Source organism: Paraburkholderia sp. SARCC-3016 (assembly GCF_031119615.1).
Lineage (GTDB): Bacteria > Pseudomonadota > Gammaproteobacteria > Burkholderiales > Burkholderiaceae > Paraburkholderia.
Genome location: NZ_JAVHZD010000026.1, coordinates 1 through 57376 on the forward strand (window position 1 = coordinate 1; position 57376 = coordinate 57376).

General features: G+C 63.9%; 51 protein-coding genes and 1 pseudogene (1 of these 52 cut by a window edge). 40 read left to right on the forward strand and 12 right to left on the reverse strand.

Going from position 1 to position 57376, the window contains the following annotated elements:
• Nucleotides 1-75 precede the first annotated feature (75 nt).
• The 3 genes and pseudogenes from aceE to lpdA all read left to right on the forward strand — a co-directional run.
• Nucleotides 76-2541 (forward strand): annotated as a pseudogene (gene aceE / locus QYH69_RS24375) (pyruvate dehydrogenase (acetyl-transferring), homodimeric type); the annotation flags it as partial.
• 80 nt (nt 2542-2621) lie between these two features.
• Entirely contained in the window at nt 2622-4313 is a 1692-nt protein-coding gene (gene aceF, locus QYH69_RS24380) for a dihydrolipoyllysine-residue acetyltransferase (protein ID WP_308834306.1), read from the forward strand.
• A gap of 193 nt (nt 4314-4506) precedes the next feature.
• Nucleotides 4507-6327 carry a dihydrolipoyl dehydrogenase gene (gene lpdA / locus QYH69_RS24385; protein WP_308834307.1) on the forward strand — a complete coding sequence of 607 codons (1821 nt, stop codon included), beginning with the start codon at nt 4507-4509 and terminating at the stop codon, nt 6325-6327.
• Nucleotides 6328-6767: 440 nt separating this feature from the next.
• Here the strand turns inward: lpdA and QYH69_RS24390 are convergent, their stop codons facing one another.
• Nucleotides 6768-7355: a phasin family protein gene (locus QYH69_RS24390; protein WP_219796555.1), complete on the reverse strand. Its 588-nt coding sequence runs from the start codon at nt 7353-7355 to the stop codon at nt 6768-6770.
• 793 nt (nt 7356-8148) lie between these two features.
• On the opposite strand from QYH69_RS24390, the gene pbpG reads away from it, so the two are divergent.
• Entirely contained in the window at nt 8149-9339 is a 1191-nt protein-coding gene (gene pbpG, locus QYH69_RS24395; RefSeq protein WP_308834308.1) for a D-alanyl-D-alanine endopeptidase, read from the forward strand.
• A 178-nt stretch (nt 9340-9517) separates the two neighbouring features.
• Here the strand turns inward: pbpG and QYH69_RS24400 are convergent, their stop codons facing one another.
• Entirely contained in the window at nt 9518-10324 is an 807-nt protein-coding gene (locus QYH69_RS24400; RefSeq protein ID WP_075156751.1) for an IclR family transcriptional regulator, read from the reverse strand.
• 179 nt (nt 10325-10503) lie between these two features.
• Between QYH69_RS24400 and QYH69_RS24405 the strand changes: the two genes are divergently transcribed.
• Entirely contained in the window at nt 10504-11226 is a 723-nt protein-coding gene (locus tag QYH69_RS24405) for a (Fe-S)-binding protein (protein ID WP_308834309.1), read from the forward strand.
• An 85-nt stretch (nt 11227-11311) separates the two neighbouring features.
• Nucleotides 11312-12724 (forward strand): LutB/LldF family L-lactate oxidation iron-sulfur protein, encoded by a 1413-nt coding sequence (locus QYH69_RS24410; RefSeq protein ID WP_308834310.1) that lies wholly within the window; start codon nt 11312-11314, stop codon nt 12722-12724.
• Between the two features lie 25 nt (nt 12725-12749).
• Here the strand turns inward: QYH69_RS24410 and QYH69_RS24415 are convergent, their stop codons facing one another.
• On the reverse strand, nt 12750-13217 hold the full coding sequence (locus QYH69_RS24415; RefSeq protein ID WP_308834311.1) for a hypothetical protein: 468 nt from the start codon (nt 13215-13217) through the stop codon (nt 12750-12752).
• Between the two features lie 276 nt (nt 13218-13493).
• Between QYH69_RS24415 and QYH69_RS24420 the strand changes: the two genes are divergently transcribed.
• The 10 genes from QYH69_RS24420 (at nt 13494) to iscX (ending at nt 20586) form a co-directional block, all read left to right on the forward strand.
• A complete protein-coding gene (locus QYH69_RS24420; protein WP_308834312.1) occupies nt 13494-13730 on the forward strand; it encodes a hypothetical protein in 237 nt (78 codons plus the stop codon).
• Between the two features lie 21 nt (nt 13731-13751).
• Nucleotides 13752-14237: a low molecular weight protein-tyrosine-phosphatase gene (locus QYH69_RS24425; RefSeq protein WP_308834313.1), complete on the forward strand. Its 486-nt coding sequence runs from the start codon at nt 13752-13754 to the stop codon at nt 14235-14237.
• A 184-nt stretch (nt 14238-14421) separates the two neighbouring features.
• Complete coding sequence (gene iscR / locus QYH69_RS24430) at nt 14422-14955, forward strand: Fe-S cluster assembly transcriptional regulator IscR (RefSeq protein WP_075156757.1); 534 nt, start codon at nt 14422-14424, stop codon at nt 14953-14955.
• Between the two features lie 102 nt (nt 14956-15057).
• On the forward strand, nt 15058-16281 hold the full coding sequence (locus QYH69_RS24435; RefSeq protein ID WP_308834314.1) for an IscS subfamily cysteine desulfurase: 1224 nt from the start codon (nt 15058-15060) through the stop codon (nt 16279-16281).
• Nucleotides 16282-16389: 108 nt separating this feature from the next.
• Nucleotides 16390-16818, forward strand: a complete 429-nt coding sequence (gene iscU, locus QYH69_RS24440; protein ID WP_308834315.1) for a Fe-S cluster assembly scaffold IscU — start codon at nt 16390-16392, stop codon at nt 16816-16818.
• A 128-nt stretch (nt 16819-16946) separates the two neighbouring features.
• Nucleotides 16947-17270 (forward strand): iron-sulfur cluster assembly protein IscA, encoded by a 324-nt coding sequence (iscA, locus tag QYH69_RS24445; RefSeq protein WP_075156760.1) that lies wholly within the window; start codon nt 16947-16949, stop codon nt 17268-17270.
• A gap of 67 nt (nt 17271-17337) precedes the next feature.
• Nucleotides 17338-17865 carry a Fe-S protein assembly co-chaperone HscB gene (gene hscB / locus QYH69_RS24450; protein WP_308834316.1) on the forward strand — a complete coding sequence of 176 codons (528 nt, stop codon included), beginning with the start codon at nt 17338-17340 and terminating at the stop codon, nt 17863-17865.
• A 160-nt stretch (nt 17866-18025) separates the two neighbouring features.
• The gene (gene hscA / locus QYH69_RS24455; RefSeq protein WP_308834317.1) at nt 18026-19897 is read left to right on the forward strand and encodes a Fe-S protein assembly chaperone HscA; all 1872 of its coding nucleotides are present in this window, start codon (nt 18026-18028) and stop codon (nt 19895-19897) included.
• Nucleotides 19898-20031: 134 nt separating this feature from the next.
• Nucleotides 20032-20373, forward strand: a complete 342-nt coding sequence (fdx, locus tag QYH69_RS24460) for an ISC system 2Fe-2S type ferredoxin (RefSeq protein WP_075156763.1) — start codon at nt 20032-20034, stop codon at nt 20371-20373.
• Between the two features lie 15 nt (nt 20374-20388).
• Entirely contained in the window at nt 20389-20586 is a 198-nt protein-coding gene (iscX, locus tag QYH69_RS24465) for a Fe-S cluster assembly protein IscX (protein ID WP_075156764.1), read from the forward strand.
• A 108-nt stretch (nt 20587-20694) separates the two neighbouring features.
• Here the strand turns inward: iscX and QYH69_RS24470 are convergent, their stop codons facing one another.
• From QYH69_RS24470 to QYH69_RS24490, 5 genes are all read right to left on the reverse strand, one after another.
• Nucleotides 20695-21405 carry a glycine zipper 2TM domain-containing protein gene (locus tag QYH69_RS24470; RefSeq protein ID WP_308834318.1) on the reverse strand — a complete coding sequence of 237 codons (711 nt, stop codon included), beginning with the start codon at nt 21403-21405 and terminating at the stop codon, nt 20695-20697.
• Between the two features lie 267 nt (nt 21406-21672).
• Nucleotides 21673-23199, reverse strand: a complete 1527-nt coding sequence (gene lysS / locus QYH69_RS24475) for a lysine--tRNA ligase (RefSeq protein ID WP_308834319.1) — start codon at nt 23197-23199, stop codon at nt 21673-21675.
• A 111-nt stretch (nt 23200-23310) separates the two neighbouring features.
• A protein-coding gene (prfB, locus tag QYH69_RS24480) for a peptide chain release factor 2 (RefSeq protein WP_156883785.1) occupies nt 23311-24415 on the reverse strand; the annotation gives its coding sequence in 2 pieces (ribosomal slippage) (nt 23311-24333 and nt 24335-24415; 1104 coding nt in all).
• A 189-nt stretch (nt 24416-24604) separates the two neighbouring features.
• A complete protein-coding gene (gene recJ, locus QYH69_RS24485; protein ID WP_308834320.1) occupies nt 24605-26311 on the reverse strand; it encodes a single-stranded-DNA-specific exonuclease RecJ in 1707 nt (568 codons plus the stop codon).
• Nucleotides 26312-26369: 58 nt separating this feature from the next.
• Nucleotides 26370-27518, reverse strand: coding sequence for a regulator (locus QYH69_RS24490; protein ID WP_308834321.1), 1149 nt, complete (start codon nt 27516-27518; stop codon nt 26370-26372).
• Between the two features lie 544 nt (nt 27519-28062).
• On the opposite strand from QYH69_RS24490, the gene QYH69_RS24495 reads away from it, so the two are divergent.
• The 9 genes from QYH69_RS24495 (at nt 28063) to ftsB (ending at nt 39556) form a co-directional block, all read left to right on the forward strand.
• Nucleotides 28063-29316 (forward strand): lipoprotein-releasing ABC transporter permease subunit, encoded by a 1254-nt coding sequence (locus QYH69_RS24495; protein WP_308834322.1) that lies wholly within the window; start codon nt 28063-28065, stop codon nt 29314-29316.
• On the forward strand, nt 29309-30058 hold the full coding sequence (gene lolD / locus QYH69_RS24500; protein WP_308834323.1) for a lipoprotein-releasing ABC transporter ATP-binding protein LolD: 750 nt from the start codon (nt 29309-29311) through the stop codon (nt 30056-30058). Before QYH69_RS24495 ends, lolD begins: the two co-directional genes overlap by 8 nt.
• 44 nt (nt 30059-30102) lie before the next feature.
• Complete coding sequence (locus QYH69_RS24505; protein WP_308834324.1) at nt 30103-30891, forward strand: TatD family hydrolase; 789 nt, start codon at nt 30103-30105, stop codon at nt 30889-30891.
• Nucleotides 30892-30996: 105 nt separating this feature from the next.
• Nucleotides 30997-33885: a ComEC/Rec2 family competence protein gene (locus QYH69_RS24510; protein ID WP_308834325.1), complete on the forward strand. Its 2889-nt coding sequence runs from the start codon at nt 30997-30999 to the stop codon at nt 33883-33885.
• Nucleotides 33886-34035: 150 nt separating this feature from the next.
• Nucleotides 34036-34854: an alpha/beta hydrolase gene (locus QYH69_RS24515; protein ID WP_308834326.1), complete on the forward strand. Its 819-nt coding sequence runs from the start codon at nt 34036-34038 to the stop codon at nt 34852-34854.
• A 162-nt stretch (nt 34855-35016) separates the two neighbouring features.
• Entirely contained in the window at nt 35017-36705 is a 1689-nt protein-coding gene (locus QYH69_RS24520; protein WP_308834327.1) for a CTP synthase, read from the forward strand.
• Complete coding sequence (kdsA, locus tag QYH69_RS24525; protein ID WP_308834328.1) at nt 36702-37556, forward strand: 3-deoxy-8-phosphooctulonate synthase; 855 nt, start codon at nt 36702-36704, stop codon at nt 37554-37556. The genes QYH69_RS24520 and kdsA overlap by 4 nt, the downstream gene beginning before the upstream one ends.
• 165 nt (nt 37557-37721) lie before the next feature.
• On the forward strand, nt 37722-39005 hold the full coding sequence (gene eno, locus QYH69_RS24530; RefSeq protein ID WP_075156776.1) for a phosphopyruvate hydratase: 1284 nt from the start codon (nt 37722-37724) through the stop codon (nt 39003-39005).
• Nucleotides 39006-39112: 107 nt separating this feature from the next.
• Nucleotides 39113-39556, forward strand: coding sequence for a cell division protein FtsB (gene ftsB / locus QYH69_RS24535; RefSeq protein WP_308834329.1), 444 nt, complete (start codon nt 39113-39115; stop codon nt 39554-39556).
• Between the two features lie 66 nt (nt 39557-39622).
• Here ftsB and QYH69_RS24540 read toward each other — a convergent pair whose 3' ends face one another.
• The 3 genes from QYH69_RS24540 to QYH69_RS24550 all read right to left on the reverse strand — a co-directional run bounded on the left by QYH69_RS24540 (nt 39623) and on the right by QYH69_RS24550 (nt 41662).
• Nucleotides 39623-39988 (reverse strand): hypothetical protein, encoded by a 366-nt coding sequence (locus QYH69_RS24540; RefSeq protein WP_374992493.1) that lies wholly within the window; start codon nt 39986-39988, stop codon nt 39623-39625.
• A gap of 127 nt (nt 39989-40115) precedes the next feature.
• Nucleotides 40116-41078 (reverse strand): Hsp33 family molecular chaperone HslO, encoded by a 963-nt coding sequence (gene hslO / locus QYH69_RS24545; protein ID WP_308834330.1) that lies wholly within the window; start codon nt 41076-41078, stop codon nt 40116-40118.
• A gap of 59 nt (nt 41079-41137) precedes the next feature.
• Nucleotides 41138-41662, reverse strand: a complete 525-nt coding sequence (locus QYH69_RS24550; protein ID WP_308834331.1) for a gamma carbonic anhydrase family protein — start codon at nt 41660-41662, stop codon at nt 41138-41140.
• A 368-nt stretch (nt 41663-42030) separates the two neighbouring features.
• Between QYH69_RS24550 and QYH69_RS24555 the strand changes: the two genes are divergently transcribed.
• The 10 genes from QYH69_RS24555 (at nt 42031) to QYH69_RS24600 (ending at nt 51412) form a co-directional block, all read left to right on the forward strand.
• A complete protein-coding gene (locus QYH69_RS24555; RefSeq protein ID WP_308834332.1) occupies nt 42031-42942 on the forward strand; it encodes a ferritin-like domain-containing protein in 912 nt (303 codons plus the stop codon).
• An 84-nt stretch (nt 42943-43026) separates the two neighbouring features.
• Complete coding sequence (locus QYH69_RS24560; RefSeq protein WP_308834333.1) at nt 43027-43923, forward strand: alpha/beta hydrolase; 897 nt, start codon at nt 43027-43029, stop codon at nt 43921-43923.
• 193 nt (nt 43924-44116) lie between these two features.
• Complete coding sequence (locus tag QYH69_RS24565) at nt 44117-44947, forward strand: 3',5'-nucleoside bisphosphate phosphatase (protein ID WP_308834396.1); 831 nt, start codon at nt 44117-44119, stop codon at nt 44945-44947.
• Nucleotides 44948-45017: 70 nt separating this feature from the next.
• Nucleotides 45018-45653, forward strand: a complete 636-nt coding sequence (locus QYH69_RS24570; protein WP_308834334.1) for an L-threonylcarbamoyladenylate synthase — start codon at nt 45018-45020, stop codon at nt 45651-45653.
• Nucleotides 45654-45814: 161 nt separating this feature from the next.
• Complete coding sequence (locus QYH69_RS24575; protein WP_308834335.1) at nt 45815-46477, forward strand: site-2 protease family protein; 663 nt, start codon at nt 45815-45817, stop codon at nt 46475-46477.
• Between the two features lie 7 nt (nt 46478-46484).
• Entirely contained in the window at nt 46485-47687 is a 1203-nt protein-coding gene (locus tag QYH69_RS24580; protein ID WP_308834336.1) for a tryptophan--tRNA ligase, read from the forward strand.
• Between the two features lie 31 nt (nt 47688-47718).
• Nucleotides 47719-48384: a class I SAM-dependent methyltransferase gene (locus QYH69_RS24585; RefSeq protein WP_308834337.1), complete on the forward strand. Its 666-nt coding sequence runs from the start codon at nt 47719-47721 to the stop codon at nt 48382-48384.
• A gap of 42 nt (nt 48385-48426) precedes the next feature.
• Entirely contained in the window at nt 48427-49365 is a 939-nt protein-coding gene (gene dapA / locus QYH69_RS24590) for a 4-hydroxy-tetrahydrodipicolinate synthase (protein WP_308834338.1), read from the forward strand.
• 138 nt (nt 49366-49503) lie between these two features.
• Nucleotides 49504-50631 (forward strand): outer membrane protein assembly factor BamC, encoded by a 1128-nt coding sequence (bamC, locus tag QYH69_RS24595; RefSeq protein WP_075156786.1) that lies wholly within the window; start codon nt 49504-49506, stop codon nt 50629-50631.
• Nucleotides 50632-50638: 7 nt separating this feature from the next.
• On the forward strand, nt 50639-51412 hold the full coding sequence (locus QYH69_RS24600) for an MBL fold metallo-hydrolase (protein ID WP_308834339.1): 774 nt from the start codon (nt 50639-50641) through the stop codon (nt 51410-51412).
• A gap of 148 nt (nt 51413-51560) precedes the next feature.
• Here the strand turns inward: QYH69_RS24600 and QYH69_RS24605 are convergent, their stop codons facing one another.
• Nucleotides 51561-52259: a Bax inhibitor-1/YccA family protein gene (locus QYH69_RS24605; protein WP_308834340.1), complete on the reverse strand. Its 699-nt coding sequence runs from the start codon at nt 52257-52259 to the stop codon at nt 51561-51563.
• 320 nt (nt 52260-52579) lie between these two features.
• Between QYH69_RS24605 and ndk the strand changes: the two genes are divergently transcribed.
• The 5 genes from ndk to hisS all read left to right on the forward strand — a co-directional run.
• A complete protein-coding gene (gene ndk, locus QYH69_RS24610; protein ID WP_308834341.1) occupies nt 52580-53005 on the forward strand; it encodes a nucleoside-diphosphate kinase in 426 nt (141 codons plus the stop codon).
• Between the two features lie 103 nt (nt 53006-53108).
• Nucleotides 53109-54260 carry a 23S rRNA (adenine(2503)-C(2))-methyltransferase RlmN gene (rlmN, locus tag QYH69_RS24615; protein WP_308834343.1) on the forward strand — a complete coding sequence of 384 codons (1152 nt, stop codon included), beginning with the start codon at nt 53109-53111 and terminating at the stop codon, nt 54258-54260.
• Between the two features lie 159 nt (nt 54261-54419).
• Entirely contained in the window at nt 54420-55526 is a 1107-nt protein-coding gene (locus QYH69_RS24620; RefSeq protein ID WP_308834344.1) for a helix-turn-helix domain-containing protein, read from the forward strand.
• Nucleotides 55527-55889: 363 nt separating this feature from the next.
• The gene (gene ispG / locus QYH69_RS24625) at nt 55890-57179 is read left to right on the forward strand and encodes a flavodoxin-dependent (E)-4-hydroxy-3-methylbut-2-enyl-diphosphate synthase (protein WP_374992488.1); all 1290 of its coding nucleotides are present in this window, start codon (nt 55890-55892) and stop codon (nt 57177-57179) included.
• A 21-nt stretch (nt 57180-57200) separates the two neighbouring features.
• Nucleotides 57201-57376 carry the 5' end (the start) of a histidine--tRNA ligase gene (gene hisS / locus QYH69_RS24630; RefSeq protein WP_308834346.1) on the forward strand. Its footprint extends 1165 nt past the window's final position, so only the first 176 of its 1341 coding nucleotides appear in the window; it begins with the start codon at nt 57201-57203; its stop codon lies off the right edge, out of view.

Sequence of the window (57376 nt, forward strand, 5' to 3'; positions counted from 1 at the left end):
GTAGCCATGTCGTTCTGTGAGCCAAGGAGTTGGTAGAATGTTTTGTCTTCCTAAGACCGCTTGGCCTCCGACTTCGGCGACCAGGACATCGAACACCGGATCCGCTCCTACACGCGCTGGAACGCGATGGCGATGGTGCTGCGCGCGGGCAAGGACACCAACGTCGGCGGCCATATCGCTTCATTCGCCTCGGCGGCCACGCTGTACGACGTCGGCTTCAACCATTTCTGGCATGCGCCGTCGGCCGATCACGGCGGCGACCTCGTGTTCGTGCAAGGCCACTCGTCGCCGGGCGTCTATGCGCGTGCGTTCCTGCTGGGCCGGCTATCGGAGAAGCAGGTCGACAACTTCCGCCAGGAAGTAGGCGGCGAGGGCATCTCATCGTATCCGCACCCGTGGCTGATGCCGGACTTCTGGCAATTCCCGACCGTGTCGATGGGCCTCGGTCCGATCATGGCGATCTATCAGGCGCGCTTCATGAAGTACCTGCAGGCGCGCGGCATCGCGAAGACCGAAGGCCGCAAGGTCTGGGCGTTCCTCGGCGACGGCGAAACCGATGAGCCGGAATCGCTCGGCGCGATCGGCATGGCCGGCCGCGAGCGGCTCGACAACCTCGTGTTCGTGATCAACTGCAACCTGCAGCGTCTCGACGGCCCGGTGCGCGGCAACGGCAAGATCATCCAGGAGCTCGAAAGCGAATTCCGCGGCGCGGGCTGGAACGTGATCAAGGTCGTCTGGGGCAGCCGTTGGGACGCGCTGTTCGCCCGCGACAAATCGGGCGCGCTGATGCGCCGGATGATGGAAGTCGTCGACGGCGAATATCAGACGTATAAATCGGAGTCGGGCGCCTACGTGCGCGAGCACTTCTTCAACACGCCGGAACTGAAAGCGCTCGTCGCAGACTGGTCCGACGACGACATCTGGAATCTGAACCGCGGCGGCCACGATCCGCACAAGATCTTCGCGGCCTACAAGGCGGCGACCGAGGCGAAGAACCAGCCGACCGTGATCCTCGCGAAGACGATCAAGGGCTACGGCATGGGCGAAGCCGGCCAGGCGATGAACATCACGCACCAGCAGAAGAAGATGCAGGTGGAAGCGCTGAAGCAGTTCCGCGACCAGTTCCGCCTGCCGATCCCGGACGAAGAGATCACGCACATTCCGTATCTGAAATTCGAAGAAGGCTCGAAGGAACTCGAGTACATGCGTGCGCGCCGCCAGGAGCTCGGCGGTTATCTGCCCGCGCGCCGCCAGAAGGCGGAGTCGCTGCCGGTGCCGGAACTGTCGGTGTTCGAGCCGCTGCTGAAGGGCACCGGCGAAGGCCGCGAGATCTCGACGACGATGGCGTTCGTGCGGATCCTGAACATTCTGTTGAAGGACAAGACGCTCGGCAAGCGCGTCGTGCCGATCGTGCCGGATGAGTCGCGCACCTTCGGCATGGAGGGTCTGTTCCGCCAGATCGGCATCTGGAATCAGGACGGTCAGAAGTATGTGCCGGAAGACTCCGATCAGCTGATGTTCTACAAGGAATCGGAAACCGGCCAGATCCTGCAGGAAGGGATCAACGAAGCAGGCGGCATGTCGGACTGGATCGCAGCGGCGACGTCGTATTCGACGCACAACGAGATCATGATCCCGTTCTACATCTACTATTCGATGTTCGGCTTCCAGCGCATCGGCGATCTTGCATGGGCCGCCGGCGACATGCGTTCGCGCGGTTTCCTGCTCGGCGGCACGGCGGGCCGCACGACGCTGAACGGCGAAGGTCTGCAACACGAAGACGGGCACTCGCTGCTGTGGGCGTCGTCGATTCCGAACTGCATCAGCTACGACCCGACCTTCGGCTACGAGCTCGCGGTGATCATTCAGGACGGCCTGCGCCGGATGGTGCAGGAGCAGGAAGACGTGTTCTATTACCTGACGGTGATGAACGAGAACTACGAGCATCCGGCGATTCCGCAAGGTGACGCCGTGGCGTCGGACATCATCAAGGGCATGTACGCGTTCCGCAAGGCCGACGGTAACGCCGCATCGGGCAAGAGCGCGCCGCGCGTGCAACTGATGGGCGCGGGCACGATCTTCAACGAAGTGATCGCCGCCGCCGACCTGCTGAAGAACGACTGGGGTGTCGCTGCGGACCTGTGGAGCGTGCCGAGCTTCACTGAACTCGCGCGCGAAGGCCACGAAGTGCAACGCTGGAACCTGCTGCATCCGACCGAAGAGAAGAAGCTCTCGCACGTCGAGAAGCTGCTCAAGGATGCGAAGGGCCCGGTGATCGCGTCGACCGATTATGTGCGCGCGCTGAGCGAGCAGATCCGCGCCTTCGTACCGCAACGCTACGTCGTGCTCGGCACCGACGGCTACGGCCGTTCGGATACGCGCGAGCAACTGCGCCACTTCTTCGAAGTCGACCGCTACTGGGTTACCGTGGCCGCGCTGAATGCGCTTGCCGATGAGGGTACGATTGAGCGCAAGGTCGTGGCCGACGCGCTGAAGAAGTACAACCTCGACCCGTCCAAACCCAATCCGATGACCGTCTAACTCGTCGCCCCCCGCGACGTCGTGCGCACTCCGCTTTCGATGCCGGGCGGAGTGCGCTCGGCCCTGGAGACACAAAACAAATGAGCCAAGCGATCGAAGTCAAGGTGCCGGACATCGGCGATTACAAGGACGTTCCTGTAATCGAGGTGCTGGTGAAGGCGGGTGATACCGTCGAGAAAGAGCAGTCGTTGGTAACGCTGGAGTCCGACAAGGCGACGATGGATGTGCCGAGTCCGGTGTCCGGCGTCGTCAAGGAAATCAAGGTCAAGGTCGGCGATAACGTATCGGAAGGTACGCTGATCGTCGTGGTCGACGGCGAAGGCGCGGGCGCCGCGCCGTCGAAGGCTCCTGCGCAAGCTCAAGCTAACGGCGCGGCAGCGCCTGCTGCGCAAGCCGCTGCTCCGGCCGCCGCACCCGCCGCTGCGCCTGCTGCTGCACCGGCCGCTGCAAGCGGTGGCGGCGTGCAGGAAGTGAAGGTGCCCGATATCGGCGACTACAAGGATGTGCCGGTCATCGAAATCGCCGTCAAGGTCGGCGATCGCGTCGAGAAGGAACAGTCGCTGATCACGCTGGAATCGGACAAGGCGACGATGGATGTGCCGAGCCCCGCTGCCGGTGTCGTCAAGGAAGTCAAGGTCAAGGTCGGCGATAACGTGTCCGAAGGCACGGTTATCGTGCTGATCGAAAGCGCGGGCGGGGCGGCTGCTGCGCCTGCTGCCGCAGCGCCGCAGAAACCGGTCGAAGCGCCGTCCGACGCGCCGCAAAAGCCGGCCGCCGCACCTGCTGCCGCGCAGCCGTCGGCGCTGGCGCAGGCGCCGGTGATTCCGGCCGGCGAGGGCGGTGCTTACCGCCCGAGCCATGCGTCGCCGTCGGTGCGCAAATTCGCGCGCGAACTCGGCGTCGACGTCGCGCGCGTGCAGGGCACCGGCCCCAAAGGCCGCGTCACGCAGGATGACGTGACCGCGTTCGTGAAGGGCGTGATGACGGGCCAGCGCGCCGCGCCGGCTGCTGCCGCCGGCGCACCGGCAGGCGGCGGTGAACTGAACCTGCTGCCGTGGCCGAAGATCGATTTCACGAAGTTCGGTCCGATCGACCCGAAGCCGCTGTCGCGCATCAAGAAAATCTCCGGCGCGAACCTGCATCGCAACTGGGTCATGATTCCGCACGTCACGAACAACGACGAAGCGGATATTACGGAGCTCGAAGCGTTGCGCGTGCAACTGAACAAGGAAAACGAGAAGGCGGGCGTGAAGTTCACGATGCTCGCGTTCGTGATCAAGGCAGTCGTCGCCGCGCTGAAGAAATTCCCGACCTTCAATACGAGCCTCGACGGCGACAACCTCGTCTACAAGCAGTATTTCCATATCGGCTTTGCGGCCGATACGCCGAACGGTCTTGTCGTGCCGGTGATCCGCGATGCGGACAAGAAGGGTCTCGTCGATATCGCGAAGGAAATGACGGAACTGTCGAAGCTCGCGCGTGACGGCAAGCTCAAGCCCGAGCAGATGCAAGGCGGCTCGTTCTCGATTTCGTCGCTGGGCGGCATCGGCGGCACGCATTTCACGCCGATCATCAACGCACCCGAAGTCGCGATTCTCGGTTTGTCGCGCAGCTTCATGAAGCCGGTGTGGGACGGCAAGCAGTTCGTGCCGCGTCTGACACTGCCGCTGTCGCTGTCGTACGACCATCGCGTGATCGACGGCGCGGAAGCGGCGCGCTTTAACGCGTATCTGAGTTCGATCCTCGGCGACTTCCGGCGGGTCATTCTTTGATTTTTGCGGCGCGGCGTGAGCCCGATTATCGAGTTCATGCTGACGCCGTTGAACCTGGCCTGCGCACCCTATCGATCAGACAAGCGTCGTTCCAGCGTGGAGCCGCGCCTGTTTTTTCGTTGACTGGTCGCCACCGGTTCATCGGCCGTGCCGCAATCCCTCATCAACACGGCAACAAGAGAAGGGGACACTCATGAGTCTCGTCGAAGTTAAGGTGCCGGACATCGGCGATTTCAAGGACGTCGATGTCATTGAAGTCAATATCAAGCCGGGTGACGTCATCGAAAAAGAACAGGCGCTGATGACGCTCGAGTCCGACAAGGCATCGATCGAGGTGCCGAGCGATACCGTGGGCACCGTCAAGGAAGTACGCGTGAAGGCGGGCGACAAGGTGTCGGAAGGCACGGTGATCGCGACCGTCGAAACGTCGGGCGAAGCGGCACCCGCAAAAGAAGAAGCCAAGCCTGCGAAGGAGCCCGCGAAAGAGCCTGCAAAAGCGGCGGCGCCTGCCGCCGCGGCACAACCGGCCGCGCAGCCCGCGGCGCAATCGGCACCGAAACAACCGGCGGCGGCTCCGCAAGCGGGCAGCTTCTCCGGCACGGCCGATATCGAATGCGATATGGTCGTGCTCGGCTCGGGCCCCGGCGGCTACTCCGCTGCGTTCCGCGCGGCCGATCTCGGCATGAAGACCGTGCTCGTCGAGCGTTACGCGACGCTCGGCGGCGTCTGTCTGAATGTCGGCTGCATTCCGTCGAAGGCGCTGCTGCATACCGCGCTCGTGATCGACGAGGCCGCGGCGCTCGGCGCACATGGCATCACGTTCGCGAAGCCGCAAGTCGATCTCGACAAGCTGCGCGACTTCAAATCGGGCGTCGTCAAGAAGCTGACCGGCGGTCTCGGCGGCATGGCGAAGGCGCGCAAGGTCGAAGTGGTGACGGGCGTCGGCGCCTTCGTCGATCCGCATCATATGGAAGTGCAGACCGAAGGCGGCAAGAAGGTCGTCAAGTTCAAGAACGCGATTATTGCAGCTGGTTCGCAGGCCGTGAAGCTGCCGTTCATTCCCGAAGATCCGCGCGTCATCGATTCGACCGGCGCACTCGAACTGCGCCAGATTCCGCAACGCATGCTCGTGATCGGCGGCGGCATTATCGGTCTCGAAATGGCGACCGTGTATTCGACGCTCGGCGCGCAGATCGATGTCGTCGAAATGCTCGACGGTCTCATGATGGGCGCGGACCGCGATCTCGTGAAGGTATGGGAGAAGTTCAACAGCAAGCGTTTCGCAAACGTGATGCTGAAGACGAAAACCACCGCGGCCGAAGCGAAACAGGACGGCATCTACGTGACGTTCGAAGGCGAGAAAGCGCCGCCCGAACCGCAGCGTTACGACCTCGTGCTCGTCGCGGTCGGCCGTAGCCCGAACGGCAAGAAGATCGGCGCGGACAAGGCCGGCGTCGCGGTGACGGACCGCGGCTTTATCGAAGTTGACAAGCAGATGCGCACGAATGTGCCGCACATCTACGCGATTGGCGACATCGTCGGTCAGCCGATGCTCGCGCACAAGGCAGTGCACGAAGGTCACGTGGCGGCCGAAGCCGCGCACGGCGAAAAGGCCTACTTCGACGCGCTGCAGATTCCGTCGGTCGCCTATACGGACCCGGAAGTCGCATGGGCCGGCAAGACCGAAGACCAGTGCAAGGCCGAAGGCATCAAGTACGGCAAGGCGGTGTTTCCGTGGGCGGCGTCAGGCCGCGCGATCGCCAATGGCCGCGACGAAGGCTTTACGAAGCTGATCTTCGACGAGGAAACGCATCGCGTGATCGGCGGCGGCATCGTCGGTCTGAATGCAGGCGACCTGATCAGTGAAGTGTGCCTCGCCGTCGAGATGGGTGCCGACGCAACCGACATCGGCAAGACGATTCATCCGCACCCGACGCTCGGCGAGTCGATCGGTATGGCGGCCGAGTTGTACGAAGGCGTTTGCACGGATCTGCCGCCGCAGCGCAAGAAGTAACGGGGCAAGCGGGCCCGCGTCGCCGTTTGGCGGCGCGCGGCCGCTACAAAGCTACGCGAGTAAAAACAGATCGGTGCGCTCCTGCGAAAGCAGGGCGCGCCGATTTTTTGCATTGGCAGCCGCGAGGGAAGGGACTCGAATGCACGACCCAAAAGCGCAAAAAAATCCCGGCCGGAGCCGGGGGTAACGATACGCTGTTTCACGTATCGGAGCGTCTCGCCGCGACAGCGGAGTCTGCGCGGCGCTGATGTCTGCCGGTCAACGAACCCTTCGTTGACTCGCGGCCGCGCTGGCCCGTCTGTGTTCGTTTCGCTGAACCTTGATGGACCGGCGCGTCGTTCGAAGCCCGATGCGTTGAAACCGGAACTGAATGCTGACGCTTGCTGCGCCTTGAAGCTTCAGGCGCAGCAGTGCTGCTTGCGATGTGCTCGACGAGCGTGTTAGGCAGCGGTTGCCTTCTTCGTCGCCGAAGCCTGACGCGACACTTGCGCGGCAGCTTGCGAAGCGGCCTTCGATGCAGCGGTAGCGGCCGCATTGAAGTTGCTTTCCGCGATTTCGACCGCTTGCTTCGTGGCCTTGTGGACCGTTTCATACGTCGTGTTCGCGGCGGTGATTGCCGACTTGATCACGGCGACGGCAGTTTCCGAACCGGCCGGCGCGTTCTTCGCGACGTTGTCGACGAGTGCTTGCACCTTGCGGTTCTGCTCTTCGTATTGCGCTTCAGCGACGCGAGCGAACTCGGCCTGCGTAGCCGATGCGATTTCATACAGATGACGGCCGTACGACAGCACCTTTTCGGCGACCGGCTGCGTGAGGCTTGCTTGCAGCGCGAGCAGTTCTTGCGCGTCCTTCACCGACAGCGCGCGCTGTGCATTTTCCTGATTTTCCGCGAGCGTCGACTTGACGACTTGCAGGTTCAGTTCGACCAGCTTCTCGACGCCTTCGAATGCCTTGTTCGTGAGGCCGAAGAGGGTTTCGAGATTGGCTTTCTGGGCTGCAGCGAATTGCTCAGGGGTCAGCAGAGTCATATTTACGCTCCTGAAGTACCGGTCCGTCTGGCGCGGACCGAGTTGGGTTAATCATTTCCGGGATCGGGGCTTCCGCAAAACATACGGGCCGATCGAAGCATTGCGCCGCGCTGCTCAAACAAATGAGGCATTGTGCGTCGCAACAATGGTTCCCATTTTAGGACAGCGCCTAACCTTGTCAAGTATTTTTTGTGCATCGCACAATGCTGATAATTTATCGAGAAAACAATACGTTATGAAGCATTCATGGAGTTGCGAAATCGCATGCTTATTGAGTCGATGCACCGTAATGGCGTGCTTTCTTGAGATGTTTGAAGCAGACCTGTGAGGTTTCGTGAGCTACCTAACAAACTTCCGTAGCCACGCTAGAATCGCGGCGTAAACTAAAACTGTCGCGGAACGTTAAATCGCTGTCCCGGTCGAACGCGCGATGCGCCGGTCTGCAGTAGGCGCTGAAGAGCCGTTTGACAGGCTGACGTGGCGTTCGCGCGCCGCCGGTTGTACACAAGGCGCTTTGCGTTGAAGCGCCGTGTGCGGGCTTCGCGACCGTTGTTCCCTGATCAAGTCCCTGCGTGAACCTGCCGTTATGCGAGGAATCGTTTCAGCATGACGGCGCTGACCGTTCGCTGCGGTGATTGATGTTTTCGATGAAGATCGCGTCGATCATTGGCTAATAGCAATCGAGGCTTACAACTCGGTTTAAAGAGTGTCGATAAGTGCTTAAATTTGCTAATTTTTCGTTGATTCACTACACTGGCGGACAATTCCCTGCCGCCTTACCCCCAGAACACTAATGAAAACCGACATGTTTTCGTCACTGAAAGTGATGCACGGTGCGGCGCTGACTACTGCGCTGTCGGTGGCCGCGTCGATGGTTATCGCAGCGACATCGGCATTGCCGGTCGACGCCTTTGCTGCGTCGACCACCGCGTCGGCGAAGTCCGAGAAGTCCGCAAAAGCCACGAAGAAATCGAAGAAGCCGGCACAGCCGGCCGCGAAGGTTTCGAGCCGCGAATCGGCGAAGGGCGCCAAAGTCGCCGCCGCGAAGCGCGACGGCGAGGGCGACGCGCCGCGCGCTGTCTCGAAGAAGAAGCGCGTGAGCTATACGATGAACGGCCGTCATCACTCGGTGGTCCGCCGCGTCGCATTCGAACCGCGCTCGCCGACGGCGGGTCAGGCGTTCGGCCTGCATGAATCGCCCGAAGGCGTCGCGTTGCGCTCGACGGTCGCATATGTGGTCGACCAGAACTCGTCCGAGCCGCTCTTCGACAAGAACTCGCGCGCGGTCGTGCCGATCGCGTCGATTACGAAGCTGATGACCGCGATGGTCGTGCTCGATTCGAAAGAGCCGATGACCGAACAGATCGAAGTCACCGACGAAGATCGCGATTACGAGAAGAACACGGGCTCGCGCCTGTCCGTGGGTTCGGTGCTGTCGCGTGAAGACATGCTGCATATCGCGCTGATGGCGTCGGAAAACCGCGCGGCTGCCGCGTTGTCGCGCTACTACCCGGGCGGCCGTCCCGCGTTCATGGCAGCGATGAATGCGAAGGCGAAGCAGCTCGGCATGGTCGATACGCACTTCGAAAATCCGACCGGGCTCACGAGCCAGAACGTGTCGACTGCGCGCGATCTCGTGAAGATGGTCAATGCCGCGTATCAGTACCCGTTGATCCGCCGCTTCTCGACCGACCGCAGCTACGAGGTCTATACGGGCAAGCGCACGCTCGCGTACAACAGCACGAACGCGCTCATACGCAACCCGTCATGGGATATCGGCTTGCAGAAGACGGGCTTTATCAACGAAGCGGGTGAATGCCTCGTGATGCAGGCGACTATCGACAATCGCCCGATGATCATGGTGTTGCTCGACTCGGCCGGCAAGTATTCGCGCTTTGCCGATGCGACGCGTCTGCGCACGTGGATCGACAACGGCGGCGAGCAGCGCGTGACGAGCGCGGATGCAAACGGCGCAGGGACCTGATCGGACGCCTGGTACGCGGAACAGGCAGTGGACGCCGCAAGCAGAAAGCCCCGCTGAAATGCCGCGGGGCTTTTTTACGTTGGCACGGCGGCGATCGGCGATACAGCGGCGTAGTTTCGCCGCATGAACCGAGACGCCGGCGTTCAAGCGTTTGGACGCTCGTGCGCCCGAACGTCTCTTACGCCGATCGCGCAGCCGCGTCCGGTTGCGCTGCTTCCGGTTGATAGCCGAGCGACTCGGAGATCACGAGCGCGGTCTTGCTGACCTGATTCAGCCACGAATCCTGCAGCCGGTCTGCCGGCGCGGACAGCGACAACCCGGCAACGAGCCTGCCCGTGTCGTCATAAATGCCGGCCGCGATGCAGCGCACGCCGAGTTCGAGTTCCTCGTTATCGCGCGCGCACGACTGCTGTCGCACGTGCGTGAGCTCGCGTTCGAGCTTCGCGAGGTCGGTGATGCTGTTCTGCGTATGGCCCGAAAGTCCGGTGCGCGTCGCATAGGCGCGCACGCGTGCCGCTTCGTCGGCGGCGAGAAACAGCTTGCCGACCGATGTCAGATGCAACGGCGCGCGGCCGCCGATCGCGCGGACCACCTGCATGCCCGAGCGCTCCGAATAGGCGCGTTCGATATAGACGATTTCATCGCCCTGGCGTACCGACAGGTTGACTGTCTGGCCAGTCAGCCGATGCAGTTCGCGCATCGGCATCAGCGCCGCGTCGCGTACCGACAGCCGCGCCTTCACGAGGTTGCCGAGTTCGAGCAGCCGCATACCGAGCCGGTAAGTACCGGGATCTGAGCGGTCGACGAGGCGGCACGTGACCATATCGTTGAGAATGCGGTGCGCAGTCGACGGGTGCAGCTCGGTGCGTTGCGCGAGTTCTTTCAGGCTGACCGGGTCGCTGTGCGCAGCGAGCGCGTCCAGCAGGCGCATCATGCGCTCGATCACCTGGATCGAGGTTTTGGGATCCGGGTTCGTATCGCTCATGGGGGACAAATCGATGACACGTCACACGACGGAAAAACGATTGTATCTCGTATGGTGAAAAAAGCGAACGGCGTTTGCGGTTTCGCGCGGACCGGCTTTTGCGCCGACCAGGGGCGTCACGCGTTGGTATCGTTTCGGAAACGTCGCATAATCGGGGACGTTTCCCCGGAGGAGGACTCATGCGAGTCGGATTTTTCGTCACCTGCCTGATCGACCTGATGCGCCCGGAAATCGGTTTCTCGGCAATCAAGCTGATCGAGCGTGCCGGTTTTGAAGTCGTCGTGCCGCCCGCGCAAACCTGCTGCGGACAGCCGGCGTACAACTCGGGCGAGCGCGGCATCGCACGCGATCTCGCCGAGAAGATGCTGCGCGAGTTCGAACAGTTCGATTACGTCGTCGTGCCGTCGGGTTCGTGCGGCGGCATGATTCGCGCGCACTATGGCGATCTGTTCGGCAACGACCCGGAATTGATGGGACGTTTCGCGCGTCTGCGCGCAAAGGTGTACGAGCTGACCGATTTCCTCGTGAGTGTCGCGAAAGTCGAGCTCAGTCCCGGCGAATTCACGGGACCGGTGACGTACCACGATTCCTGTTCGGGGCTGCGCGAGCTCGGCGTCAAAGCCCAGCCGCGCGCGCTGCTCGCGCAGGCCGGCGTGCAGGTTGCCGAGATGAAGGGTTGCGAGCACTGCTGCGGCTTCGGCGGCACGTTCGCGGTCAAGTACGGTGATATTTCGACCGCGATCGTCGACGAGAAGTGCGACAACATCCATGCGAGCGGGACGAATGCAGTCGTGCTCGGCGACCTCGGCTGCATGCTGAACATCGAAGGGCGCTTGCGCCGCACCGGCGATACGACGACGCGCGTGCTGCACATCGCCCAGGTGCTCGCCGGCGACGCGTAAGTCACGCGCGGCGACGCGCGGCCGCACGCGCTTCGACACGCGACGCGTGCTACTTTCATCCAGGATCCGGATCCAACACACCGCCATGCAAGTTCAATCGATGCACTTCAAGGCGCGCGCGGGCCAAAAGCTCGCCGACCAGCGCCTGCAGCAGAATCTGACGAAGCTCTCGACGAGAATCGTCGCGGCGCGCGCGCAGGTGATGACCGAGATCGACTTTCAGGCGACGCGCACGTCGCTAAAGGAGCGCCGCAATCGCGCGCTCGAGAATCTCGATGTCTGGCTCGAGACCTTCGAGCGCGAAGCGGCGCGGCGCGGCGTTACCGTGCTGTACGCGGAGACCACACAGGATGCGGCGAAGCTCGTTGCCGATATCGCGCGCAAGCACGACGTGAAGAAGGTGATCAAGTCGAAGTCGATGGTCTCCGAAGAAATGCGCCTGAACGAAGTGCTCGGCAAGATGGGCGTGCAGTCGGTTGAAACCGATCTTGGCGAATACATCCTGCAGATCAATAACAACGAGCCGCCGAGCCACATCATCATGCCGGTGATCCACAAGGATAAGGAGGAGATCGCGGACCTGTTTGCGAAGACGCACAACAAGCCGCGGCTCACCGAAATCCCGCAGATGACGCGCGAGGCGCGCGAAACGCTGCGTCCGCATTTCATGTCGGCGGACATGGGCGTAACCGGCGCGAATTTCGTGATCGCGGAAACCGGCTCGATCGCCGTCGTAACGAACGAGGGCAACGAAGGGATGTGCACGGTGATGCCGCGCGTGCACGTTGCCGTGACCGGTATCGAGAAGGTGCTGCCGACGCTCGAGGATCTGGCCACCGCGCTGCGTCTGCTGCCGCGCTCGGCAACGGCCCAGTCGATGACGAACTACGTTTCGCTGCTGACGGGCCCGCGTCGTCCCGGCGAACAGGACGGGCCTGAGCATATGTACGTGGTGCTCGTCGACGGCGGGCGCACGGGGCTCATCGGCGGCGACTTCCAGGAGATGCTGCGCTGCATTCGCTGCGGCGCGTGCATGAATCACTGCCCCGTCTATCAGAAGGTCGGCGGCCATGCGTACGGTTGGGTTTATCCGGGGCCGATGGGTTCGGTGCTGACGCCAAGCTATGTCGGCATCGACAAGGCGCTCGATTTGCCGCAGGCGGCCACACTGTGCGGCGAGTGCAATAGCGTGTGTCCGGTCGGTATTCCGCTATCCGACTTGCTGCGCAAGCTGCGCGAGAGACAGGTCGAGCGCCATTTGCGACCGTGGCGCGAACGGTTTGGACTCGCCGTGTGGGGCTACTTGGCGCTGCATCCGGCCGCTTACGCGCTATTGACGAAGCTCGCCGTGCGCGTGCTCGAGAAGGCCGGCGGCGAGCGGCGTTCGATCGGTCGACTGCCGTTTGGCGGCGGATGGACGAATACGCGGGATATGCCCGCGCCGGTCGGCAGAACGTTTCGGGAGCTTTACGCGGCGCAGCGCAGCCATCGGGGGTGAAGCCCGATGTCGCGCCGGCCACAGGTCAGTGATTGGTCATGCGCGAGCCGTTGTTCGGCGAGACATTGACAGCCGGTGCGGCAGGCGCGCGTCCACCCCCGCGCGGCCCTTGCGGCGGCGGATGTCCGCCGCCGCCTCCCGCAGCGGGACCTCCGCCTCCACCCGCATGTGGCGGCGGCGGGTTATTCGGCGGCGGACGTCCGCCGCCGCCGTGCCAGTTTCGTCCGTTATTCCAGTCGCCGCGATAGCCGCGCCCCCAGTAGGGATCGCGCGATCCCGAATAGCCGCCGAAGCCCAGATAAACGTTCGGCGGCGGGGCCGGCGCATAGCCGTAGCCATATGGCGGATAGCCGCCGTAGCCATCGTATACGGCGCCGTCGTAGCCATAGCCGCTATAACCGACTGGTGCATTCGACGGATAGACCGCGCAGCCGCCGCACAGAGCGGCAACGGCAATGGCCGGGAGTAGGTGAAGAGAGGTGCGCGGTTTCATCGGATGAGTTCGCTTAACGATGCAGGGCAGATGCAAGTAAAGCTATCCTCCCACTTTGCATCGTTACCTTTGTATGTGTTTGTAAGGATTCCTTTCGCTGCCCGACTCAACGTCGAGCGTTCTCTTTACGTTGACTTCCCGCGCCGCATTGTTCGCGTCAACAGAACGGTCTATTCCGCAGGGGTGGGTTTTTCCTGATGGTGGCCTTATCTATAATCTCAATCGGGCGAAGTGGGCTAATAGCCTGCAGCCTTGACCCATTGAGAGAACGCCATCATGAAAAAGACAATATCGTTGTACTGGCCCTTGGCGATCGTTTTGCCGCTCGCAGCGGCCGCATTCCTGAACCTGTGCAGCAGTGCCGCGAAGCACGCGAGCACGGCGCCGCTCGCCGCAAGCGAAGTCACTGCCGAACTGGCGCGCACGGTGTCGTACGGATTCGTCGGCGACGACGAGGCGGCTTCGGCGCAGCCGATGCGCGCGAACGTCACGCTGCAGTCCCAGCCGCTGTAAGCGCTCCCGGCGCGACACCCGATGAAAACGATCGCCGTATGCTTCGTCTGTCTTGGCAATATCTGCCGCTCGCCGACTGCGGAGGGCGTCATGCGATACGAGCTGGCCGAGGCGAAGTTGTCGGACCGCGTGATGGTCGATTCGGCCGGCACCGGCAACTGGCACATCGGCGAAGCACCGGACGAGCGCGCCCAGCTGGCGGCGCGCGGGCGTGGTTACGATCTGTCGCAATTGCGCGGCCGTCAGATCGCGGCCGCCGACTTCGAGCGTTTCGACCTGCTGATCGCGATGGACGATGCGAATGTCGCGGCATTGAACCGGATCTGTCCTCCGGCCTGTCGCGACAAGATTCGTTTGCTGATGGAATTTGCGCCGCAAGCCGACGCGCGTGAAGTTGCCGATCCCTACTTCGGCGGGCCGAATGGCTTCGAGACCGTACTGGATCAGTGTGAGTCGGCGTGCCGAGGGCTCGTCGCGGCGCTGCGCATCCAGTTGCAGGTCGTCTGAGAACCATCCGGCCGAACTTTGAAGTGGGCGCCCGCAAGCCGGAAGCCCGCCGCGGGGGGCGAGGACGGCGCTTCGGCCCCAAAATTTTTAAGTAATTGGACAAAATTGAGACGGGATACTTGACTAAATAGCTCATGTATTTATACTTGAGCAAACTTGTCGAGAATTGCGGTTCCCACACATCATGAGACTCACCACGAAAGGCCGTTTCGCCGTTACGGCGATGATTGACCTGGCGCTGCGCCAGGAGCAGGGCCCGGTGACGCTTGCAGGTATTAGCCAGCGCCAGCACATTTCCCTGTCGTATCTCGAGCAGTTGTTCGGGAAGCTGCGCCGTCACGAGATCGTCGAATCCGTGCGCGGTCCGGGCGGCGGTTACAACCTCGCGCGGCGCGCGGAAGACGTCACGGTGGCGGACATCATCATCGCCGTCGACGAGCCGCTCGATGCCACGCAATGCGGCGGCAAGGGCACGTGCGAAGGCACGAAGCAGCGCGACGGCCACTGCATGACGCACGAGCTGTGGTCCACGCTGAACCAGAAGATGGTCGAATACCTCGATTCGGTCTCGCTGAAAGATCTGGTCGATCAGCAGCGCGCGCGCGAAGCGACGCCGGCCACCGTGCTGCGCGACAGGCGTTCGGAGGCCGCTGCGGTCGAGCCGACACGGGTCCTGCCGAAAGGTCCGAATTCCGTTTTCAATATGGCTGGTTCCTGAGCGTGAAGCAGGGCACCGCGACGAGGACGCATGAATAGCGTTCCGCGGCGCCCTCGCGCAAGAACCCAGTAGCCAAAAGCAACGATGTCCCCGGAGCGATTGATGAATAACGACATTCCCCACCTGCCCATTTACATGGACTACAGCGCGACGACGCCCGTCGATCCGCGCGTGGTGGACAAGATGATCCCGTATCTGCGCGAGCAGTTCGGCAACCCCGCATCGCGTAGCCACGCATACGGCTGGGACGCGGAGCATGCAGTCGAGGAAGCGCGCGAAAACGTCGCCGCGCTCGTCAACGCGGACCCGCGCGAAATCATCTGGACGTCGGGCGCGACCGAATCGGACAACCTCGCGATCAAGGGTGCCGCGCACTTCTACAAGGGCAAGGGCAAGCACATCATCACGGTGAAGACCGAGCACAAGGCCGTGCTCGACACGTGCCGCGAGCTCGAGCGCGAAGGTTATGAAGTCACCTATCTGGACGTGAAGGACGATGGCCTGATCGACATCGAAGTCTTCAAGGCCGCGCTGCGCCCCGACACGATTCTCGTGTCGGTGATGCACGTGAACAACGAGATCGGCGTGATTCAGGATATCGCGACGATCGGCGAAATCTGCCGCGAAAAAGGCATCATTTTCCACGTCGACGCGGCGCAGGCTACGGGCAAGGTCGAAATCGACCTGCAGAAGCTGAAGGTGGACCTGATGTCGTTTTCGGCGCACAAGACGTACGGCCCGAAGGGCATCGGCGCGCTGTACGTGCGTCGCAAGCCGCGCGTGCGCATTGAAGCGCAGATGCACGGCGGCGGCCACGAACGCGGCATGCGCTCGGGCACGCTGGCAACGCACCAGATCGTCGGCATGGGCGAGGCGTTCCGTATCGCGCGCGAAGAAATGGCGACGGAGAACGAGCGCGTCCGCATGCTGCGCGACCGTCTGCTGCGCGGTCTGTCGCGGATCGAGGAAGTGTATGTGAACGGCGACATGGAAAGCCGTGTGCCGCACAACCTGAACATCAGCTTCAATTTCGTCGAAGGCGAGTCGCTGATCATGGCGGTGAAGGATGTCGCGGTGTCGTCGGGTTCGGCGTGCACGTCCGCGTCGCTCGAACCGTCGTACGTGCTGCGCGCGCTGGGTCGCAACGACGAACTCGCGCATAGCTCGATCCGTTTCACGGTTGGCCGTTTCACGACCGAGCAGGACGTCGATTACGTGATCAACCTGCTCAATACGAAGATCGCGAAACTGCGCGAGCTGTCGCCGCTCTGGGAAATGCACAAGGACGGCGTCGATCTGTCGACGATTCAGTGGGCTGCGCACTAAGGTGCGGCAAACGGGCGCCCGAAACGCGTGTCGGAAAAATAAATGCCGGAACGATCGGTGCGAGCGCACGCGAAACCGGCAGCTTGAAACGAATCAAGGAGTGTAAACATGGCTTATAGCGACAAGGTTCTGGACCACTACGAAAACCCGCGCAACGTCGGCTCCTTCTCGAAGGACGACGATGCGGTCGGCACCGGCATGGTCGGCGCGCCGGCGTGCGGCGACGTGATGAAGCTGCAGATTCGCGTCGGCGCGGATGGCGTGATCGAGGACGCGAAGTTCAAGACCTATGGTTGCGGCTCCGCGATCGCGTCGAGCTCGCTCGTTACCGAATGGGTGAAGGGCAAGACGCTCGACCAGGCGCTCGAGATCAAGAACACGCAGATCGCCGAAGAACTGGCGCTGCCGCCGGTCAAGATTCACTGCTCGATTCTCGCGGAAGACGCGATCAAGGCGGCCGTCGCCGACTACAAGCAGCGTCATGGCGGCGAGGCCGGCGAAAGCGCGGCGCCCGCGGGCGACAAGCAGGCAGCTTGAGATTCGGGATCGGGACTCAAGGTTTGAATGCAGGCAGGTCGCAGCGCGTCGCCTGGTAAGGGCACGTAACGCGCTTGGTAACGCGGCAGGTAACGCCGCAAGCAACGCGCTGCGCAAAGAGAAACACTATGGCAATTACGTTGACCGAAAAAGCAGCACAACATGTGCAGAAGTATCTGAGCCGGCGCGGCAAGGGCGTCGGGCTGCGAGTCGGCGTGCGCACGACCGGCTGCTCGGGCCTTGCGTACAAGCTCGAGTACGTCGATGAACTCGCACCCGAAGACGAAGTGTTCGAATGCAACGGCGTGAAGGTCGTCGTGGATCCGAAGAGTCTTGCGTATATCGACGGCACCGAACTCGACTTCGCGCGCGAAGGGTTGAACGAAGGCTTCAAGTTCAACAATCCGAACGCCAAGGACGAGTGCGGCTGCGGCGAATCGTTCCGCGTGTAAGCGGACGGGTAGGATCGAAAAGGCGGCCTGTGCCGCCTTTTTTCAATTCGACGGACAAAGTATTTTGATGGCATCGCTCAACGACAGTCACTTCGATCTGTTCCATTTGCCTGCGCAATTTGCACTCGACACACAGGCGCTCGACGACGCGTACCGCACCGTGCAGGCGCAGGTGCATCCTGACCGCTTCGCCGCGGCCGGCGACGCGCAAAAGCGCATCGCGATGCAATGGGCCACGCGTGCGAACGAGGCGTACCGGACGCTGCGCGATCCGTTGAAGCGCGCGACCTACCTGTTGTCGTTGCGCGGCATCGACGTCGGCGCCGAAAACAACACGGCCATGGAGCCGGCGTTCCTGATGCAGCAAATGGAATGGCGCGAGCGCATCGAAGACGCGGCAGCCGCGAAGAACGTCGACGATCTCGATGCCTTGCTTGCCGAGCTGCGCGACGAAGAGCGCGTGCGCTTCACGAAGCTCGCCGCGCTGCTCGACAGCGGCTCCGACCAGGCGGCGAGCGAAGCGGTGCGGCAGTTGATGTTTATCGAGCGCGTCGCGTCGGAAATCGACGCGCAGATCGGCAGGCTCGAAGATTGAGCGTGGCCGCGCAGCGATGAACCGAACTCGCGTACCGAAGTGATCAACTGAAGTGACGACGCGGCAAGCGCAACAAATAACCCCTAAGCCCATCGTCCCGACATCCCGCAAACACCAATAATCGAGCACGGGGCGCAACGTTCCCCGAAGAAGACACCAGATGGCTTTACTGCAAATCTCTGAACCCGGCATGGCGCCCGCGCCGCACCAGCGGCGTCTCGCGGTCGGTATCGATCTTGGCACGACCAATTCTCTCGTCGCCGCTGTGCGCAGTGGTGTGCCCGATGTGTTGCCCGATGAGGAAGGTCACGCGCTGTTGCCTTCGGTGGTCCGCTATCTGCAGAACGGCGGCCGCCGGATCGGCCGCGCGGCGAAGGCCGAAGCGGCGACCGATCCGCGCAACACGATCGTGTCGGTCAAGCGCTTCATGGGCCGCGGCAAGAGCGAAGTGGAGGGCGCCGAGAACGCGCCGTACGACTTCGTCGACGCGCCCGGCATGGTGCAGATCCGTACGATCGATGGCGTGAAGAGCCCGGTCGAAGTGTCGGCCGAGATTCTCGCGACGCTGCGTCAGCGCGCCGAGGGCACGCTCGGCGACGAACTCGTCGGCGCGGTGATCACGGTGCCCGCGTATTTCGACGAGGCGCAGCGCCAGGCGACGAAGGACGCCGCGCGCCTCGCCGGCCTCAATGTGCTGCGCCTGCTCAACGAACCGACCGCCGCGGCGATCGCATACGGGCTCGATAACGGCGCCGAAGGGCTTTACGCCGTGTTCGATCTTGGCGGCGGCACGTTCGACCTGTCGATCCTCAAGCTCACCAAGGGCGTGTTCGAAGTGCTCGCGGCCGGCGGCGATTCCGCATTGGGCGGCGACGATTTCGACCATGCGTTGTTCCGTCACGTGCTCGCGCAAGCGGGCGTCGCGCGCGAGACGCTCACGCCCGAGGACGTCCGCCTGTTGCTCGACACCGTGCGTTCGACGAAGGAAGCGCTGTCGAGCGCGGCGCAGGCAAAAGTCGACGTCGCGCTGTCGAGCGGCGTGCGCATCGATCAGACGATCGAAGAATCGACGTTTGCTGCAATCACCGAATCTCTCGTGCAGCGCACGCTCGGTCCGACACGCAAAGCGCTGCGCGACGCGAAAGTGACGCCGGCCGACATCAAGGGCGTCGTGCTCGTCGGCGGCGCGACGCGCATGCCGGTGATCCGCCGCGCGGTCGAATCGTTCTTCGGCCAGCCGCCGCTCATCAATCTCGATCCGGATCAGGTCGTCGCGCTCGGCGCCGCGATTCAGGCCGATCTGCTCGCCGGCAACCGCGGCGCCGATGGCGACGAATGGCTGTTGCTCGATGTGATTCCGCTGTCGCTCGGCGTCGAAACGATGGGCGGCCTGACCGAAAAGATCATTCCGCGCAATTCGACGATTCCGGTCGCGCGCGCGCAGGACTTCACGACGTTCAAGGACGGCCAGACCGCCATGGCGATTCATGTCGTACAAGGCGAGCGCGAGCTCGTCTCGGATTGCCGGTCGCTCGCGCGCTTCGAGTTGCGCGGCATTCCGCCGATGGCGGCGGGCGCGGCGCGGATTCGCGTGACCTATCAGGTGGACGCGGACGGGCTGCTGTCGGTATTCGCGCGCGAGCAGCATTCGGGCGTCGAGGCGTCGGTCGTCGTCAAGCCGTCGTACGGTCTCGCCGACGACGATATCGCGCGCATGCTCGAAGACAGCTTCAGCGCCGCCGAAGTCGATATGCGCGCCCGTGCGCTGCGTGAAGCGCAAGTGGAGGCGCAGCGTCTCGTCGAAGCGACCGACGCGGCGCTGGCCGCCGACGCCGATCTGCTCGACGCAGACGAGCGCGGCGCTCTGGATACGCTGCTCGCCGCGTTGCGCAACGTCGCGCAGAGCAACGACGCGGACGCAATCGAAGCAGCGACCAAAGCGCTGGCCGCCGGCACCGATGAATTCGCGGCGCGCCGGATGGACAAGGGCATTCGCCGGGCGCTCGCGGGCCGCAAGCTCGACGAGATCTGAACCTCGCGCGACATCACGAGGCGCGTGCGAAAATCGCCCGCGCTGTCAGTAAAATAACGAAGCTGCTGCCGGGCGGCATCCGGGTGCGAAGCTCGCTGCGCACGCAAAGCCGAACGGCGTCAAACGGAATCTCTATGCCTCAAATCGTTGTATTGCCTCACGTCGAACTGTGCCCCGAGGGCGCGGTCATCGACGCCGTGCCGGGCAAAAGCATTTGCGACACGCTGCTCGAGAACGGCATCGAAATCGAGCATGCGTGCGAGAAGTCATGCGCGTGCACGACATGCCATGTGATCGTGCGCGAGGGCTTCGATGCGCTCGAGCCGTCGGAGGAAGCCGAAGACGACCTGCTCGACAAGGCGTGGGGGCTCGAACGCGAGTCGCGGCTGTCGTGTCAGGCGATCGTGCCGGAAAACGACGACCTCGTCGTCGAGATTCCGCGCTACTCGATCAATCACGCGAAGGAAAATCACTAACAGGAGCATGCAGCCATGAAGTGGACCGATACGCAGGACATCGCGATGGCGTTAACGGACAAGCACCCGGATATCGATCCGCAGCAGGTGCGGTTCACGGATCTGCATCGCTGGGTGATGGAACTCGACGGTTTCGACGACGACCCAAACCGCTCGAACGAGAAGATTCTCGAAGCGATTCAGGCGGCGTGGATCGAGGACGCCGATTACTGACCGGCGCCTCGGTCCGCGCAGGTCGGCGTGGCGCGCGGATACGCGCGCGGCAAATAAAAAGGCGACTCCGATAGGAATCGCCTTTTTGCATGGAGGCCGCTTGACCGGCTAACCCGCGACCAGCGTACCGTTTTCGATTCGTACGCGCTCGCCTTGCTGGAACGGCGGCGGCTGATGATACGTGAAGTAGCGGATATGGCCGTTTTCCATCCGCACGCGTACCGAGTAGCTCGTGGTCGTGCGCAGATGCTTTTCGACCGAGTTGCCGGCGAAACCACCGCCAAGCGCGCCGAGCACGGTCATCGCGGTCCGTCCGCCGCCGCTGCCGAACTGGTTGCCGATCACGCCGCCCGCGACTGCGCCGCCGACCGCGCCGATACCCGTGCCGTGGCCTTCCTGGCGTACTTCCGAAATCGCGATCACCGTGCCGCAGCTCGAACACACCGCGGGGCGGGGCGCCGGTTGCGGCGGTGCGTACTGTTGCGGCTGCGGCTGCGTTTGCGGCTGAGGCACCGGTTGCTGCGCGTATTGAGGCTGCGCCGGAGCAGGTGCCGGCTCGGCCTGTTGCGCGGCCTGCTGTTGCTGCTGCGCATACTGCGCCGGGTTGGCCTGCTGCGCGGTATCGACGACGGGTTGCGAAGCGATTTGCGCGGATTGCGTCTGATTCGATTGCGCGCTGTCGCCCGACGCTTTCGGGAACAGGCCCGTGATCGCAGCCGTGGCCGCGAGGCTGGCGACGATAACCGCGCCCGCCACGGTGGCGATCAGCGGATGCAAGCGGCGCGGTGACGAAGATGGTGTGTTGTTCGGGTTGTCCATGTTTGTCCTCCGTCTTGGGCAGAGTCGACCATTGATGATGCGTACAGTGTCCGACAACCCGCCGCAGGCATGGTTTCAATTTGTAACGTCTTCTGTATCGAATGAACGGCGGCGTAGCGTGCATCGACGCGGATACTGCCGCGTCGCCGCACTTCTTACCGATAGTTACAATCGATCGGCAAGCGAGGCACAGAAGACAACGCCCGCCGAGGCGTCAAGCCATAGGCGGGCGTTTCGTTACGCGGCCGCAGTCGCGCAGACCGCGGTTCAATCTTCGCGCCGCAGATGCGGGAACAGAATCACGTCGCGAATGCTCGGGCTGTCGGTGATCAGCATCACGAGCCGGTCGATGCCGATGCCGCAGCCGCCGGTCGGCGGCATGCCGTATTCGAGCGCGCGAATATAGTCGGCGTCGTAGTACATCGCTTCCTCGTCGCCGGCGTCCTTCTGATCGACCTGTTTGCGAAAACGTGCCGCCTGGTCTTCGGGGTCGTTGAGCTCCGAGAAGCCGTTGGCGATTTCGCGGCCGGTGATGAACAGCTCGAAGCGCTCAGTAATGCCTTCGACCGAATCCGACGCGCGCGCAAGCGGCGATACTTCGATCGGATAGTCGATGATGTACGTCGGCTCCCACAACTGCGCTTCCGCCGTTTCTTCGAAGAGCGCGAGCTGCAGCGAGCCAAGCCCCGCGTTCAGAAACTTCGGCTCGTTCGTGTCGACGCCGAATTTCTTCACTTCCGCGCGCAGGAATGCCGGATCCGACAGTTGCGCCTCGGTGTATTGGGGCGCGTGTTTCAGAATGGCCTGCGTGATCGTCAGCCGGTGGAACGGCCTGGACAGATCGAGCTCGCGCCCCTGATAGCTGATCGTTGCAGTGCCGAGCGCATCGATCGCGGCCTGACGAATCAATTGTTCGGTGAAGTCCATGAGCCACGTGTAGTTCGTGTACGCGGCGTAGAACTCCATCATCGTGAATTCCGGATTGTGGCGCGGCGACACACCCTCGTTACGGAAATTCCGGTTGATCTCGAACACCCGCTCGAAGCCGCCGACGATAAGCCGCTTCAGATACAGCTCCGGCGCGATGCGCATGAACATCTGCATATCGAGCGCGTTGTGATGCGTGACGAACGGCTTTGCCGCCGCGCCGCCCGGAATCGGGTGCAGCATCGGCGTTTCGACTTCCATGAAGTTCGCGTCCGACATGAAGCGACGGATCGACGAGATCGTCTTCGTGCGTGCGGTGAAGGTCTTGCGCGTTTCCGGCGTGACGATCAGGTCGACGTAGCGCTGGCGGTAGCGCATTTCCTGATCGGCGAGGCCGTGGAATTTGTCGGGCAGCGGCCGCAGTGCCTTCGACAGCAGCCGCAGTTCCGTGCAGCGCACCGACAGCTCGCCTTTGTTCGTGCGAAACAGCACGCCGCGCGCCGCGACGATGTCGCCGAGGTCCCATTTCCTGAAGGCTTCGTAGGTCGCTTCGCCGACGTCGGCGGGCGTGATGAAGAACTGGATCTGTCCCGACCCGTCCTGCACCGTCGCGAAGCTCGCCTTGCCCATTACGCGTTTGAGCATCATCCGGCCGGCGAGCGCGACACCGAGTGCCTGCGCTTCGAGCGCTTCCTTGTCGGTGTCCGCGAACTGCGTCTGCAGTTCGGCGGCGTGGTGGGTCGGCTGGAAATCGTTCGGATAGGCGACGCCTTGCTCGCGCAGCGCACGCAGCTTGTCGCGGCGTTCCGCGATGATCTGGTTGTCGTCGTCGGCCGCGGCGGTCGTCTGGGTCGTCGGTTCGGTCATGATGTTGGTCGGTATGCGGGGAAGCTGGCGGGCGCGCCGGGAAATCGTTCAATGGCACCCGCGATCGAAACACGCGGCACGGTTTTCATGCCGTGCCGCGAATGCTGCAACTCAAATACCCTGTTTCAGGCTCGCGCTGATAAACGCATCGAGGTCGCCGTCGAGCACGCTCTTGGTGTTGCTGATTTCGACGTTCGTGCGCAGATCTTTGATGCGGCTGTTATCGAGCACGTACGAGCGGATCTGGTGTCCCCAGCCCACGTCCGATTTGCCCGCTTCGAGCTTGTCCTGCTCGGACTGGCGCTTGCGCATCTCCGCTTCGTACAGCCGCGATTTCAGCATGGCCATCGCTTCGGCGCGGTTGCGGTGCTGCGAGCGGTCGTTCTGGCACTGCACGACGATGCCGCTCGGCATGTGCGTGATGCGCACCGCCGAATCGGTTTTGTTGATGTGCTGACCGCCGGCGCCCGATGCGCGGAAGGTGTCGATGCGCAGATCGGCCGGGTTGATGTCGATTTCGAACGAGTCGTCGATTTCCGGATACACGAACACCGACGAAAACGACGTATGGCGGCCACCCGACGAATCGAACGGCGACTTGCGCACGAGGCGATGGATGCCCGTTTCGGTGCGCAGAAAGCCGTACGCGTATTCGCCTTCGACCTTGATCGTCGCGCTCTTGATGCCCGCGACGTCGCCTTCCGATTCTTCGAGCACTTCGGTCTTGAAGCCCTTGCGCTCGCAGTAGCGCAGATACTGGCGCAGCAGCATCGATGCCCAGTCGCACGCTTCGGTGCCGCCGGCGCCGGCCTGGATGTCGATGAACGCGTTGTTCGGGTCGGCCGGGTTCGAGAACATCCGGCGGAATTCGAGGTCTTCGATGCGCGCGGTGAGCTTCGCGACATCTTCGTCGCACGAGACGAGCGTCGCTTCGTCGTTTTCTTCGCGCGCCATGTCGAACAGGTCTTGCGTGTCGCGCAAGTCGTTGTCGAGCGACGAAAGGACGTCGACCACGCCTTCCAGCAGCTTCTTTTCCTTACCGAGCGCCTGTGCGTGCTGCGAGTCGTTCCAGACGTTCGGGTCTTCGAGTTCCCGGTTGACTTCGACGAGCCTTACTGCTTTGGCATCGTAGTCAAAGATACCCCCGTAGCTCGCCTGCGCGCGTGCGCAGGTCGGCCAGAGAGGCTTCGATCGCGTTGAGACGTTCCGCTTCCATGTCGAGCTTTTGATTCGCCAAAAGGTGAAATTATAGCCGATCGACGGCTCGATCCGGCCTGTGCGACGTGGAATCGGGCCGGTTTACCGCGGATTTCGCGTGTCCTTCACCCGAGGTGCCTGGGCGTTGGCGCGGCGCTTTGGGGTCGCGCGTTCGGGCCGCTCGTCGGGGCCGCTCGTCGGGCCGCACTTATCCGAGCGCGTGCTCGACGATCAACTGCACGCGCGACACGCCGTTCCAGGTGTCGCGCGTGAGCCGGTAGGCAACAGTCGCGCGTGCCGGCAGCGTATCGGTGTGATTGAACCAGATCGCGTTGAAGCGCTGGCGGCCGCGCATCAGTTGCAGCTTCAGATGCTTGTCTTTCACGAGCGCCTGCGACATCACCTCGAATTCGCCGGAAAAAAGCGGTGCCGGAAAGCCCTGTCCCCAGACCGCCGCCTCGAGCATCTCGACGAATTGCGGCGTGAAGTAGGCATCTTCGAGGTCGCCGTCGGTCTCGACCGTGCGCGCGAGCGCATCGTCGGACAGCCACTCGCGCCCGACCGCTTCGAAGGCGGCCGCAAAGCGCGGCAGGTCGGCGGCCGCAAGCGTCATGCCGGCCGCCATCGCGTGACCGCCGAAGCGCACGATCAGATCGGGCTCGCGCTTCGAGATCAGATCGAGCGCATCGCGCAGATGAAAGCCCGCGATCGAACGGCCCGAGCCTTTGATCGTCGTGCCGCTGTCGTCGGCGAGCGCGAACGTGAACGACGGACGGTGGAATTTCTCCTTGAGCCGCCCGGCGACGATGCCGATTACGCCCTGATGCCAGCTCGCATTGAACAGCGTGATGGTCGTGGCGCCGGCCGGATCGATCGCCGCAAGATCGTCGAGCGCCTGCTGCTGCATGCCGGCCTCGATTTCGCGGCGCTCGCGGTTCATCGTGTCGAGCTGCTGGGCAAGCTGCCAGGCGCGGCCGACGTCGTCGGTAATCAGGCATTCGATGCCGAGCGACATGTCCGCAAGGCGTCCCGCCGCATTGAGCCGCGGGCCGAGCGCGAAGCCGAGATCGAAGCCCGATGCGCTGCGCGCTTCGCGGCCGGCCGCGCGAAACAGCGCGGCGATGCCGGGCTGCATGCGGCCGTTGCGGATCCGTTGCAGGCCTTGCGCAACGAGCACGCGATTATTGCCGTCGAGTTTGACGACGTCGGCGACCGTGCCGAGCGCGACCAGATCGAGCAGTCCGTCGAGGCGCGGCTCGGGGCGCGCGTCGTTGAAGGCGCCGCGCTTGCGCAGTTCGGCGCGCAACGCGAGCAGCACATAAAACATCACGCCGACGCCCGCAAGGCTTTTGCTCGGAAACGCGCAGCCGGGCTGGTTCGGATTGACGATCGCGCGCGCGGCGGGCAACGCGTCGCCGGGCAGGTGATGGTCGGTGACGAGCACGTCGATGCCGAGCGCGTTCGCCGCGGCGACGCCGTCGACGCTCGCAATGCCGTTGTCGACGGTGATCAGCAGATCGGGCTTGCCGCCCGCGCGCGCAGCGGCGAGCGCGACGATCTCGGGCGTGAGGCCGTAGCCGTATTCGAAGCGATTCGGCACGAGGTAGTCGATCTGCGCGCCGAACATGCGCAAGCCGCGCACGGCAACGGCGCAGGCGGTCGCGCCATCGCAGTCGTAGTCGGCGACGACGAGCATGCGGCGGCCTGCTTCGAGCGCGTCGGCGAGCAGCGCCGCGGCTTGATCGCAGCCGTGCAGTGCGGCCGGCGGAACGAGGCGCGCGAGACCCGTTTCGATTTCATCGGGCAGGCACACGCCGCGTGCGGCGTACAGCCGCGCCAGCACCGGATGCAGACCGTGGCGGGTGAGGGCTTCGGCGTCGGCGGGCGGGCACGCGCGGGTAACGATGCGGATCATGCGGTGACGGCGAGGCCGGCGCGGCCTGCGAATAGAAGGGTAATCATTCGAAGGGCGATCATTCGATGAAAAGCGAGGCGAACAGGCGCCGCCGCCAGAACTTGCGCAGATCGCCGCGCGTGACGGCGAGCGTGACCGAGCCCGTGTCGCCACATAGCGTGAGACCGAGTTCCGCGAGTTCGCCTGCTTCGAGCGCGGCGAGCGCGGGGGCGAACCAGTCGCGCTCGAGCGCGGCGAAGGCGGTGTTCCAGTTGGCCCAGTCCTGCGAGATGTAGGGCGTCGAAAACGGATCGAGTTCGACGAGCGTGGCGGATCTTGCATCGGTCGACGCACCGGCTGCATGCGCTTGCGCCTGCATTTGCGCGAACGATTGCGCGGGTGCGCCGACGGCCGCATGCGCGGCGAGCGCGAGACCGCGCGTCGCCGCGGCATCGGACAGCACACGCGCGAACGGACTCGTTACCGGGCGCGCGACGCCCTGCGCGTGAAACCAGATCGAGTTGACGGCGGGCAGTCCGCGCGCTTCGCGTGCTTCGTTGACCGGATGTTCGAACCAGGCCATCTGCACTTCGTTCTGCAGTTTCATCCATGCGCGCGAGCGTTCGCCGCTGTGCGCTTCGTGCGGCAGCCAGATCTCGATGTTGCGGCCGCTCGCGCGCAGCGGCGATGCGCCGGCGAGCGTGCTGAATTCGTCGCTCGACAGATACCAGCGCGACGGCTGCGGCGCTTCGATGCGTACGCCGAGCTCTTCGATCAGCGGACGGGCGAGGGCGAGCAGCGTCGCCGCATCGTCGTCGGAGAGTTCGAGCGATGCGGGGTCGATCAGCACGAGGTGGTCGTGCGCGATGCGCACGTGGACCGGCTGCACGCAGGCCCAGCTTGCCGTGCCCGGATCGCCGCCGTCGGCGAGCAGCATGTAGGGGGCGAGCGGGGCTTCGTCGTCGGCGGAGCCGGCCGTGCTTGAACCCGCGCTTGAACCCGCGCTTGAACCCGCTAATGCGCCGAACTGGTGCGCCACCCATCGCTCATGCGGCAACGTCCGCTGGAAGTCCTCGCCGATCACGCGCTCGACGAGCGTCGCGCGGGCGACGAGCTTGTCGAAGGCGGGCGTCTGAAGGTCGTGCAGGGCGGTGGAGGCGTCGGCTGCGGACGGCAGCGCGAAAGGGATGAGCAGATGAAGGCGGGTGACGGGCATGATGGTGCGCATTGTAGGGCAATCTGCGGCACCGATCGATGCTTTGGCATCCCCGCTGCAGCGCAGAGCGCTGCTTCGGAGGGAGGGCGGAACGGCTTGCCCGGTTGGAGGAAGCACAACAGGCGTCCACTTGAAAGGCGGTGCGAATGCCACCTGCAGTCGAGCGAAAATCCCGACGCGGAGCTCCGTACGGCACACCTCGCGCGTATTACCGGCTCCTCATCTCGAAATAGCTCGCCAAGCGTCTCTTCGGCCGATTCGGCGACAATGTATGGCAAACTTCGCCGTCGCTTTTTCGTCGTTTCGAGGGCGCAAGCCTGAAGATTCATGGGCGTGGCATGCGCGATCCACCGTGGCGCTGAACCATCCGTCATAATTCGCGCCAAACCACTACGCAGTAGGGCGTGGCCTGCACACCGTAAGGAATCTTCGATTTTCGTTAATCGCGATGACCGGAGGCAGCCGGAAGGAAGCAGCCGGAATCGAACCGTTCCACGCCCAGGGCATGGCGCGCTGCCGACCCCCGCAGTTGCATAACCCGCAGACAAGGACTCGCTTGAAACTTCCGTACGAATGGCAGATCGGCTGGCGCTACACCCGCGCCGGCAAACGCACGACCGGCAACGGCTTTATTTCGTTCATCGCGCTCGTGTCGATGTCGGGCATTGCACTCGGCGTCGCGGCGCTGATCGTCGTGCTGTCCGTGATGAACGGCTTTCAGAAAGAGGTGCGCGACCGCATGCTGTCCGTGCTCGCCCACGTCGAAATCTTCTCGCCGGCCGGGTCGATGCCCGACTGGCAACTGACCGCGAAAGAAGCGCGCCAGAACAAGGAAGTGATCGGCGCCGCGCCGTATGTCGAAGCGCAGGCGCTGCTGACGCGCCAGGATGCTGTCAGCGGCGTCGCATTGCGCGGCGTCGATTCGTCGCTCGAACCGGAGGTGTCCGACATCGGCAAGGAAATGCGCGCGGGCCGCCTCGCGGACCTGATCCCCGGCGACTTCGGCATCGTGCTTGGCGCGGACCTCGCGGCAAGCCTCGGCGTGACGGCCGGCGACAAGATCACGCTCGTCGCGCCCGAAGGCACGATCACGCCGGCCGGCATGCTGCCGCGCTTGAAGCAGTTCACCGTGGTCGGCGTGTTCGAGTCCGGGCATTACGAATTCGACAGCACGCTTGCGCTCATCAACATCCGCGATGCCGAAGCGCTGTTCCGCCTACCGGCACCAACGGGCGTGCGCTTGAGGCTCAAGGATATGCAACGCGCGCCGCAGGTCGCGCATGAACTCGCGCGCACGCTCTCGGGCGACCTGTACATTCGCGACTGGACGCAGCAGAACAAGACATGGTTCTCCGCCGTGCAGATCGAAAAGCGCATGATGTTCATCATCCTCACGCTGATTATCGCGGTTGCGGCGTTCAATCTCGTGTCGTCGCTCGTGATGACGGTGACCAACAAGCAGGCCGACATCGCCATCCTGCGCACGCTCGGCGCGCAGCCGGCCTCGATCATGAAAATCTTCGTCGTGCAGGGCGTGACGATCGGGTTCGTCGGCACGGCGATCGGCGTCGCGCTCGGCTGTCTGATCGCGTGGAGCATTCCGTGGCTCGTGCCGATGATCGAGCACCTGTTCGGCATCCAGTTTCTGCCGCCGTCGGTGTACTTCATCAGCGAGCTGCCGTCCGAACTCGTGGCCGGCGACGTGATCAGAATCGGCGTGATTGCATTTGTGCTGTCGTCGCTTGCGACGCTCTATCCGAGCTGGCGCGGTGCGAAGGTGCGCCCGGCGGAGGCGCTGCGCTATGAATGATCGTCCGAACCCACACGCCATGCTCAACTCCGGCAATACCACCGATCGTCATCCTTACGTACTCGAAGCGAACAGCATCTCGAAGGCATTCGTGCAAGGCGGCCTCAACGTGCCCGTGCTCAGCAATACGCGGCTGTCGGTGCGGCGCGGCGAGAAGCTCGCGATCGTCGGCGCGTCCGGTTCCGGCAAGAGCACGCTGCTGCACGTGCTAGGCGGCCTCGACGATCCGAGCGCCGGCGAAGTGTCGCTGCTCGGCAAGCCGTTCACGAAGCTGTCCGAGCGCGAGCGCAACGATCTGCGCAACCGCGCGCTTGGCTTCGTCTATCAGTTCCATCATCTGCTGCCGGAATTCAGCGCGCTCGACAACGTCGCCATGCCGCTGCGGATTCGCCGCATGACCACCGAAGCCGCGCGTCGCGAAGCGCTCGAGATGCTCGAGCGCGTCAACCTCGCGCATCGCGCCAGGCACCGGCCCGGCGAGCTGTCGGGCGGCGAGCGGCAGCGCGTGGCAATCGCGCGCGCGCTCGTCACGAAGCCCGCCTGCGTGCTCGCCGACGAGCCGACCGGGAACCTCGACAGCGGCACGGCCGACACGGTGTTCAATCTGATGCTCGAACTGTCGGGCACGCTCGAGACAAGCTTCGTGATCGTCACGCACGACCAGGATCTGGCCGCGCGTTGCGACCGGGTACTGCGTTTGCGCGAAGGCGTGCTGTACGAGGAGCCGCCGGTTCCGCTCTGAGCGCCGACGCAAACGCAAACGCAAACGCTCGCGAGGCTTTCCGCATGTGGATCGACACGCACTGCCATCTCGACGCTTCCGAATTCGACGCCGACCGCGATGCGGTCGCGTCCGCCGCGCGCGAGGCCGGGGTCGCGCGCATCGTGATTCCGGGCGTATCGCGCGCGTGGTGCGCACGAGTACGCGAGCTCGCTCATCGCATCGTCGGCGGCGCGTACGCGCTCGGCATTCATCCGCTCTTCACACCGCAGGCGCAGGAAGCCGATCTCGATGCGTTGCGGATGGAGATCGAGGCGAGCCTCGACGATCCGCGCTTTGTCGGCATCGGCGAGATCGGCCTCGACTATTTCGTGCCGGGCCTCGACAATGCGCGTCAGCAATTCTTCTACAACGAGCAGCTGAAGCTCGCGCATGAATTCGACTTGCCGGTGATCTGCCATGTGCGCAAGTCGCAGGACCAGGTGCTGAAAGGGCTGCGCCGGCAGCAGGTGCATCGCGGCATCGCGCATGCGTTCAACGGCAGCTTCCAGCAGGCGCAGGCCTTTATCGATCACGGCATGCATCTTGGCTTCGGCGGCAATCTGACGTTCGAGCGTGCGCTGCAAATCCGGCGTCTAGCCGCGCAATTGCCGCTCGATGCGATCGTCGTCGAGACCGATGCGCCCGATATTCCTCCTGCGTGGCTCTATCGGCAGCGCAATACGCCCGATCAGATTCCGGCGATCGGCGCGAGCCTCGCGCAACAGCGCAACATCGACGAACACGAGCTTGCACTATGCACAACGGCCAACGCGCATGCTGCGTTGCCGCGGCTCGCACTTTCCTCTGCATAATCGCTGGCGGTGATGCGCGGCGGGCGCCGGACGCCGGCGGCCGCGTATGCTGACGCGGCTTGTTTTCGCTTGCCCCACGCGCGATTCGATGGTGGCGGAGGGGGCATGCGGGCGGTGTGGTGCGGATTTGCATTGGGTGTCGTGTGGTTGCAGCGGCAGGCGGCGTTGCCGGAAAAATTCGGCGCGGCGGTGCTGGCGGTAACGGCATGCGGTGCGCTTGGTGTCGCGATCTGGGGGCTGCGTCGTCGCGGCAGCGCGTGCATGACGTGTCGGCGCGCGGCATGGTGCGCGATATGGCTCGCGGCGTTTTGCGCCGGCTTCGGGTACGCGGCGTGGCGCGCGCACGCGCGGCTCGCGTATGCGCTCCCCGTCGAATGGGAAGGCCGCGATATCGAAGTGCGCGGATATATCGAAGGGCTGCCGACGTCGCTGGCCGGCAGCGCGGGCAGTCGCGCACGCAACGCCGGCGGCAAGAACGGACGCAACGTCGAGGATGATCGCGAAGCCGCCGGTGCGCGCGATAAAGACGGCGGCAAGGCCGGCGACGAAGCGGCTAACAGTGCCGGCGAGGGCGCTGCCGATGGCGCCGGCAGCCGTGCCGGCAACATTGGCGACACAGGCTCGCGTTTCGTCTTCAACGTCGAGTCGACCGACACGCCGGTTCCAGACTTTCCGCGCAGGTTGCAGTTGTCGTGGATCGCTCAGGACGCGCCATTGCCTGAAGGCCTCGCGCCAGGCGCGCGCTGGCGTCTGTTCGTGCGCCTCAAGCGTGCGCATGGCAACGCGAACTTCGGCGTGCGCGACGCGGAGGCGACACTGTTCGCCCGTAACATCCGCGCAACGGGTTATGTGACGCGTCCTGCCGCCGCGCAGCGCCTGCCGGGAGACGCGCACGGTATCGGCATGACCGTGGACCGCTGGCGCGCCGCGCTGCGCGCGCGAATCGACGGCGTGCTTGCGGATGCGCCGCATCGGGGTATCGTGGTCGCGCTCGCGATCGGCGCGCAGGATGCGGTCAGCGCCGTGGACTGGCAACTGATGCGTGCGACCGGCACGAGTCACCTCGTCGCGATATCGGGGTTGCACATCGGCTTCGTCGCGGGGCTTGCCGCGTGGCTCGCCGGTGCGATCTGGCGGCGCTCGGGCTTTGTCGGCGCGCGCATCGGCATCGACTGGCCGCTCGTGTTGCCCGCGCAGAAGGTCGCCGTGCCGTGCGGCGCGTTGTTCGCCGCGTTTCACGCGGCGCTTGCCGGGTTCAATGTGCCGGCGCAGCGCGCGCTCTGGATGCTCGCGGTCGTCGCGCTTGCATTCGTCAGCGGCCGCACGGTCGCGCCATCGGTCGTGCTCGCGTGGGCGCTCGGGCTCGTCCTGCTGATCGACCCGTGGGCTGTGCTCGCGGCCGGCTTCTGGCTGTCTTTCTGCGCGGTGGCGGCGATCCTGTTTGCGATGTCGGGTCGCGCCGCGGTGCGCGCCGATGACAATAGACGGCCCAGGTACGGAAGCCTTGACGACGAAGACTGGCTCAACGCGGGCGCACCGCATGAGGATCGACGCCTTGGCGATACGCATGACCGGCTCACCCGCAGAGCGTTCCGCACGCGCTTGGTCAGCCTCGCGACCGCATTGCGTCTGCGGGCACGCACGCTAACGCATGCTTTCGTCGAGCGCACACGAAGCGGTGCGCACGTGCAGTTCGCAGTCACGGTCGCGCTCGCTCCGCTCACCGCATACTGGTTCGCGCAAATTCCGCTGATCGGCCCGCTTGCGAACGCCTTTGCGATTCCGTGGGTCAGCGTGCTCGTTACGCCGCTCGTGCTCGCGGGTGTCGCGTTGCCGGCACCGCTCGACGCATTCGCGTTCAGCGTCGCACACCGGCTACTCGACGTGTTGACCGCGGGCTTGCATCTCGTATCAGGGCCCGCGTGGGCGCTCTGGCGGCTGCCGCAGCCGGATGCGTGGGCGCTCGCGGCGGCGGCGGCCGGCGTCATCTGGTGTCTTGCGCCGCGCGGCTGGCCGATGCGCTGGGCTGCGCCGATTGCATGGCTGCCGTTGCTGATGCCGCCGTCTTCGGCGCCGCCGCACGGCACGTTCCGCTTGACTGCACTCGATATCGGTCAGGGCTCGGCGATCGTCGTCGAGACCGCGCATCACGCCTTGCTGTTCGACGCGGGGCCAGGGCCCGAGTCGACGCATGCGGGCGAACGCGTCGTCGTGCCGTATTTGCAGGCCGCTGGCCTACAGACGCTCGATACGCTCGTGATCAGCCACGCCGACTCCGATCATTCGGGCGGAGCGGCGGCCGTGCTCGACGGCGTCTCGGTGCGCCAGTTGCTGGCCGCGCTGCCGCCCGACCACGTGCTTTGGCAAAGCGCTCGTGCCGCGGGTGCGGGCACCGTGCCGTGCGCGGCAGGGCAGCGGTGGCAATGGGACGGCGTGGAGTTCGCGATGCTGTGGCCGGACGCGGGTCCGCTGCGCGGCAAAACGAATGCGCATTGCTGCGTGTTGCGCGTGAGTGCGAGCGCAAGCACAGGTCGCAATGCGGCGGGGCGTACCATCGACGCCGCCGCGCGCGCTGACGCCAACCTCGCCCGTGATATCGACGCTCATGCCGACGCGCGCCCGCGCGCCACCGCGTTGCTCACGGCCGACATCGAAGCGGCCGTCGAACGCACCTTGCTCGCCCGCGATCGCGATGCGCTACGTGCGCAAGTTCTGCTGGCGCCTCATCACGGCAGCAAGACTTCGTCGACCGAGCCTTTCCTCGACGCTATCGATCCGCTTATCGCGATATTTCAGGTAGGCTACCGCAACCGGTTCCATCACCCGCATCCGGGTGTCTTTGCCCGATATCTGGCACGGCATATCGAGTTGCCGCGCAGCGACGAAGATGGGGCGGTGCGCATCGAAGCGAGCGCCGATGCGCTCGGCAAACATCAACTCGTACTGACACTCGAACGGTATCGAGAGACGCACCGCCGATACTGGATGGATTAAATCGAAGCCGCGAGACGATACGGCACAACGCCGCAGAATACCGCGCGACAGAGCGTGCCCGATCGCACGCCCTGGATCCGGCGTGTTTACCGGCACATCGGCGCCCGCAAGCGAAGCACGCCTCATCACGAAAAACGGAGACAGCAGCGCTTGAAACAGGTCATCCACTTTTCGCACGCGAACGGTTTTCCGGCACCGATCTACCGCACGCTGTTCGCCGAACTCGGCGACGCATACGAACTGCGTTATATCGAACGCATCGGCCATGATCCGCGTTATCCGGTCACGCGCGACTGGCCGCATCTCGTCGAACAACTGCTCGACGACGTGGCACGCACGTACGAACAGCCGGTCTGGCTCGTTGGGCATTCGCTGGGCGGGTATCTGTCGCTGATGGCCGCGCTGAAAAAGCCACAGTGGGTGCGCGGCGTCGTGATGCTCGATTCGCCGGTCATCGCCGGCTGGCGCAGCGGCATGCTGCGCGTATCGCAGTGGACGGGACTCGACGAGCGCCTGTCGCCCGCGGCCGCGACGCGCACGCGCCGCACGCATTGGGCGGGCCGCGACGAGGCGTGGCGGCACTTCCATGCGAAGGCAGCCTTCGCGCGCTGGGACGAGCGCGTGCTGTCCGACTACGTCGACTTCGGCATCCCGCAGGTGGCGGCCGACGGCACGCGCGCGCTCGCGTTCGACCGCCGCACCGAGTACCTGATTTACCGGACGCTGCCGCACACGCTCGGCTCGCGCCTGGCACACGGCGCGCCGGTGCCGGTCGGCCTGATCGCCGGTACGCATTCGAAGGAGATTCGCCAGGTCGGGCTCGCGGCAACGCGGCGGGCGACACGCGGTCATCTCGAATGGATCGACGGCAGTCATCTGTTTCCGATGGAGAAACCGATCGAAACGGCGCGCGCGGTAGAACGGATGCTGCATGAACTCGAAGCGGGGGAATGGAATGCGAGCGTGTGATCTGGCGGCGCAGGAAGCGTTGCCGCGATCGTTTTTGCATGGGCTCGAAGTGAGCGCTAAAGCACTCGCTTGCACCGCTCGCCGCGCCCCGAATCGAGGTTTTATTGCTGGGTCGGGACCCTGCTTTCAGGTATAATCCGTTTTTCCCGCGAGCATCCAGCGATGACCAAATATGTTTTCGTCACCGGCGGCGTAGTGTCTTCCCTCGGCAAAGGTATTGCCGCCGCTTCCCTCGCCGCGATCCTCGAATCGCGCGGTCTCAAAGTCACCCTCCTCAAACTCGATCCCTATATCAACGTCGACCCAGGCACGATGAGCCCGTTTCAGCACGGCGAAGTGTTCGTGACGGAGGACGGAGCGGAGACGGATCTCGATCTCGGCCACTACGAGCGCTTCATCAGCACGAAGATGCGCAAGGCCAATAACTTCACCACCGGCCAGATCTACGAATCGGTGATCCGCAAGGAACGCCGCGGCGATTATCTCGGCAAGACCGTGCAGGTCATTCCGCACATCACGAACGAGATCCAGGCATTCATCGAACGCGGCGCCGCATCGGCAACCTGCGGTGAGCCCGATGTCGCGATCGTCGAAATCGGCGGCACGGTCGGCGACATCGAATCGCTGCCGTTCCTCGAGGCCGCGCGCCAGATGAGCCTGCGCCTCGGCCGCAACAGCGCGTGCTTCGTGCACCTCACGCTCGTGCCGTTCATCGCCACCGCGGGCGAACTGAAAACCAAGCCCACGCAGCACAGCGTGCAGAAGTTGCGCGAAATCGGTATCTATCCGAACGTGCTGCTGTGCCGCGCGGACCGCCGCATCCCCGACGACGAGCGCGCGAAAATTTCGATGTTCTCGAATGTGCCCGAAGACGCCGTGATTTCGGTGTGGGACGTCGACAGCATCTACAAGATCCCGCAGATGCTGAACGACCAGGGCCTCGACGGCATCATCTGCGACGAACTGAAGCTCACCGCGCAGCCGGCCGATCTGTCGATGTGGGCGCAGCTCGTCGACAAGCTCGAGCATCCGAAACACGAAGTGACGATCGGCATGGTCGGCAAGTACGTCGAGTTGACCGAGTCGTACAAGTCGCTGATCGAAGCATTGCGTCACGCGTCGATTCACACGTCGGCGAAGGTCAATATCGAATACATCGATTCCGAAGAGATCGAAGCGAACGGCGTCGACAGCCTCAAGCATCTCGACGCCGTGCTCGTGCCGGGCGGCTTCGGCCGGCGCGGCACCGAAGGCAAGATCGCCGCGATCCGTTACGCGCGCGAAGCGAAAGTGCCGTATCTCGGCATCTGCCTCGGCATGCAACTCGCAGTGATCGAATTCGCGCGCGACGTCGTCGGCCTCAAGGACGCGAACAGCACCGAGTTCGATGCGTCGACGCCGAACCGCGTCGTCGCGCTGATCACCGAGTGGTACGACCGCGAAGGCAAGGTCGAGAAGCGCACCGAGGAATCGGATCTCGGCGGCACGATGCGTCTCGGTTCGCAGCGCTGCCCGATCAAGCCCGGCACGATGGCCGCTGAAATTTATGGCAAGGACGTGAACGAGCGGCACCGTCACCGCTACGAAGTCAACAACCGCTTCGTGCCGCAACTCGAAGCGGGCGGCCTCATTATCAGCGCGCGTACGCCGAGCGAAGATCTGCCGGAAATGATGGAGTTGCCGCGCGATATGCATCCGTGGTTCGTCGGCGTGCAGTTCCACCCGGAATTCACGTCCACGCCGCGCGATGGGCATCCGCTTTTCAGGGCGTTCGTCGAAGCGGCGCGGCAGCACAGTGAGGCGCATCACCAGCAAGCCGGCGCGGAAGAGAAGAAAGAGGAAAAGGTATGAAGCTCGCCGACTTCGAGATCGGGCTTAATCAACCGTTTTTTCTGATTGCCGGCACCTGCGTCGTCGAATCCGAACAGATGACGATCGACACTGCGGGCAAGCTCAAGGAAATCTGCGCGAAGCTCAAGATTCCGTTCATCTACAAGTCTTCGTACGACAAGGCGAATCGCAGCAGCGGCAAGTCGTTTCGCGGTCTCGGTATGGACGAAGGCCTGCGTATCCTTTCCGAAGTGAAGCGCCAGCTCGGCGTGCCGGTGCTGACGGATGTGCACAGCATCGAAGAAATCGAACAGGTCGCAGCCGCGGTCGACGTGCTGCAAACGCCGGCGTTCCTGTGCCGGCAAACCGACTTCATCCATGCCTGCGCGCGTTCGGGCAAGCCCGTCAACATCAAGAAAGGGCAGTTCCTCGCGCCGCACGACATGAAGAACGTTATCGACAAGGCGCGCGACGCGGCTCGCGAAGCGGGGCTTTCGGAAGACCGCTTCATGGCGTGCGAGCGCGGCGTGTCGTTCGGCTATAACAACCTCGTGTCCGACATGCGCTCGCTTGCGATCATGCGCGAGACCGGCGCGCCGGTCGTGTTCGATGCGACGCACTCGGTGCAATTGCCGGGCGGTCAGGGCACGAGCTCGGGCGGCCAGCGTGAATTCGTGCCGGTGCTCGCGCGCGCGGCCGTCGCGACGGGGATCGCGGGGCTCTTTATGGAAACGCATCCGAATCCCGCGCAAGCGAAGTCCGATGGACCCAACGCGGTGCCGCTTCACCGCATGGCCGATCTGCTCGAGACGTTGATCACACTCGACCAGGCCGTGAAGCGCACGCCGTTCCTCGAACACGATTTCAACTGATGCCGCGCGCCGGGCGTCCCCGTATCCGGTCAGTCCCGATGCGGCGCATGCCGGTCGCGCACCCCCCGATGGCCGTCGAACCGCACGGCGCCGAAAAAGTCGCAAGACTGTGCGTGCGCCGCGGGTTTCGCCGTAACGAATCCACCGTAACTTCCTGAGGAAACCATGAGTGCTATCGTAGATATCATCGGTCGCGAGATTCTCGATTCGCGAGGCAACCCCACCGTCGAGTGCGACGTGCTGCTGGAGTCGGGCACGATGGGCCGTGCGGCGGTGCCGTCGGGCGCGTCGACCGGTTCGCGCGAAGCGATCGAACTGCGCGACGGCGAAACGGGCCGCTACAGCGGCAAGGGCGTGCTGAAGGCGGTCGAGCACATCAATACCGAGATCTCGGAGGCGATCATGGGCCTCGACGCGTCGGAGCAGGCGTTCCTCGACAAGACGCTGCTCGAGCTCGACGGCACCGATAACAAGTCGCGTCTGGGCGCCAACGCGTTGCTGGCGGTTTCGATGGCGGTCGCGAAGGCGGCGGCCGAAGAAGCCGGCCTGCCGCTCTATCGCTACTTCGGCGGCTCGGGCGCCATGCAACTGCCGGTGCCGATGATGAACATCGTCAACGGTGGCGCGCACGCGAACAACAGCCTCGACATCCAGGAATTCATGATCGTGCCGGTCAGCCAGCCGACGTTCCGCGAAGCGCTGCGTTGCGGCGCCGAGGTGTTCCACGCGCTGAAGAAAATCCTGTCCGATCGCGGCATGAGCACGGCCGTCGGCGACGAAGGCGGCTTCGCGCCGAACTTCGGCAGCAACGACGAGTGCCTGTCGACGATCCTGCAGGCCATCGAAAAGGCCGGCTACCGCGCCGGCGAAGACGTGCTGCTCGCGCTGGACTGCGCGGCGAGCGAGTTCTACCACGACGGCAAATACCAGCTGGCGGGCGAAGGCCTGCAACTGTCGTCGGCGGAATTCACCGACTACCTGGCGACGCTTGCCGATAAATTCCCGATCGTGTCGATCGAAGACGGCATGCACGAAAGCGACTGGGAAGGCTGGAAGCTCCTGACCGACAAGCTCGGCAAGAAAATCCAGCTCGTCGGCGACGATCTGTTCGTGACGAACACGCGCATCCTGAAGGAAGGCATCGAGAAGGGCATCGCGAATTCGATTCTGATCAAGATCAACCAGATCGGCACGCTGACCGAAACCTTTGCGGCGATCGAGATGGCCAAGCGCGCCGGCTACACGGCGGTGATCTCGCACCGTTCGGGCGAAACCGAAGATTCGACGATCGCCGATATCGCGGTCGGTTTGAACGCCGGACAGATCAAGACCGGCTCGCTGTCGCGCAGCGACCGTATCTCGAAGTACAACCAGCTGCTGCGTATCGAGGAAGACCTCGGCGATATCGCGAGCTACCCAGGCAAATCGGCGTTCTATAACCTGCGTTGATTCGCCTATTGTGCTTAGCGCTGATTCGATGTTAACTCGCAGCTGAGTGATTGACCCCGCCGCCCTGCGTTCAGCGCAGGGCGGCGCGTATTCAAGATCAAACCTTCATGCGCCTTGTTACTGTCGCTCTGGTTGTCCTGCTGGTGCTGATTCAGTTTCCGCTGTGGTGGGGGCACGGGGGCTGGCTCCGTGTTCACGAACTGCGCGAAGAGCTGGACCAGCAGTTGAAGAAAAACGCCGACGAAAAGGTTCGCAACGAGCGTATCGAAGGCGAAGTTCAGGACTTGCAGAACGGCACCGCCGCGGTCGAGGAGCGCGCCCGCTACGAGATGGGCATGGTCAAGGACAGCGAGGTGTTCGTGCAGTTCGTGTCGCCGAACGCGCCGCTGCCGGCATCGAATTCGTCGGCGGCCGCGACGTCGACGCGCGGACAGATGTCGGCCGCGCCGCTACGCGTCGTGCCGAATCCGGAGTCGCGGGCCAAGCCCGACAGGAAACACGGCGCGAAGAAGAGCGCCACCGAAGACGCGAAGAAGAAGGGTGCGGGCTAGTTGCCGGGTTCTCGCCGCGTTTTCGCTACCTTCTCGCTGCCTTCTTGCTGCCTTCTGCGCGATCGTTCACCAGCCCCATCCCCAGCCTGGGTAGCCGTAGCCGATTCCACCGCCCCAGCCATGTCCCCAACCGCCGCTCGAGTAGCTGCCGAAAACGGTGACCGGCGGCGGCGCGTAGTATCGCGACCACGCTTGCGCCGCGGCATCGGCCGCCATCGCCTGGTCCTGTTCCGCTAACACCTGTTTGTCGATCGCGTCATAGCGCGCGCGCTGTTCCGGCGTGAGCGGATGCGCGGTGGCTGTCGCTTCGAGCTGGTCGGCCGGCAGGCGGCTATAGATCGGCGACGGCCCCGGCGGGTCCATCATGCATCCGGCCAGCATCAACATCGCGCTACCGGCGGGAAGCAGTGTCGCGGCGCTTCGCATCCACATGCCTCGCATCTGCGCGCGTTGCGTTCGCACGGCTTGCCTCCGACCATCGAGTGACGAAAGCATGTTCATGTCGGCCTCCATCGGTGCTGGTCGGATACCTAAGTAAAAGCGCGCGGACGCCTGTCTGTCAATGCCGCTGATCCGCCGCCGGCGCGACGCCCTCGGACAGGCCGCTTGCAACGAACAGTTGCGCGACGTCGACGGGGTCGAACTCATAGCGCTGATTGCAGAACTCGCAGTGAATCTCGACGTGACCGCGTTCCTCGATCACGCTTTCGACTTCCTCGCGGCCCAGCATCTTCAGCATTCCACCGACCTTTTCGCGCGAGCACGTGCATTCGAAGCGCGTATTCGCCGGCTCGAAATGGTGCACGTTCTCCTGCCAGAAGAGGCGCCGGAACAGCGTGGCCGGCTCTTCGCTGAGCAGTTCGTCGTGCTTGAGCGTGCCGCCGAGCGTGCAGACGCGTTCCCACGTATCGGCGTCGAGCTCGCCCGGGTGCGGGACGATGCCGCCGTCGCCGGGCAGCTTCTGCAGCAGCATGCCGACCGCACGGTCGCTGTTCGCGGCCAGCCACAGCCGCGTATCGAGCTGTTCCGAATGATGCATGTAATGCTCGAGCACCTGCGCGATCGTCTCGAACGGGCCGTCGTCGCCCGACAGCGGCACGATGCCTTGATACGGTTGCTGGCCCGGTTGCTTGTTGTGCGGATCGAGCGTGATCACGCAGCGGCCGTGGCCGCTTGCGTTGATCAGTTCGGGCAGCGTCGACTCGTCGCTGATGTGCCGCGCCGCGTCCCCCGTGAATTGCGCGGAAAACTTCGCCGTCGCGCGCAGCGACAGGTTCGAATTGCACTGCACGACGAGCATCTTCACCGGACCGTCGCCGTAGATCTGCATGATCAGCGTGCCGTCGAACTTCAGATTGGCCGACAGCAGCGCGCACGCGGCCATCATCTCGCCGAGTATCGTGCGCACCGGCGCCGGGTAATCGCGGCGCGTCAGCACTTCCTGCCACGTATTACGCAGCGAGACGATTTCGCCGCGAACGGGCGCCGCGCTGAACATGAATTTTTGCAACTGGTCACTCACAACGTTCCCTCGATAATGTCGTGCAGCGGGCAACTGCCGGTCCGCGGACCGGCGCAGATTCACCCGATCCGCACGAGCTGCTCCTTGTAGAATTCGCGGCGCGTGATGTAGCCCTCTGCCGCGCGCCGCATATTGGCGATATCGGCCTCGGTCAGTTCGCGCACGACCTTCGCCGGCGCGCCGAGAATCAGCGAGTTGTCCGGAAACTGCTTGCCCTCGGTCACGACCGCGCCCGCGCCGACCAGACAGTTGCGGCCGATCACCGCTCCATTCAAGACAATGGCCTGAATGCCGATCAATGCGCCTTCGCGGATCGTGCAGCCGTGCAGCATCGCCTGATGGCCGACCGTCACGTTCGCTTCGATCGTCAGCGGGTAGCCGGGGTCGGTATGCAGTACCGCGTTCTCCTGAACGTTGCTGCCGGTACCGACGACGATCGGCTCGTTGTCCGCGCGCAGCGATGCGCCGAACCAGATGCTCGCATTCTCTTCGACGGTGACTTTGCCGATCAGCGTCGCGGTGTCCGCGACGAACACGCTTTCGTGAACGGTGGGGGCTGCATCGCCAAGCTTGTAGATTGCCACTGTTGCTCCCGGGTGATCTGGGTGGGCGTCGGCCGCTTCCGGCAACGGCGCGCACGGCGGTTGACCGCGGCGATATCATGCCGGAGGGTTGAAGCGGGTATTGTAAACGTTTGTGCACATTGTCCGCGCGACGGTTGGCGGTCGGCATCGGGTGCCATCTGGCGCTTTTCCGATGGCTCCGTCTGGCCGATCCGCGCGTGCCGGGTCGCCGCGCCCGATCCGTGAGCCTGGCTCCGTGCGATTGATCCGGCGAGCCTCGCCCCGTGCGTTTGTTGCTGTGCGCATGGTTCTGTGCGCGTAGTCCCGTGCGCTTAGGCCGGCGCGCTCGATCCGTGCCGTTCGATCCGTGCATTTGCCCCGCTATCGCAATGCGTCCTGCCGTTCCCGTTACCACCGATTCGACAAGCCGCATCCGCTGCGCGCGGTCGGAAGCACTCGACATCCTGCGTGAAGCCGATCCGGCCACGAAGGCACGGGCCGCGCGCACACTGCTTGCGCGCGTGGCCGACGGCACCGCGCACTGGGACGTGCAGCGCCGGTTCGAGGAGCCACCGGGTTTGCCCGGGCGGCCGGCGCGCCCGGAACTCGTCGAGCCGCGCAGGCTCGGGCGGCGCAGCATGCAGTCGGAAGAGGGGCGCGCAGTGCTGCTGCACGCGCTCGCACATATCGAATTCAACGCGATCAACCTCGCGCTCGACGCAGTCTGGCGTTTTGCGGGCATGCCGGCCGCGTTCTACGTCGACTGGCTGCAAGTCGCATCGGAAGAAGCGCACCACTTTTCGCTGTTGAGCGCGCGTCTGGCGGAATTGGGCCACGCCTACGGCGACTTTCCCGCACACGATGGGCTATGGGAGATGTGCGATCGCACGCGCGGCGACGTGCTCGCACGGATGGCGCTCGTGCCGCGTACGCTCGAGGCGCGTGGCCTTGATGCGTCGCCGCCGATCCGCGCACGGCTGCAGCAAGCGGGCGATCACGCGTCGGCAGCGATTCTCGATGTGATCCTGCGCGACGAGATCGGCCATGTGCTGGTCGGCAACCGCTGGTTCCGGTATCTGTGCGAGCTCGCCCAGCTCGATCCGCATCGGACGTATCTGCGGCTCGCCGACGAATATCGCGCGCCGAAGCTGCGCGGCCCGTTCAATTTCGACGCGCGCCGCGCCGCGGGTTTCGATGAGGCCGAGCTGGCTGCGCTGGCAGGGCTCGATGCGCCGCCGGCGATGCAGCCGGCGGGATCGGCGGAATCGACGGGGGCGACGGAACCCGCAGACGGAAACTGAACCGTCCCTCGATCACGATAAGCAGACGCAGGTCGCCTATCTCAATATAATCGAACGATCATTCTTTTTCTGCCAGGGTCGACGATGATCGAATCCCGTTCAGACTTCGTCTCCGTTCGCGGCGTGCGTTTGCACGTGCGCCGCTGGGGCCGCGCGGACGCACCGGCGCTCTTTATGCTGCACGGCTGGATGGACGTTGCCGCGTCGTTCCAGTTCGTTGTCGAAGCGCTGGTCGACAGTGTGGGCGACAAATGGCAGGTCATCGCGCCCGATGCGCGCGGTTTCGGCCTGTCGGACTGGCCCGTGGCGGCGAACGGCGGCGGCCACTACTGGTTTCACGAATACCTGGCGGACCTCGACGCCTTGCTCGACCACTATGCGCCGACCGGTGCGGTGAACCTCGTCGGCCACAGCATGGGCGCGAACGTGGTGTGTCTGTATGCGGGTGTGCGGCCCGAACGCGTGCGGCGCATCGTCGACCTCGAGGGCTTCGGTCTCGCGCCCGCACGTGCCGCGCAGGCGCCGCGGCGTCTGCGCGGTTGGCTCGACGACCTGCGCGAGCCGCCGCGGCTGCGCCGCTATGCGTCGCTCGACGACGTAGCGGCGCGCCTCGTCGCGAACAATCCGCGCCTCGAGCCTGATCGCGCACGCTTTCTCGCGCAGCACTGGTCGAAGCCGGACGGCGAGGGCGGTTACAGGTTGCTTGCCGATCCCGCGCACAAGATCCGCAGCCCGCAGCTGTACCGTCTCGACGAGGTGATGGCCGTGTGGGAGCAGGTCAGCGCGAAAGTGCTGCATGTCGAAGCGTTTGCCTCGCCGACGCTCGCGAGCATCGCCGGCGAGATTCCGCGCGACGAATTCAAGGCTCGTTTTCGCGCCTTTGCGGACTGGCGCGAAGTTATCGTCGACGATGCCGGCCATATGGTCCATCACGATCAACCCGAGCGGATCGCTGCGCTGGTCGATGCATTCTGCGCATGACTTTTTGCGCATAAAAAGCGATGTTCGACGCGTGCGCGCAGCGCGCTTCGGCGTGAGCTCGACAGTCCTTCGCCGCGTTCAGCGGGGCACGGCGCGACGTTCACAAATCCTCTGCGTCTGCTTAGTGCATTGCAGTAAAATGGTCGGACAAGCTTTTTAAGATAGTGATTTCACGAGAGTCATGAGCGCCGTTGTGAACGCCGATCTGCATTGCCATTCCACCATCTCCGATGGCGCATTCGCGCCTGTCGACGTGGCGCGCCGCGCGCATGAGCACGGTGTGACCCTCTGGGCGCTGACCGACCACGACGAGGTCGGCGGTCAGGTCGAAGCGCGCAGCACGGCGCAGGAACTGGGCATGGATTATCTGTGCGGCGTCGAGATTTCCGTGACGTGGGCGGCGCGCACCGTGCATATCGTCGGCCTCAATATCGATCCGGCGTGCGAGGCGCTCGTCGAGGGCCTCGAGCGCACGCGCAACGGCCGCCAGGCGCGCGCCGAGGCGATGAGCGAGCAACTGGACGCACTCGGTATTCCGGGCACGTACGAAGCCGCACTGAAGCTCGCGTCGAATGCGGACATGATTTCGCGTACGCACTTCGCGCGCTGTCTCGTCGAAAACGGGCATTGCAAGTCGACGCAGGACGCGTTCGATCGCTACCTCGCGGACGGCAAGCCCGGTTACGTCGCGCATCGCTGGTCTAAGCTCGCGGACGCGGTGAAGTGGATTCAGCTTGCCGGCGGCGAGGCGATCATCGCGCATCCAGGGCGTTACGACTACACGCCGCTCGAATTCGATGCGCTCTTCGGCGAATTCATCGATCTCGGCGGCAAGGCGATCGAAGTGGTCACGGGCAGCCATACGCCGGACCAGTACCGCGAATATGCGGACGTCGCGCGCCGCTTCGGTTTCGAGGCGTCGCGCGGCTCGGATTTCCACGCGGCCGGCGAGGGCCGCGTCGAGCTCGGCAGCCTGCCGCCGCTGCCGTCCGACCTGAAGCCGGTCTGGGAACGCTGGTTGTGACGCGCGCGCCGCATGGGCACGCACCGTGCGTGGATCCATCGGTACTTCCGCCCACCGAACCGCCGTCATCATGTCCCAATACTTCCGGATCCATCCTGACAATCCGCAACCGCGCCTCATCAAGCAGGCCGCGCAGATCGTCTGCGGCGGCGGTCTGGTCGCGCTGCCGACCGATTCGAGCTACGCGCTCGCGTGCCGGCTCGACGACAAGCAGGCGGCCGAGCGTCTGCGGCGCATCCGTGGGCTCGACGACAAGGCGCTGCTCGCATTGCTCGTGCGCGACCTGTCCGAGCTCGCGAGCTTCGCGATGGTCGACAACCGCCAGTATCGGCTCATCAAATCCGTGACCCCGGGCCCGTATGTGTTCGTGCTCGAGGCGACCAGGGAAGTGCCGCGGCGCCTGTCGCATCCGTCCCGCAAGACGATCGGGCTGCGCGTGCCCGATCACGCGATCACGCTCGCGTTACTCGAGGAGCTCGGCCAGCCGCTGCTCGGCACGACGCTGATCATGCCGGGCGAGACGCGGCCGCTCAACGATCCGGAAGAGATCCGCGCGCGCCTCGAAAAACAGGTCGACCTCGTGATAGACGGCGGCCCGTGTGCGTGCGAACCGTCGACGGTGATCGACCTGACGGGCGACGAGCCGGTGCTCGTGCGGGCCGGCCGCGGCAGTCTCGCGCCGTTCGGCCTCGAACAGCCGGCCTAGCGAACGGCCGACCTTTGCGTGACGACAGCGGCGACAACAACGAGGACCAACGGCAACGGGACCAACGGCAACGACCAACTGCGGCGACCACGGCGATATTTCGAACGTGATCACGCAAACCGGACAGACGCGGCGGGCCGCGTTGTTACAATAGCCGCGCTATGGAATCTTCCCTGATACAAACAATCGTCGTCTATGCGCTGCCGGTCGTGTTCGCGATCACGCTGCATGAGGCCGCCCACGGTTACGTTGCGCGCATGCTCGGCGACAACACCGCCTATGTGCTTGGCCGTGTTTCGTTTAACCCGATGCGTCATATCGATCCGCTCGGCACGATCGCGATCCCGCTGCTGCTGTATTTCGCGACGAGCGGCGCGTTCATGTTCGGCTACGCGAAGCCGGTGCCGGTCGCATTCGGCAATCTGCGCAATCCGCGCTGGGGCTCGCTGTGGGTCGCGCTTGCCGGACCGCTGTGCAATTTCATTCAGGCGCTCGTGTGGGGCGTATTCGGCGTCGCGCTCGCCGCGATGAATATCGAAGAACCATTTTTCACACGGATGGCATCGGCCGGCGTCGGCATCAATCTCGTGCTCGGCGTATTGAACCTGTTTCCGCTACCGCCGCTCGACGGCGGCCGCGTGCTGGCCGCGCTGTTGCCGCCGCGTCCGTCGATCGCGCTGTCGCGCATCGAGCCGTACGGCTTTTTCATCGTGATGGCGCTCGTGCTGACCGGCACGCTGACGAAATTCTGGCTGCGGCCGCTCGTCGGTCTCGGCTACGATGCCGTGACCGCCATCCTGACCCCTCTCGTCTCGCTTCTTTGATCAGACCATGTACCCAGACCGAATTTTCTCCGGCATGCGACCCACGGGCTCGCTGCATCTCGGCCACTACCACGGCGTACTGAAAAACTGGGTGCGGCTGCAGTCCGAGTACCCGTGTTTCTTCTGCGTCGTCGACTGGCACGCGCTGACGACGCACTATGAAACGCCCGAGGTGATCGAAAAGAACGTCTGGGAAGTGCTGATCGACTGGCTCGCTTCGGGCATCGACCCGGCGCAGGCCACGCTGTTTATCCAGAGCCGCGTGCCCGAGCATGCGGAACTGGCGCTGCTGCTTGGCATGAGCACGCCGCTCGGCTGGCTCGAACGCGTGCCGACGTACAAGGAGCAGATGGAGAAGCTGAAAGACAAGGACCTGTCCACTTACGGTTTCCTTGGCTATCCGGTGCTGATGGCGGCCGACATTCTGCTTTATCGCGGTTCGCTCGTGCCGGTCGGCGAAGACCAGGTGCCGCACGTCGAAATGACGCGCGAAATCGCGCGGCGCTTCAACTACCTGTACGGCCGCGAACCGGGCTTCGAGGAAAAGGCGCTGGAAGCCGCGAAGAAGCTCGGCGGCAAGCGCGCGAAGCTGTACCACGAGCTGCGCAATTCGTATCAGCGGGAAGGCGATGACGAAGCGCTCGAAAAAGCGCGCGCGATGCTGCAGGAGTCGCAGAGTCTTTCCATGAGCGATCGCGAGCGGCTGTTCGGCTACCTCGAAGGCTCGCGCAAGATCATTCTCGTCGAGCCGCAGGCGATGTTGACCGAGGCGTCGCGCATGCCTGGTCTCGATGGGCAGAAGATGTCGAAGTCGTACGGCAACACGATCGGCTTGCGTGAAGACGCCGAGACGATCACGAAGAAAGTGCGCACGATGCCGACCGATCCGGCGCGCGTGCGCCGCACCGACCCGGGCGATCCCGACAAGTGCCCGGTGTGGCAGCTGCATCAGGTCTATACCGATGAGGCGACGCACGAATGGGTGCAAAAGGGCTGCCGTTCGGCCGGCATCGGTTGCCTCGAGTGCAAGCAGCCCGTTATCGAAGGCATTCTGCGCGAGCAGCAGCCGATGCTCGAGCGCGCGCAGAAGTACATGGACGATCCGTCGCTGTTGCGTGCCATCGTCGCCGACGGTTGCGACAAGGCGCGCCGTTTCGCGACCGAGACGATGCGCGACGTGCGCGAAGCGATGGGGCTGTCGTACAACTGATGCGCGCGTGTTCCTCGCGGGCGGGGCTCGCATGAGCGGATCGAACGACGAAACTTCAGGCGCGGGGGCGTCGGGGGCGGCATCTGCGCCGACGCCGCACGGGCTCGGCGAGCCATCCCGCTGGGTGCGTCGCTGGACGCATCTGGTCGCGCCGGGCGGCGCGGTTCTCGACGTTGCGTCGGGCGCGGGGCGGCATGCGCGCTGGTTTGCCGCGCACGGGCATCCGGTGACCGCGATCGATCGCGACGTCGCCGCACTCGCGACGATGCGCGACGAACCCAATATCGCCACCGTTGCCGCTGACATCGAAAACGCTGCATGGCCGCTTGCCGCCGATGCGGCATTCGCGGCGGTCGTCGTGACGAATTATCTGCATCGGCCGCTTTTCCCGCAGCTGCTGCGCGCTTTGGCGCCAGGCGGCGTGCTGATCTACGAAACCTTCGCGCAGGGAAACGAGTCGGTCGGCAAGCCATCGAACCCCGCTTTCCTGCTCAAATCGGGCGAACTGCTCGACGCGGTGCGCGGACAGCTTCGCGTGATCGCGTTTCAGGACGGTTTCCTGGCCGGACCGCGGCCCGCGTTCATCCAGCGCATCTGCGCGGTCAAGGAAACGTGCGGGAAGCAGCGAGGCGATGCGGAAAGTGTTGCTTTTCCACCCGGATTGCTGGTTCCCCCGCGTTACGATTTGGCCGGTTAATCCGCTACAATTCCGCTTTATTCAGTAAATTCATCGAGTTCAATGGCATACGAGACCCAGGGCGGCGCCGGCAGCACGCACGGCGCGCGCAACGACAGTATTTGGATTCGCGGCAGCATTCCTGCCATCGTCACTCCCATGCACGAAGACGGCAGTCTCGATCTGCCGGCGTTCCGAAAACTGATCGACTGGCATATCGAAGAGGGCACGAGCGGTCTCGTCGTGGTTGGTACGAGCGGCGAGTCGGCCACGCTGTCGGTTGAAGAGCACATCCTGATGGTGAAGACCGCGGTCGAGCATGCGGCCGGCCGCATTCCGGTCATCGCCGGCGCGGGCGGCAATTCGACCGCCGAAGCGATCGAACTCTCCGCGCAGGCGAAGGAAGTCGGCGCCGATGCGACGCTGCAGGTCGTGCCGTACTACAACAAGCCGACGCAGGAAGGCATCTATCGCCATTTCGCGAAAATTGCGGAAACCGTCGAGCTGCCGGTGATCCTTTACAATGTGCCCGGCCGCACCGTTGCCGACATGTCTAACGAGACGATTCTGCGTCTTGCACAGGTGCCGGGCATCGTCGGCGTGAAGGAAGCGACGGGCAATATCGATCGCGCCGCACACCTGATCAAGGCGGCGCCGCGGCACTTCGGCATTTACAGCGGCGACGACCCGACTGCGATCGCGCTGATGCTGCTCGGCGGCCACGGCAATATTTCGGTCACGGCGAACGTCGCGCCGCGCGCGATGGCGCAGTTGTGCGCAGCGGCGCTCGCCGCCGATGCGAAAACAGCGCGGGAGATTCATCTGAAACTTCTGTCGCTGCATAAGAACCTTTTTATCGAGTCGAACCCGATTCCGGTGAAATGGGTACTGCAGCAAATGGGCCGCATGGAAGGCGGCATCCGTTTGCCTCTTACGCCGCTCGATGCGCGCTACCACGAGGCGGTGCGCACGGCGATGCGCGAAGCGGGACTGCCGGGCTAGAACGGACCGTATCGCAAGCCATGCCGCGCAATGCGCATGCTCGCGTGACCGGCCGCACCGGCGCTTTGTTTAACCATAACGATCACGCCTCGTTCGGGATCCGAACCTGGCACGCGTTCCAGCGTCACGAAGGACCACATGAAACGTTCCGCCCTCTACATCCACGCAACGCGCGCCATCGCGCTGGCGCTTGCGGTCTCCGCGCTTGCTGGTTGCGACACGCTGAACGACGTGCTCGCAACGGACAGGGTCAATTACAAGGACACGCCGACGGCGCCGCCGCTCGCCGTGCCGAACGATTTGACGGCCGCGCAGATCGACCAGCGCTATGAGGCGCCGCCGGTCGGCACCGCGCTTGGCGGCGCGCCGCAGCGCGCGAAGACCGAAGCCGGCAACCTGACCGAGGGTGTGCCGACCGCGCAGGATCCGCTCGGCATGCACATCGAGCGCGACGGCGATCGCCGCTGGCTCGTCGTCGACGGCCGCACGCCCGACCAGTTGTGGCCGCAACTGCAGGAGTTCTGGACCGAGAACGGCTTTTCGCTGAAAACGAACGCGCCGTCCACCGGCATCATGACCACGGACTGGGCCGAAAACCGCGCGAACATCCCCGACGACTGGTTCCGCCGCACGATCGGCCGCGTGATCGATTTCGCGTATTCGTCGGGCACGCGCGACAGCTTCCGCACGCTCGTTTCGCGCGACGCGACCGGCGCAACCGATATCTCGATCACGCACAGTTCGATGGAAGAAGTGCTGACGGGCATGGACAAGACGTCGTCGAAATGGGTCGAACGTCCGCGCGATCCCGCGCTCGAAGCGGCCTTCCTGTCGAAGTTGATGCAGAAGTTCGGCCTGACCGACGCGCAGTCGAAGCAACTGATCACCGACGCGCGCCCGGCGGCGGCGAGCGCCAAACTGGCCGGCGAAACCACGCTGGACCTGCCTGAATCATTCGACCGGGCGTGGCTGCGCGTCGGACTTGCGCTCGACCGCACCAACTTCACGGTCGACAATCGCGATCGCGAGAAGGGTATTTATTACGTTCGCTATGCCGACTCCTTGCAGGAAGTGAAGCGCGAGGGGCTCTTCGGCAAGCTCTTCACCAGTGATCCGAAGAAATCGAAAAGTCCCGAGTACCTCGTCAATGTCCGTCCGACCAGCGACACCATGACGCAGGTCGCCGTGGTCGACTCGAACGGGCAGATCGATACGTCGTCGGACGCGCAGCGCATCGTGTCGCTGCTGCATGCACAGCTGAACTAACGCGGCCGTGCGGTTCGCCAGTCTGGGAAGCGGCAGCGAAGGCAATGCACTGGTCGTCGAAGCCCAAAGCGGAACGACGACCACACGCGTGCTGCTCGATTGCGGTTTCTCGGCGAAAGAAGTCGAACGGCGGCTCGCGCGCATCGGTCTCGATGCTGCGCCGTTCGCCGCCATTCTCATCACCCACGAACACAGCGACCATATCGGCAGCGCGCTGACGCTCGCCCGTCGGTGGTCGGTTCCGTTGTATATGAGCTGGGGCACGGCCCGCGCGGTAGGCGCCGATGAAGCGGACGTCGATTTGCGCGTGCTGTGGGGCGACGAAGCGGTCGCGGTCGGCGATCTTGGCGTGCTGCCTTATACGGTGCCGCATGACGCCCGCGAACCGTTGCAATACGTGTTCTCGGACGGCGCGTCGCGGCTCGGCGTACTAACCGATGTCGGCACGTCGACGCCGCATATCAACGCGGTGCTAAGCGGCTGCGACGCGCTCGTGCTCGAATGCAACCACGACCTCGGCATGCTCGCGACGAGCCGTTATCCCGCGTCGCTGAAAGCGCGCATCGGCGGCAACCACGGTCATCTGAACAATGACGCAGCCGCTGCGATACTTGCTTCGCTCGACCGGTCGCGGTTGCGTCATCTGGTCGCGGCCCATTTGAGTCAGCAGAATAATCTGCCGGAACTGGCGCAGGCTGCAATGGCCGGCGTGATGAACGCCGCGGCAACGGACGTCGTGGTCGCGTCGCAGGACAGCGGTTTCGACTGGCTGACGCTTTAGTTTCGTTCTGATTGCGCGTCAGGGCGGTTCGACAAAAAATCCAGCGCTGAAAACAAAACGCCCGTGACGATATGTCACGGGCGTTTTTCCAACTGAAGCCGGCGAATGCTACAAGGACACGCTTGCGGCCGGCCTCGTTTTCATGAGGTCAGTTGCGGTTGCCGCCGAAGATGCCGAGCAGCGCAAGCAGATTGACGAACACGTTGTACAGGTCGAGGTAAATCGCGAGCGTTGCCGTGATGTAGTTCGTTTCACCGCCGTTCACGACGCGCTGCACGTCGAACAGCATATATGCCGAAAAAATCACGATGGCGAGCACCGAAATGGTGAGCATCAGCGCCGGCAGTTGCAGGAACAGATTCGCGACCATCGCGAGCAGCAGCACGATCACGCCGACGAAGAGCCACTTGCCGAGGCCGGAGAAATCGCGCTTGCTGACCGTGGCGACCGTCGCCATCGCGGCGAAGATCACACCGGTGCCACCGAACGCGAGCATGATCAGCGACGGGCCGTTCGAGAAGCCGAGAATGAAGCTCAGCAGACGCGACAGCATCAGGCCCATGAAGAACGTGAAGCCTAGCAGCACGAACACACCCACTGCGCTGTCTTTCGTCTTCTGGATCGCGAACATGAAGCCGAACGCGATCGCGAAGAACGCCAGCATGCTCATCGCGGGGCTGGTGGCGGCGAACAGGGAGAAGCCCGTGACGACGCCCACCCACGCGCCCAGCACCGTCGGCACCATCGACAGCGCGAGCAGCCAGTAGGTGTTGCGCAGTACGCGGTTGCGTGTTTCGGCCGAGGTGACGACGCCGCCGCGGCCAAAGTTATAGGGGGATTCGTTCATGGTTTCTCCTTGCGTAAGACGCAGTGTTACCCGGTGGTTGCACTATCTGTTCTACGGTGCCGGCGAGCGGATTTGCCGCCGGTCACTCGACCCACCCATCCTAAGATAAGCACGGCGCACAGGAGTTTCAATGCGCTTCGCGTCGATTGCAACCTCAAACGCGAGGCCTTTCCTTGGATTCTGTAAAGCGCGGCGGGTGTTCTGCTGCATTCTGCTTCGATTCTTTCAATGTGTAAGGGTTCAATCGCAATCATACACTGGAACATGCTACAATAGCGGATTCATTTGAATTTGTAACTTCTTAATTTTTTGGAGTTTTTATGGCGATCGAACGCACTCTGTCGATTATCAAGCCGGACGCTGTGGCCAAGAACGTGATTGGTCAGATCTACACGCGTTTCGAAAACGCGGGCCTGAAGATCGTTGCGTCGCGGATGGTGCAACTGTCGCGTGCCGACGCAGAGAAGTTCTATGCCGTGCACCGTGAGCGTCCTTTCTTCAAGGACCTCGTCGAATTCATGATTTCGGGCCCGGTCGTCGTGCAGGTGCTCGAAGGCGAAAACGCCATCCTGAAGAACCGCGAACTGATGGGCGCGACGGACCCGAAGAAGGCCGACAAGGGCACGATCCGTGCGGATTTCGCCGACAGCATCGACGCGAACGCAGTGCACGGTTCCGATGCCGCCGAAACGGCGCGCGTCGAAATCGCGTTTTTCTTCCCGGAAGTCAATGTCTACTCGCGCTAAGCCGCGATAGTGTAGGAATAATGCAGGAGCGGGCGCGAAAGGCAATGCGTTCATGTTGTTTGCTGGATGAACGCAGTCTCGCACTGAAATGGCAGGATTCGATATGACGAGCAGTCCCACCGTCAACCTTCTCGATCTCGACGCCGAAGGGCTCGTCGCATACTGCGGCAGCCTCGGCGAGAAGCCGTTTCGCGCCAAGCAATTGCAGCGCTGGATTCACCAGTACAACGCGGCGGACTTCGACGGCATGACCGATCTCGCGAAGTCGCTGCGCGAAAAGCTGAAGAGCCGCGCATCGATCACGATGCCCGGCATCGTCAGCGACCATGTTTCCGCCGACGGCACTCGAAAGTGGCTCATCGACGTCGGCAATAGCAATGCGGTCGAAACCGTATTCATTCCCGAGGAAGGGCGCGGTACGCTGTGCGTGTCGTCGCAGGCCGGATGCGCGGTCAACTGCCGTTTCTGCTCGACCGGCAAGCAGGGTTTCTCGCGCAATCTGAGTACCGGCGAGATCATCGGCCAGTTGCGCATGGCCGAATTCGCGCTGCGCGCGTCGCTCGGTGTCGCCGGTGGTCGTGCAACGGGCGGCGACGGCAAGGGCGAGCGTGTCGTCACGAACGTCGTGATGATGGGCATGGGCGAGCCGCTGCTGAACTACGACGCGGTCGTGCCGGCCATGCGGCTGATGCTCGACGATAACGCCTACGGCCTGTCGCGCCGGCGCGTCACGCTGTCCACGTCCGGCGTCGTGCCGATGATGGACCGGCTCGGCGCCGATCTGCCCGTCGCGCTCGCCGTGTCGCTGCACGCGCCCACCGACGATCTGCGCGACATGCTCGTGCCGCTCAACAAAAAGTATCCGCTGCGTGAACTGATGGCCGCGTGCGAGCGGTATCTGAAAGTCGCGCCGCGAGACTTCATTACTTTCGAATATTGCATGCTGGACGGCGTGAACGATAGCGAAGCGCAGGCGCGCGAACTGCTCGCAGTGACGCGCAACGTTCCGTGCAAATTCAATCTGATTCCGTTTAATCCGTTCCCGGAGTCCGGGCTTGTCCGCTCGAAACAGGAGCAGATCAAACGGTTCGCGCACGTGCTGATCGACGCAGGGGTCGTCACGACAGTGCGCAAAACGCGAGGCGACGACATCGATGCCGCCTGCGGCCAGCTGGCTGGTGCGATCAAGGATCGCACGCGGCTTGCTGAACGTACGGGGAAGGCGGCGAAAGTAATCGAGGTTCGCGCAGTGTAGCCGCGCCGGGCCGGGCGCAGCGCCGGTTCGGGCGCGCGAGCGGCGCATGGAAAAGCTGCACATAGGGTCGCACATTTTGTTATAAACGGTCTGCGATTGCGGCTCGAGCCTCCGGCACGGGCGGATCGCACAAGAAGAATCGACGCGAAAGGATTTGGGATGAGTGAGCCGCAGCACCCGCAACCGCACGACACCGATAGACATGCCGGGCGTCCGGCGCCGGTCGCCGCACCTGCTGCGCTGCAGCCGGCCGCGCAGGCGGGTAACGAGTCGCTTGCATCGGTGGGGGCGCGTCTTGCTCAGTTGCGCGAATCGAAAGGTTGGTCCATCGAAGATGTGTCCGCGCGCCTGAAAGTATCCGTCACCAAATTGCGCGCGCTCGAGGCAGGCGATTTGAGCCATTTGCCCGATACGACCTTCGCGCTCGGGGTCGTGCGTAGCTACGCGAAAATGCTCGGCGCCGATCCGGCACCTTACACGCAGGCGCTGCGCCGCGAACGCGGCGTGCCGGCGCCGGATCTGACGATGCCGGCATCGGCGGGTGCCGACTTGCCGCGCGGCAAGGTCTCTCTGTCACTTGGCAGCAACGCGCCGCGGCGCCGTTCGTGGCTGTGGGGCGTCGCGGCGGTCGTCGTCGCGCTGATTGCGCTGGCGATGTGGCACACGAACGGCGGGGACTCGAGCGCATGGCTCGCGCGCCTGAAGGCGACGGCTAGCGGCGCCGGCTCGACGAGCGCGGCGAGCGGTGCGGCGGCCAATGTGGCGCAGGGTTCCACGACGGCGCAGCCGGCCGATAACGCCGAAGCATCGGACGCGCAGACGGCAGTCGTTGCGCAATCGGCGTCGCAGTCCGAGGCACAGCAGACGCAGCCGGCCGCGGCTGCGCCGAACGTCGCGGCGAATTCGGCGAATCCGGCTGCGGCGACCGCCAACGCGGCCGTGCAGGCTAGCGCGGCGACGGGCACCGGGGCAGCTGCGAACTCGGCATCGGCGAGCACGGCGCAGGCCGCCCTTGCGGGTGGATCGACGGTCGCAATCAAGGTGACGCAAGACAGCTGGTTCAGCATCCGTCAGAAGGACGGCAAGGAAGTGTTCTCGGGCCTCGTGCACGCGGGCGACAGCAAGGAAGTGAGCGGTGAGCCGCCGTTCAGGGTGACGGTCGGCAACAAGGCCGGCCTCGATTCGATGACGCTCGACGGTCAGCCCGTCGATCCGGCCAAATATGCATCGGCGAAGGGGAATGTGGCACGCTTCGCATTGCCCTGATGACGCGGCGCGGCGGACGGTGTGTCCGCCGTGCTTCGCTTGCGCCGCTCATCGCAACACGCAGGTGGCAGCGAATGGGTGAAGGAATCGGTGAAGCGAACCGGCGCCGCGCTTGCGGACCAATGCGTACGGCATGGTTATATGGCACGAGCGCGACATGAGCACGCGACCCACGCGAGTCACCGAGGGCCGCACTGCTCAAAAGATGGTTCATAGCGGGTTCCAACAGCAGATTTCAATAGCCGGCTCGCTGCAGAAGGCTTCAGCGCCAGACTGCGGCAAATTGCGGTAGCAGAGCCGGCTTCAAAGACATACTTCAAGGCGCAGCCTTCAATGGCGGGTTTATCGATGCACTCCGATCCCATGCAATCCACCACCAGTCAAATTTGTTCGTCCGAGCCGATTTTCGGCGGCCACGCGCCGCGCCGCGCATCGAACGCGGTCGACGTCCGTTGGGGCGGCAACCTCGTCACGATCGGCGGCGACGCGCCCGTGCGCGTGCAGTCGATGACCAACACCGATACGGCAGACGCGATCGGCACCGCGATCCAGATCAAGGAGCTTGCGCAGGCAGGCTCGGAACTCGTGCGCATCACGGTGAACACGGCGGAAGCCGCGGCAGCGGTGCCGGCCATCCGCGAGCAGCTGGACCGCATGGGCGTCTCGGTGCCGCTCGTCGGCGACTTCCACTACAACGGTCACCTGTTGCTGCGCGACCACCCGGCATGCGCCGAATCGCTGTCGAAGTACCGCATCAACCCGGGCAACGTCGGCCAGGGCGCCAAGCGCGATACGCAATTCGCCCAGATGATCGAGGCGGCCATCAAATACGACAAGCCTGTGCGCATCGGCGTGAACTGGGGCAGTCTCGACCAGGATCTGCTCGCGAAGATGATGGATGAAAACGCGGCGCGCGCGGAACCGTGGGAAGCGCAAAGCGTGATGTACGAGGCGCTGATCCAGTCGGCGATCGGCTCGGCCGAGCGCGCGGTCGAACTCGGGCTCGCGCGCAACAAGATCATCCTGTCGTGCAAGGTGAGCGGCGTGCAGGACCTGATCGCCGTCTATCGCGAGCTTGCGCGCCGTTGCCAGTTCGCGCTGCACCTTGGGCTGACCGAAGCCGGCATGGGGTCGAAGGGGATCGTCGCGTCGACGGCGGCGCTCTCCGTGCTGCTGCAGCAGGGTATCGGCGACACGATCCGCATTTCGCTGACGCCCGAACCGGGCGCATCGCGTACCGGTGAAGTCGTCGTCGGCCAGGAAATCCTGCAGACGATGGGCCTGCGCTCGTTCACGCCGATGGTGATCGCGTGCCCCGGTTGCGGCCGCACGACGAGCACGCTGTTCCAGGAGCTCGCCTCGCAAATTCAGACGTATCTGCGTCAGCAAATGCCCGTGTGGCGCGATCAGTACCCGGGCGTCGAAAAGATGCACGTCGCGGTGATGGGCTGCATCGTCAACGGGCCGGGGGAATCGAAGCAGGCGAATATCGGCATCAGCCTGCCCGGTTCGGGCGAGAACCCGGCTGCGCCGGTGTTTATCGACGGCGAAAAGGTGAAGACGCTGCGCGGCGAGCGCATCGCCGAAGAGTTCCAGCAAATCGTGAGCGACTACGTCGAGCGCCGCTACGGCCGCGCCGAAGCGCTCAGCTAAATATCCGCAATCGAAATTCAGATGACTGAACAGAAGAAAAAGCTCGAAAAGCTGTCCGGCGTGAAGGGCATGAACGATGTGCTGCCGCAGGACGCCCAGCTGTGGGAATTTTTCGAATCGACCGTCAAGTCGATGCTCCGTTCTTACGGATACCAGAATATTCGTACGCCGATCGTCGAGCATACGCAGTTGTTCAC

Excerpts from the sequence above, each read along its gene's own strand:
- ndk (WP_308834341.1), top strand. The coding sequence starts at position 52,580 with ATGGCGATCGAACGCACTCTGTCGATTATCAAGCCGGACGCTGTGGCC.
- QYH69_RS24505 (WP_308834324.1), top strand. The coding sequence starts at position 30,103 with ATGTGGATCGACACGCACTGCCATCTCGACGCTTCCGAATTCGACGCC.
- QYH69_RS24490 (WP_308834321.1), bottom strand. The coding sequence starts at position 27,518 with ATGCGCACCATCATGCCCGTCACCCGCCTTCATCTGCTCATCCCTTTC.
- iscU (WP_308834315.1), top strand. The coding sequence starts at position 16,390 with ATGGCTTATAGCGACAAGGTTCTGGACCACTACGAAAACCCGCGCAAC.
- QYH69_RS24540 (WP_374992493.1), bottom strand. The coding sequence starts at position 39,988 with ATGTGGATGCGAAGCGCCGCGACACTGCTTCCCGCCGGTAGCGCGATG.
- fdx (WP_075156763.1), top strand. The coding sequence starts at position 20,032 with ATGCCTCAAATCGTTGTATTGCCTCACGTCGAACTGTGCCCCGAGGGC.
- QYH69_RS24425 (WP_308834313.1), top strand. The coding sequence starts at position 13,752 with ATGAAAACGATCGCCGTATGCTTCGTCTGTCTTGGCAATATCTGCCGC.
- kdsA (WP_308834328.1), top strand. The coding sequence starts at position 36,702 with ATGAAGCTCGCCGACTTCGAGATCGGGCTTAATCAACCGTTTTTTCTG.
- ispG (WP_374992488.1), top strand. The coding sequence starts at position 55,890 with ATGCAATCCACCACCAGTCAAATTTGTTCGTCCGAGCCGATTTTCGGC.
- lolD (WP_308834323.1), top strand. The coding sequence starts at position 29,309 with ATGAATGATCGTCCGAACCCACACGCCATGCTCAACTCCGGCAATACC.
- QYH69_RS24510 (WP_308834325.1), top strand. The coding sequence starts at position 30,997 with ATGCGGGCGGTGTGGTGCGGATTTGCATTGGGTGTCGTGTGGTTGCAG.
- hscB (WP_308834316.1), top strand. The coding sequence starts at position 17,338 with ATGGCATCGCTCAACGACAGTCACTTCGATCTGTTCCATTTGCCTGCG.
- QYH69_RS24420 (WP_308834312.1), top strand. The coding sequence starts at position 13,494 with ATGAAAAAGACAATATCGTTGTACTGGCCCTTGGCGATCGTTTTGCCG.
- QYH69_RS24575 (WP_308834335.1), top strand. The coding sequence starts at position 45,815 with ATGGAATCTTCCCTGATACAAACAATCGTCGTCTATGCGCTGCCGGTC.
- QYH69_RS24435 (WP_308834314.1), top strand. The coding sequence starts at position 15,058 with ATGAATAACGACATTCCCCACCTGCCCATTTACATGGACTACAGCGCG.
- ftsB (WP_308834329.1), top strand. The coding sequence starts at position 39,113 with ATGCGCCTTGTTACTGTCGCTCTGGTTGTCCTGCTGGTGCTGATTCAG.
- QYH69_RS24570 (WP_308834334.1), top strand. The coding sequence starts at position 45,018 with ATGTCCCAATACTTCCGGATCCATCCTGACAATCCGCAACCGCGCCTC.
- pbpG (WP_308834308.1), top strand. The coding sequence starts at position 8,149 with ATGAAAACCGACATGTTTTCGTCACTGAAAGTGATGCACGGTGCGGCG.
- QYH69_RS24605 (WP_308834340.1), bottom strand. The coding sequence starts at position 52,259 with ATGAACGAATCCCCCTATAACTTTGGCCGCGGCGGCGTCGTCACCTCG.
- iscX (WP_075156764.1), top strand. The coding sequence starts at position 20,389 with ATGAAGTGGACCGATACGCAGGACATCGCGATGGCGTTAACGGACAAG.
- QYH69_RS24620 (WP_308834344.1), top strand. The coding sequence starts at position 54,420 with ATGAGTGAGCCGCAGCACCCGCAACCGCACGACACCGATAGACATGCC.
- QYH69_RS24555 (WP_308834332.1), top strand. The coding sequence starts at position 42,031 with ATGCGTCCTGCCGTTCCCGTTACCACCGATTCGACAAGCCGCATCCGC.
- dapA (WP_308834338.1), top strand. The coding sequence starts at position 48,427 with ATGGCATACGAGACCCAGGGCGGCGCCGGCAGCACGCACGGCGCGCGC.
- QYH69_RS24410 (WP_308834310.1), top strand. The coding sequence starts at position 11,312 with ATGCAAGTTCAATCGATGCACTTCAAGGCGCGCGCGGGCCAAAAGCTC.
- QYH69_RS24560 (WP_308834333.1), top strand. The coding sequence starts at position 43,027 with ATGATCGAATCCCGTTCAGACTTCGTCTCCGTTCGCGGCGTGCGTTTG.
- iscA (WP_075156760.1), top strand. The coding sequence starts at position 16,947 with ATGGCAATTACGTTGACCGAAAAAGCAGCACAACATGTGCAGAAGTAT.
- QYH69_RS24405 (WP_308834309.1), top strand. The coding sequence starts at position 10,504 with ATGCGAGTCGGATTTTTCGTCACCTGCCTGATCGACCTGATGCGCCCG.
- QYH69_RS24580 (WP_308834336.1), top strand. The coding sequence starts at position 46,485 with ATGTACCCAGACCGAATTTTCTCCGGCATGCGACCCACGGGCTCGCTG.
- aceF (WP_308834306.1), top strand. The coding sequence starts at position 2,622 with ATGAGCCAAGCGATCGAAGTCAAGGTGCCGGACATCGGCGATTACAAG.
- rlmN (WP_308834343.1), top strand. The coding sequence starts at position 53,109 with ATGACGAGCAGTCCCACCGTCAACCTTCTCGATCTCGACGCCGAAGGG.
- eno (WP_075156776.1), top strand. The coding sequence starts at position 37,722 with ATGAGTGCTATCGTAGATATCATCGGTCGCGAGATTCTCGATTCGCGA.
- QYH69_RS24400 (WP_075156751.1), bottom strand. The coding sequence starts at position 10,324 with ATGAGCGATACGAACCCGGATCCCAAAACCTCGATCCAGGTGATCGAG.
- QYH69_RS24470 (WP_308834318.1), bottom strand. The coding sequence starts at position 21,405 with ATGGACAACCCGAACAACACACCATCTTCGTCACCGCGCCGCTTGCAT.
- QYH69_RS24520 (WP_308834327.1), top strand. The coding sequence starts at position 35,017 with ATGACCAAATATGTTTTCGTCACCGGCGGCGTAGTGTCTTCCCTCGGC.
- QYH69_RS24390 (WP_219796555.1), bottom strand. The coding sequence starts at position 7,355 with ATGACTCTGCTGACCCCTGAGCAATTCGCTGCAGCCCAGAAAGCCAAT.
- lpdA (WP_308834307.1), top strand. The coding sequence starts at position 4,507 with ATGAGTCTCGTCGAAGTTAAGGTGCCGGACATCGGCGATTTCAAGGAC.
- lysS (WP_308834319.1), bottom strand. The coding sequence starts at position 23,199 with ATGACCGAACCGACGACCCAGACGACCGCCGCGGCCGACGACGACAAC.
- iscR (WP_075156757.1), top strand. The coding sequence starts at position 14,422 with ATGAGACTCACCACGAAAGGCCGTTTCGCCGTTACGGCGATGATTGAC.
- hscA (WP_308834317.1), top strand. The coding sequence starts at position 18,026 with ATGGCTTTACTGCAAATCTCTGAACCCGGCATGGCGCCCGCGCCGCAC.
- QYH69_RS24415 (WP_308834311.1), bottom strand. The coding sequence starts at position 13,217 with ATGAAACCGCGCACCTCTCTTCACCTACTCCCGGCCATTGCCGTTGCC.
- recJ (WP_308834320.1), bottom strand. The coding sequence starts at position 26,311 with ATGATCCGCATCGTTACCCGCGCGTGCCCGCCCGCCGACGCCGAAGCC.
- QYH69_RS24585 (WP_308834337.1), top strand. The coding sequence starts at position 47,719 with ATGAGCGGATCGAACGACGAAACTTCAGGCGCGGGGGCGTCGGGGGCG.
- bamC (WP_075156786.1), top strand. The coding sequence starts at position 49,504 with ATGAAACGTTCCGCCCTCTACATCCACGCAACGCGCGCCATCGCGCTG.